Raw genomic sequence first — 57,671 nt, forward strand, 5'->3', positions numbered from 1 at the left:
TCAAGAAATTGAACGGTTTGTTCATTTACCCAAGTACTTCGAAAAGTACTTGCTTCTTGTACTACTTCTGTCTATGTAAATCTTTCAAAGAACTCTCTAATGCCTTTCGGCCTTGACTTCTCTCTCGACTCGGAAATCCAAGTGAACTTGTCTTTCTCTCGCTGTTCGAGAAGTTCTTTTTGTTTGCTTGTCAGGTGGTTTTCCTGATTTGCGGGTGCAAAGGTACAACAAATTTCAATACCAACCAAACATTTTCCAAAAAAAATTCCCAAAAACGTGAAAGTTTTCGGGAATATTTACATAATCAACATTTTTATATCTTATTATATATAATGTACGCGAGAAGTCTATTCTCGACGTCCAAAAATACGCAGCAGATAAATAAAGAGGTTAATGAAGTCCAAATAGAGGGTTAAAGCACCCAAAAGTGCCATCTTCTGAGCAGCCTCTCCAGCATCGGGTGCCATCAAAAGCATATTTTTGATTTTCTGAGAGTCGTAAGCAGTGAGACCCACGAATATCAAAACGCCCAGATAGCTCACAATCATTTCAAGACCGGAACTCTTCAGAAAGATATTCACAACAGTAGCGATAATGATACCAATCAACGCCATGAAGAGAATCTTTCCCATCGACGAGAGGTCGGTCTTGGTGGTATAACCAATAAGTGCCATTACTGCAAACGTACCAGCAGTGATAAAGAATACGCTGGCAATACTCGACATTGTATAAACAATGAAGATAGACGAGAACAATGCACCATTAATGACCGAATACAACACAAACAGCAACGTAGCTGTAGTGAGCGATAATCGGTTAATAGCAGCACTTACACCAAACACGATGGCGAACTCAGCTATTACCAGTCCCCAAAGGAGCACTCTGTTTGAGTACAAGGCGGTTAGTACACCAGGACTTGTAGCCACACCATACGCTGTAACACCTGTAAGCACAAGGGCTAGCGTCATCCATACATACACTTTCCGCATTAATGCGGGGAAAGCAGCCGACATAGAGAGCTCTCGCTCACGTGTCAGACCATCAAAGTTAAATTCGTTATAATTCATACTCATTATTATATTTCGAGATTCATTAATATTACCGCAAATTTAATGCCACAAAGGTAAGCATTTACTTTTAATAAAACATAAATAAGCAACAAAAATACCGATTTATTAGTATTTTTGGAAATTTTTCACTATATTTGCCCATGAATAACTAAAAAAACAAATATAATAATACACTAACGAAAATGAAGATCGGTTTATTTATTCCCTGCTATGTTGACGTGGTTTATCCTCAGGTAGGAGTAGCCACATACAAACTATTAAAGCATCTGGGGCTGGATGTGGACTACCCGCTGAACCAGACCTGCTGCGGACAGCCGATGGCTAATGCCGGATTTGAGGGGCAAGCTATCCCACTTGCCGAAAAGTTTGAAGAGAAATTCAAAGGTTTCGACTATGTGGTATCGCCCTCGGTTAGTTGTACTGCGTTTATAAAGTTAAACTATCCCCGCTTACTGAAAGGTAAAACAGAGTGCGAGACAGCAAAAAAAGCAATGGACGTTGTTGAATTCCTGCACGATGTGGTAAAGGTTAACCATCCTTTAGGTACTTTCCCCCACAAGGTTAGTTTGCACAACTCTTGTCATGGTGTGAGGGAGTTGGGACTGAGTTCGCCAAGTGAGGAAAATATTCCCAAATTCAATAAAATAAAGGACTTGTTGAACCTTGTAGAGGGCATACAGGTCTTAGAGCCAGAGCGCCCCGACGAATGTTGCGGTTTTGGCGGCATGTTCTCGGTTGAGGAGACGGCCATTAGCGAGCAAATGGGTATCGATAAAGTGCAGCGCCACATGAAGACTGGTGCACGATTCGTAACCGGTCCCGACTGCTCGTGTTTGATGCATATGGCAGGTGTTGCCAAGAAGCAAGGATTGGATGTGGAGTTCAAACATGTGGTAGAAATCTTAGCAGCTGGACTGGAAGATTATCATTAAACATTAAAGATTAAACATTATGAGCACAGCACATAGTAACGCAGCGAAGGAGTTCTTGAAGAACCAGACATACGCAAAATGGCACGACGCCACTTTCTGGGCAGTACGCACCAAACGTGACAATATGGCATACGGACTTGACGAATGGGAACAGCTACGCGAGAAAGCCAGTGCCATCAAGCGCCATACCATCACCCATTTGGACGAATATCTTGACCAGTTTGCCACTAAAGCCGAAGAAAACGGTTGTATTGTGCATTGGGCCAAGGATGCGCACGAATTCAACGAAATCGTGTATGGTATCCTGAAAAACCATAACGTGAAGAAACTCGTTAAGTCGAAGTCGATGCTGACTGAGGAGTGCGAAATGAATCCGTACTTAGAACAGCATGGCATCGAGGTGGTTGAGACCGACCTGGGCGAACGTATCATCCAGTTGAAAGGTCAGGCACCGAGCCATATCGTGATGCCAGCTATCCACCTGAACCACGACGATGTTGGCGAACTATTCGAGGAAAAACTTGGCAGCGAGAAGGGCAACCACGACCCCACGTACCTTACTTATGTTGCCAGATTGAGTTTGCGCAACGAGTTTCTTACCGCAGATGCGGGTATGACAGGCGCCAACTTTGGTATCGCAGAAACAGGCGATATTGTAGTTTGCACCAACGAGGGTAATGCCGACATGTCGACTTCATGCCCGAAACTACACATTGCAGCTATCGGATTGGAGAAGATTATCCCTAATTACGATTGCTTAGCCGTGTTCCAGCGCATGCTTTGTAGAGCTGGAACGGGCCAGCCTACCACCACGTTCACCTCACATTTCCGAAAAGCACGTCCTACTGCCAACCCCATGCACATTGTGCTGGTTGATAACGGACGCAGCGAGTGGATTGGTAACCCTGAGCATTGGGAAGCACTTAAGTGTATTCGTTGCGGATCGTGTATGAACACCTGTCCTGTTTATCGTCGTAGTGGCGGCTATTCGTACAGCTACTTCATCCCAGGTCCCATCGGCATTAACCTTGGTATGCTTCGCGATCCACAAAAGCATTCCGGTAATGTTAGTGCCTGCACCCTGTGTAACTCATGTCAGACGCTCTGCCCAGCCAAGGTAAACTTAGGCGACCAGATTTACATGTGGCGCCAGCAGTTAGACGAGTTCGGTACTGCTAACCCGCAAAAGAAGATGATGTGTAAGGGCATGAGTATGGTATATGGCAACGAGGGCGTTTACAATCTTGGTACGGCTTTGGCTCATTGGGCCAACCTCATTCCATCGCCACTTATCAACTGCGGCATGAATCCATGGGCCGAGGGGCATAAGATGATGAAATTCCCTAAGGAAACATTCCACTCGTTATGGAAGAAAGGAAAAGTGAAATAACCTTGAACATTGAATATTGAACATTGAACATTAAGTTATGAGTAACAAAGACGATATTCTGAAGAGATACAGGGCGAATGTGAGAGAGAAATACGACATGCCCGATTTGAGTGATATCAAAGCAACCACCTACCCCAACCCACTGGTTCAGTTTGTGAAGATGACAGAGATGGTAGGCGGACAAGTGATAGAAGTTGATCCTGGCCGCGATATCAACGTGCTTATCAAGGAGTTGTTTCCTGACGCCAAGGAGATTGCCTCAAATCTGCCAGAGATAACCATCGCCACTAGAAACCCTGATACTGTTGGCAGAGCCCGCGATCTGAACGGAACAGATGTTGGCATTATCCGAGGAAAGTTTGGTGTAGCAGAAAACGCGTGCATCTGGATTCCACAAACCATGAAGGAGAAAGCCGTTTGCTTCATCTCCGAGAATCTGATCATCCTGCTACCTAAGAGTCAGATTGTAAACAACATGCACGAGGCTTACAAGCGCATTGAGTTTGATAACGAATACGATGGATATGGTACGTTTATCAGCGGACCGTCGAAAACGGCAGATATTGCACAAGTACTGGTGATGGGTGCCCAAGCGGCCCGAAGCGCCACCGTATTACTACTGCCAGAATAAAGGTATAAGCATTAAACACATTCAGGAGGTCGATTATCACATCGACCTCTTTTTTGTGATATCAAAGTGACCATTTATACCAATCGTAGCAAATGCCACGCCCTCCAAAACCCTCCTTCTGATAAATCAATTGTTTATTCAAATATGTACCTTGATTTTCGGTTGAGATACCAAAATCAAAAAATCGATGATTACAAAAAGACAGACTGATCACCTGCTCAAACAATCCATCGAGTGCATGCAACTCTCTCCCCCTTGGGTTGGCTGCAATGTATTGCGAATGAACCACCTGATTAGTAAGATAAAGCACACAACCACCAATGGTTTCGCAATCTTCTTTTGCAACAAACAAACGTATTTGCTCAGGAAAACGCTCGTGCAACAACATTATTTCATCGAGTGTATGCACAGGTTTCAGGCTATATCGCTCTTGCAGATTAGCCGACAGAATTTTCCAGAAAGGCTGATAGTCCTCGGTTTCCTCGATCACCACACCTGCCTGCAGGGCCTTTTCTGCCCCACTTTTTCTGATACGATACCACGTATTTGGCTGCTCACGGGAGATGGTTGTAGATAAACTACGTGTAATACGCACATCGAAAACCTCAACGATAGCATAAAGATCTTCTTCCGAAGGTTGCTCGTGATATATCCAAGGCACAGGTTTATACACCACTTTCTTTAAACCCATTGAGCGCCATTTTTCTGCCAATAGTTTAAATATCTCAACAACATCGGCAGCTGTAGCCTTGCCGTTCATGAGCAGTCCGCCGTACGTTAAGCCCTGATGCGAATAAAACGTATCGCCATCCACATTACCGGGCAGCAACGCATAGAGTTTTCCTCGGCGATAAATCATCAGCGAGAAATCTGTGAATCGGTCAGCATGATAGTCCATATAGTTACGATCGAAGAGAAAAGTGCCGTTCTTCGATGTAGCCACAAACTGATTCCATTCGTCGGCCAAGTCGGGTGTGTATCGTTTTATTTCGAACATCCGATGTATTTCAAGAATTCGTCGTAATCATAGATGTAATCATCCTCGTCGTAATGTTCCGAAGCCAGAACCAGACATACGCCGCCCGAAGAGAAATCATCAAGTGTTCGCCAGATATTGGTATCGATCAGCAAGCCTTGCCAAGGATGATTCAGTAACACAGTCTTGCGTTCGTAACCATTATCCAACGTAACATGAAACGAACCGCTTAGAGCAATCACAAACTGACGAAGTTTTTTATGCGCATGTCCTCCCCTGCTCTCGCCACCGGGTACATCATATACCCAATAGGCGCGCTTGATATTGAAGGGGACCATCGTCTGCGCTTCAGCAAACGTCAGATTGCCACGCGGATCAGTGATCTTAGGCAAATCTATGATTTCTACCTCTAAGCGGTTCATTCTATAATAACACTTGTTTAGTGTTCAAACTTAGTGTAGGGATCGGTACCCAAAACGGTCTTAGCCAGACGCTTGGCTTTATCACGCAAAGCATTAACATCGTCGCCAACCTCGCCGTAGCAGAGTACTACACCCATACGACGACCCTTGTGAGCTTCTGGCTTACCGAATATACGGATACGTGTGCGATCTTCCTTCAGAGCCTCGTCGAAGTTGTAGTCGAGCAACGAACGATCAACAGGCGTTGAAGCCTCCTTTGGTGAGAGGATAACAGCCGATGCGCCAGCGTGCTCAAGATGGATTGCAGGGATAGGCATTCCCATTACGGCACGGAAGTGAAGTTCAAACTCACTCAGGTTGGTGGTATGTCCGAGTGTTACCATACCAGTATCATGCGGACGTGGACTCAGCTCGCTAAAGATAACCTCGCCCTGCTTGGTCAGGAAGAACTCAACGCCCCAGATACCAGCACCAGTAAGGGCCTTAGTTACCTTATCGGCCATTATCTGTGCCTGCTTCAAAGCCTCATCGCTTATCTTATATGGCTGCCACGACTCACGGTAGTCGCCTGCCTTCTGTACGTGTCCGATTGGAGGACAGAACAGTGTGGGCCAACCATTCTTCTGTGTAACGGTGAGCAGGGTAAACTCCGAATCAAAGTCGATAAACTCCTCGATGATTACCTCTTTCACATCGCCACGACTACCTTCCATAGCCTCCTTAAAGGCCTGCTCCAGCTCGTCGTCGTTGTGTACATAGCTCTGACCGTGACCAGATGACGACATCAATGGCTTAACAACACATGGGAATCCAATCTCATCGGCTGCAGCCTTGAACTCATCAAAGGTCTTGGCATAGAAATATTTTGCTGTGCGCAGTCCCAGTTCCTTCGATGCCAGATCGCGGATAGCACGACGGTTCATTGTAAAGTTTACGGCGCGGGCAGATGGAACCACCTGGATACCCTGTTCCTCGAACTTGAACAAGCGCTCGGTACGGATGGCCTCAATCTCAGGCACGATGATATCGGGCTTGTGCTTGTTTACCACAGCCTCGAGCGCATCGCCATCGAGCATTGAGAATACTTCGCGCTCATCAGCCACCTGCATGGCTGGCGCATTGTCGTAACGATCGCAGGCAATCACATACTGGCCTGCACGCATGGCGGCTATCACGAACTCCTTACCGAGTTCTCCTGAGCCTAAAAGCAGAATCTTTTTCATTTTTCTATTGTTTGTTTCAACATTTGCCACTCGGGCGTTACAGCCAACTTGCGTACACACTGGTCGATACGCGCCATTGCATCTTCCTGACTCATCTTCAGTTCCTTGGCTATCTGCTGCAGCGATTTGCGTTCGCAGCCAAACAGTCCGTAATAATGTGTCACAGCCTCCTCTTCCTCAGGTGGAAGCAGGTAGAGCAGATGCTCCAGATAGTGCTCCATCTGGGGAGTAACACTGGTGGGATTGATACCAATACGCACCAGATACGAGTGGAGTTCTTTAGTTAAGTTATCTGTTGGCATACATATTATCGTAATACTTCTGATAATCACCGCTGGTTACATTGTCCAGCCACTCCTGATTGTCGAGATACCAGCGGACGGTTTTCTCGATTCCCTCTTCGAACTGCAGAGAAGGCTCCCAACCCAGTTCCTTCTGAAGTTTTGAGCTGTCGATAGCATAACGCAAATCGTGTCCGGCACGATCGGTAACGAAGGTTATCAGATCCATATCCTCGCCTTCCTTGCGACCCAGCAAGCGGTCAACGGTCTTAATCACCACCTTGATGATGTCGATGTTCTTCCACTCGTTAAAGCCACCGATATTATAGGTATCAGCAATCTTACCCTCGTGGAAAATCACGTCGATAGCACGAGCGTGGTCCTCAACATACAGCCAGTCGCGTACGTTCTCGCCCTTACCGTAAACAGGCAGAGGCTTGCGATGACGGATATTGTTGATGAACAAAGGAATCAGCTTTTCGGGGAACTGGTAAGGACCGTAGTTGTTCGAGCAGTTGGTTACTACTACAGGCATTCCGTAGGTATCGTGGAATGCACGAACAAAGTGGTCGGAAGAAGCTTTCGAAGCCGAGTATGGTGAGTGAGGATTATACTTGGTTGTCTCCAGGAAGAACTTATCGCCGTAAGCCAGATGGTGCTCTGAGCTAGACGCGGTAGTTGTGAATGGAGGCTCGATACCATCGGGGTGTGTCAGCTCCAATGCGCCATACACCTCATCGGTACTGATGTGATAGAAACGCTTACCCTCGTATTTCTCGGGCAGACTCTCCCAATACAGCTTAGCAGCCTGCAACAAGCTCAAGGTTCCCATCACGTTAGTCTTGGCGAAGGTAAATGGATCCTTAATCGAACGGTCAACATGGCTCTCAGCAGCCAGGTGGATGATACCATCAACCTTCTTGTCCTGCATCAGCTTGTAGAAAGCATCAAAATCGCAGATATCCATCTTCACAAACTCGTAGTTGGGTTTATTCTCGATATCTTTCAGGTTAGCCAAGTTACCAGCATAAGTCAACTTGTCGAGGTTGATAATGTGATACTCGGGATACTTGTTCACAAATAGGCGCACTACATGGCTTCCAATAAAGCCTGCACCTCCAGTAATAACGATAGTTCTTTTCATATAGCTAATTTTTATCTTTCAGCAATTTATCAGTTACAGGCCCAATAACCAGGCCATTAATGATAGCAATCAATGCGATCTCGATATAATCCATTTTCCATCCTAACAACCATTTTAAAATGCAGAATATCACAAAGAATACTACTACCTCAAAAACAACTTTACGGATGAATTTCTTCCAGTCAGATCTCATATTAAATTAATCTTTTAATGTAATTACTTCCAGATCCTTAAACTCCTTCCCATCGATAGTCAGTCGTATCAAGGTTCTGTCTTTATGCCAACCCTGAATACCTGCAGCACCAGGGTTGATGTGTAGAAGATTCAGTGTCTTGTCGAACTTCACCTTCAGTATGTGCGAATGACCAGCTACAAACAGTTGTGGCGGCATAGCATAGAGCGTAGAACGAACACTGGGATCGTAATTGCCTGGATAACCGCCAATATGCTTAATCAGCACATCTACATCCTCGCACTTAAATCGGTTCAGCTCGCGATACATCAGTCTCAAGTCGCCCCCATCACAGTTTCCACATACAGCTCGGAAGGGACGGAATGCAGCCAACTTCTCGGCCACCTCTACGCTACCGATATCGCCTGCATGCCAAATCTCGTCGCAGGGTTCAAAGTAGTGCAGATACTTATCGTCCCAATAGCTGTGAGTATCGCTCAGTATGCCTATTCTCTTCATAATCCAAAACGCTTGCGAATAAAATCGGCAATCAGTTTCTCGGTTTCTTCAAGTCCCAGCAAACTGGCATCCACGCACAGGTCGTAGCTTTCAGCAGCGCCCCACTTCTTACCAGTATAGTAATTATAGTATTGCGCGCGACGGGCCTCAACATGCTCAATCAGTTTACGGGCATGCTCAGCATCCAACTGTTTTACTTTTGATACGATATCTACGCGGAAGTCCATCGAGGCGGTGATAAACACGTTCACCACATTCTCGAAATCTCGCAGAATGTAGTCGGCACAACGGCCCATGAACACACAACTGCCCTCGCTGGCTGCCTTTTGGATGGCATCGCTCTGAAACTTAAAAAGGCTCTCCTGCGAGAAGTTCGAACCGTACAAGTTACCACCCATAAAATGTGGTGTTTGCACATTCAGCAATCCACGCAAAAAGCCTTTCTTCTCATCGTTCTGTTTAAAGAACTTCTCTGAGAATCCACTCTCTTTAGCAGCCAGATTCAGCAACTCGCGATCGTAATACTTCGCTTCAAAGTCCTTGGCCAGCATGCGTCCTATTTCCTGTCCGCCAGCACCAACCTGTCTGCCTACGTTAATAATAATATGTTTCATTATTCTTTAGTTATTCGCATTCGCAGCTTTAAATTTCTTCATATACCACATCAGCATGGGTATTGTCATCGCAAACGACAGGAAGTCGCTGGCTGGCATCGAATACCACACACCGTCGAGCCCCCATATCAGCGGGAACACATACGCCATCGGTAGCAGCAAGAAGAGCTGTCGCGACAGCGAGAGGAATATCGAAACCTTTACTTTTCCGATGCTCTGGAAGAAATGTGTGATGGTAGCCTGCGCACCTACCACGAAGAATACCAGCATATCCAGTTTGATACCCGTGGCCGACAGTTCTATAAGTGTTTCGTCGGTGGTAAAGATGCGAGCAATCTCGCGGGGGAAAAGCATCGACAGTATCCAACCTACCAGCAGGATAGTTGTAGCACATCCGATGGCCATAAACAGGCATCGCAACATGCGGTCGTACTTCTCGGCACCGTAATTATAGCCCACGATAGGCTGCATACCTTGGCACACACCCATTACAAACATAAAGAACATCATCACCACCGAGTTGGCTATCGAGTAGGCACCCACAGCCATATCGCCACCATAGCGAACAAACTGGTTGTTCATGAAAATCACGATTACACACGATGTAACGTTCATCAGGAATGGCGATATACCGATAGCAATGATATTGCTTACCAATCGTTTCTTCAGTTTATAGATGCCGCGTTTCAGGTGCAGTATCTCGTTCTTGTTCGAGAATAGCCACAACTGCCAGCACATAGCAATCGTTTGCGATGTTACGGTAGCCAAAGCTGCACCACGGATGCCCCAACGGAACCACCATACAAACGCCAGCACCAGCAATATGTTCATGCCCACTGTAAACAGCACCGAGTACATGGCATGTTTGGGTTTGCCTGCTGCACGCAGCACAGCGTTCATACCAAAATACATGTGGGTCATTACGTTACCCAGCAGGATAACGGTCATAAACTCGCGTGCATAAGGCAGTGTTACTTCGCTGGCACCGAAGAAATACAGGATGGGATCCAGGAAAAGCAGACAGATAACCATGAATGAGAAACCAATAATCAGGTTCAGCGTCAGGGTATTACCTAACAGATTCTGCGCTGTAGGATAATCCTTCTGTCCCAGCTTTACGCTAATGCTGGCACTCGATCCCACACCTACTGCTGCACCAAAGGCTGCACTCAGGTTCATAAAGGGGAAGGTAATGCCCAAGCCCGCAATAGCCTCGGGGCCTACTATCTGACCGATCATAGCACGGTCGATGATATTATAGAGACTCGAAGCCGACATGGCCACGATTGCAGGCAGGGCATACTGCCACAGCAATTGCCCTACGGGTTTCGTTCCTAATGCCAAAGCGGCTTGTTTGTTATCACTCATTCGCGCACATATTTATTAAAACGCTGCAAAGGTACGAATATTTTCCGAGATAAGATGCACTTTTTAAAATAATCTTTGTATCTTTGCACTCGTAAAATCAAATTGAATGACCAATTTACGTTTGATAAACCTACTGATTGCCGCACTTTTCTGCGCCATAACAGCCAGTGCAGCCACACTTCCCAAGAGGAAATATCCTGGGGGCAAATGCTATATTTGGCGTTATACTTTGCAGGATAAACGCGAATCAAGTTATACGCTCGACCGCCCTCAGCGCTGGCTCTCGCACAAAAGTATTGAGCGCCGCCGCAAGCAGGGATTACCCTTGGATTCTACCGACCTGCCCGTAAGCAGCGGCTACTTGAAAGCCATCGATCGCATGATCAACGATGCCAATCGCAACGTTAAACGCTCACAAACCGAATCGATGGTTATCGGTACCAGCCGATGGAACAACACCGTATTGGTTCGTTCGGCCGACACCACTTTTTTGCGTCGTTTGGGCGAGCAAGCTTACGTAAAGAACTGCGAGATGGTGTGGGAAGCCCCCGATAGCATCGAGCGTCAAATCAAAATAAAGGCCAACGCAGGATTCAACTCATGGGACAGTCTGAAAGGATCTTTCTATGGTCATGGTCGCGAACAGATCGAGATGCTAAACGGTCATCGTTTGCATAATATCGGTTGTCGTGGAAAAGGCATCACCATCGCCGTGCTCGATGGCGGATTCCAGAACTGCAACGTTCTACCCACCTTTCAGCACGCTATCATATCAGGCGTAAAAGACTTTGTTTACCCCAATAGTCCCAACTTTTATCAGGAAACCGATCATGGCACCAAAGTTCTGTCGACTATGGCCGCCAACGAGCCTGAGGTGCTGATAGGTACAGCCCCCGATGCCCATTACTGGCTGCTGCGATGCGAGGATCAGGAAACCGAGCAGCCTGTCGAGGAGGATTATTGGGCGATGGCAGCCGAGTTTGCCGACTCGTTAGGCGCCGACATCATCACATCGAGCTTAGGCTACACCGAATACGATAACCGTCATGGCTATTACCACCAGCACGATCTGGATGGTCGCACAGCCCTCATATCGCGCACAGCGTCGATGGTGGCACAAAAAGGCATGGTACTGGTAAACTCAGCTGGAAATAGCGGCATGGGCCCTTGGAAAAAAATCACTTTCCCTGCCGATGCCGATAACTGTCTGACGGTGGGCGCACTGAATCATCAACGTGTAAACGCCCCCTTTAGCGGCGTTGGACCTACACAGGATATGCGTATCAAACCCGACGTGATGGCCCTGGGCAGTCCTGCCAACCTTATTTCAGGGCGTGGCGGTATTGTTCGCGATATGGGAACCTCGTTCTCAACCCCCATCGTAGCCGGACTGGTTGCTTGCTTGTGGCAGGCCTTACCCGAGAAAACAGCTCTCGAAATCATTAATCTGGTACGCCAGAACAGCGATAGTTATCAGAAGCCCGATAATATTTACGGCTACGGAACCCCTAATTTCTGGCGGGCGTACATGATTGGAAAGATAGAGTAAAACCGAAGAATTAAAAAGTTGAATACAGAGCGCCATATCACATTATTCGAGCTTAATCGCTTGGTACGCGAGGCTATCGAGGATGCTTTGCCCATGGAATACTGGGTAGAAGCCGAACTCAGCGAGTGCCGCGAATCGCGTGGTCATTGTTATATGGAGCTTATTCAGAAGGATGAGCAAACCGCCACACCTATCGCCAAAGCCTCAGCCAAATGCTGGGCCAATAAGTGGCTCACCATCCGTCCTTACTTCGAGCGCACTACCGGTCAGCAACTGCATGCCGGCATGAAAGTGCTGCTACAGGTTTACCCGCAGTTTCACGAGGCTTACGGTTTCTCGTGGATCGTGACCGACATCGATCCTACCTATACCTTAGGCGATATGGCCCGCAAGCGTCAGGAAATCATCCAGAAGCTTAAGGCCGAGGGCGTGTTCGACCTGCAAAAAGAACTACAGTTGCCCGTTTTCTGCCAGCGTATTGCCGTTATCTCATCGCAAACAGCCGCTGGCTACGGCGATTTCTGCAACCAACTAGCTGATAACCCTTACGGCTTTAAATTCGAGACACAGCTCTTTCCTGCTATCATGCAGGGCGAGGGCGTTGAACAGAGCATCATCAGTGCTCTGGAGCAGATTTACGACATGCCATTTGATTGCGTAGTGATTATCCGTGGTGGTGGTGCTACCAGCGACATGAGCGGTTTCGATACTTTGGCTTTGGCCGAAAATGTGGCAAACTTCCCAATACCTATTATTACAGGTATCGGTCATGAGCGCGACGAGAGCATTCTCGATATGATCTCACACACCCGCGTAAAAACACCCACAGCTGCAGCCGCTTTGCTCATCGACCACCTGAAGGGCGTACTCGAAACCATAGAAGGGGCCCAGAGCATGATTACGCACTACGTTCAGCAAAAATTATCAATTGCCAATTCTCAATTGTCAATTATATCCGAGGCTATCCCCCGATTGTTCTCGATTGTAAAAACCCGACAGGAGGCTAAGATTGATGCCCTCTATACCCGCCTGCCAATGTTGATAGAGCGCCGATTCACATCAGAGAGACATCGTCTGCAACTGATGGACGAGAAGCTCAAAGCCCTCGACCCAACCCTGTTGCTGGCTCGCGGCTACAGCATCACTATGCATAACGGCCGGGCTGTAAAAGACGCATCGCAGTTGCCCCCCGGCGCCGAAATCGAAACCCGCCTAGCCAAGGGTACCATTCACTCAGTAATTAAATCCGTATAAAATACAATGGAAAAAGAACTGAAATACGAGGCTGCTATAGCCGAATTACAGTCCATCGTACACAAGATGGAGAACGACGAACTCGACATCGACCAGATGGCCGAGCAGCTTAAACGTGCCCAGCAGTTAATCAAGCTCTGCAAGGACAAACTTACCAAAACCGACGCCGAAATCAAGAAAATACTTACAGAATAAAAGATTTTAGGCCAAAAGTTTTGTTAATTTGATATTAATTATATACTTTTGCATGCAAATTTGAAATTTCAAACATAGAAAAAAGTAATATGAAGAATTTGGATTGGGGTAGTCTGTCATTCGGCTACATGAAGACCGACTACAACGTACGTTGCTATTATCGCGATGGAAAGTGGGGCGAAATAGAGGTTTGCTCCGACGAGTATTTGAATCTGCACATGGCTGCAACCTGTCTGCACTACGGTCAGGAGGCTTTTGAGGGTCTTAAGGCTTATCGTTGCCCCGATGGCAAGGTTCGTGTGTTCCGCGTTGACGAGAATGCCAAGCGCCTGCAGAGCACCTGTCGCGGCATTTTGATGCCAGAGGTTTCAACCGAGTTGTTTACCGAGATGGTTAAGAAGGTGGTTCGCCTGAATCAGGAGTGGATCCCAACTTACGAGAGTGGTGCTACACTCTATATCCGCCCACTGCTTATTGGTACCAGCGCTCAGGTAGGTGTTCACCCCTCTAAGGAGTACTGCTTCCTTATCTTCGTTACACCAGTAGGCCCATACTTCAAGGGTGGTTTCTCAAGCAATCCTTACGTGATTGTTCGCGATTACGACCGTTCAGCCCCTCTCGGTACAGGTAAGTATAAGGTAGGTGGAAACTATGCTGCCAGCCTGTTTGCCAACAACCTGGCTCACGAAAAGGGCTATGCTTGCGAGTTCTATCTCGACGCAAAGGAGAAGAAGTACATCGACGAGTGCGGTGCAGCCAACTTCTTTGGTATCAAGAACAACACCTATATCACACCAGAGTCGACCTCTATCCTGCCCTCTATCACCAACAAGAGCTTGATGCAGGTTGCAGAGGATCTGGGCATGAAGGTTGAGCGTCGTCCTATCCCCGAGGAGGAGCTCGAGACCTTCGAGGAGGCTGGTGCTTGCGGAACAGCCGCTGTTATCAGCCCAATCTCTTATATCGACGACCTTGACACTGGCAAGCGCTACTCATTCGGCGACAAGCCAGGTCCACAGTCAAAGAAGCTCTTCGATACACTCCGTGGTATTCAGTACGGCGAACTCGAAGACAAGCACGGTTGGACAACTGTTGTGATCGAATAAAATAAAAAACCTCGCTCATTTCGAGCGAGGCTTTTTTTATTTATTCATGCCTACAATCTTCGTAGCGGGCTTTTCCTTGTTTCTACGATTCACAACCGTTACTACCGATTGCGCCAGATTGATAAATGCCAATCCTGTAGATGTGTCGCTGCTCAATGCAGCTGGGGTTCCAGCATCACCATTGTCGCAGATGCTCTGTACCAGTGGTATCTGTGCCAGCAAAGGTACCTGCATCTCCTCGGCCAACTGCTTGCAACCCTCCTTACCAAATATATAATACTTATTCTCGGGCAGCTCTGCGGGTGTAAACCAGGCCATATTCTCAATCAAACCGAGAATGGGCACGTTCACCTTCTCGTTGCGGTACATATCGATACCCTTACGTGCATCAGCCAAAGCCACCTGCTGTGGGGTTGACACAATCACCGCGCCTGTAATAGGCAGTGTTTGCAGCAATGTAAGATGGATATCGCTGGTGCCTGGAGGTGTATCCAGGATAAAATAGTCGAGTTCGCCCCAATCGGCATCAGCAATCAGCTGCTTCAGCGCACTTGTAGCCATACCGCCACGCCACAGAGTAGCTGTGTTTGGCGATACAAAGAAACCAATCGACAGCAGTTTAACACCGTACTTCTCGATGGGACAAATCAAATCGCGACCGTCTTTCTTTACAGCGTAAGGCTGTTCATCCTCAACATTAAACATCTTAGGCATTGACGGACCGAAGATATCGGTATCAAGCAATCCCACCTTGTAACCCAAACGGGCCAAAGCGATAGCCAGGTTAGCCGATACGGTGCTTTTACCTACACCACCCTTACCCGAGCTAACGGCAATAATATTCTTGACGCCAGGCAGCATCTCGCCCACCTCTGGACGTGGTTTCGACTTGAATTCTGTTTCAATCTCTACCTCCACCTCCTTGCCGCAGTGGTATTTGATAGCCGCCTCGGCAGCTTTTACAGTTGATTTCAGGAAAGGATCAGTATCGCGTGGGAACTCCAGCACCACCTTTACTTTCCAGTTCTCACCATCCTTCTGTGGAGCAGCCACAGCAGGTGTATCAGCCACCATACCACTCTCCACCACATTCTTCTTGGTGCCCGCATACGTTACCGTAGCCAAGGCATCCATCACCATCTTGGGGTATATTACATTTTCCATTATTTCGCCTTATCTAATGAACTTCTTTTTGATCTGTGATACGAGCGATAGTCGTCCAGTTCAATCTCCACCTCGGGTTCAACCAGCTCGCCGTTGCGAGGCAGATTCCACTTCATATATTTAATATTCAGTCCGCGGGCAATCCACATGCCCTCATAATAAGTCTGAATAGCCAGAATCTTCTTCGTCCCCTCGTCGATACGCTCATCGTGATACAAATCCTCTGTACGGAAAATTACGGGCAGCGCATTCTTCTCTACCATATAGGTACTATAAGTAAAGAGGAAGTTCGAATCCGTCTTCAGATGTATCACGCCGCCATCAACCAAAAATTTACGATAGCGATTCATAAAATAGGTGGATGTCAATCGCTTACGAGGATTCTTCATCTGCGGATCGCTGAATGTGAGCCAGATTTCCTGCACCTCATCCTCAGCAAAAAAACGTTCAATTATTTCAATATTCGTACGCAGAAAAGCCACATTCTTCAGTCCCTCGTTCAGGGCCTGTGTAGCACCAGTCCACATACGTGCACCTTTGATATCCACACCAATAAAGTTCATGTCGGGATACAGTTTGGCCAGTTCCACTGTGTATTCTCCCTTACCGCAACCAAGTTCCAGCACTATCGGGTTATTATTGTGGAAGTACTGCTCGTGCCAGTGCCCCTTCATCTCGAATGGCACATTCTCAATCACCGAAAACGGATACTGGAACACGTTCTCGTACGTTTCCATGTCCGCAAATTTAGCTAACTTTCCTTTTCCCATAATTAAAATTGTGCTGCAAAGGTACGAATAAGTAAGCGAAAAAACAAATTTTTTCGTTTTTTTATTAGCAACACCATACCACCAACTTATCTAAACTGAGCGAGAAAATTCAGAATTCAGTAATTCAGTTTTTTAGGAAGCTATATATCCACAGATAAAGAAACATCAGTGGATACAGAATACAGAATACAGTTTATTTGGAGAGGGATAATCTGTGTGTGACTCAGATATCAGATATCAGTTTTCTTGTGAGCTAATACAACTATCGCTTTACTCTCTAATAATCAATCTTATAAATATTATATATTATTATATATATTATAATATATATAATAATATATAATATTCTAATAGAGTATATTTAAAGTTACAAATGCTTAGCCAAATAAACTGATATCTGATATCTGAGTCATCTTTGTGCTCATGAGAAAACTGAATTCTGAATTACTGAATTTTTGGATTGACAATGCTCACAACAAAACTGTATTCTGTATTTCTGTATCCGCAAAATACAAAGATAGTTTACAATATTTTACATTATTCGTTATACAAATCGTATACAGTATAACCTTTACAAGCATAAAAAATAGCGCTCTCGTGTGGAAAAATTATTTCCCACGTGTGGGAGCAAAAATGCCAAGAAATATGCTAATGCCATATTTTTATGAAAAAATTTGATAATTTCGGCAAGAAATTGTACTTTTGCGGGCGAAATAACTAAAATATTATCACGACATGCAACCTATAGCGATTAATAGGAAATTGCCCAGCGCCTGGGTATACAGAAAAACAGTAGAAAACCACCTGAACCTAAATTATCTATACAGCGTAATAGTTCCGCCGTCGCTCTGGGCGTAATCTATAAGGAGTTTCTGAATGTATTCGGCATTGGCACGAACACGTTCTTCGTTACCATCGTAGCCGTTGATGAGCACTACGAGATGCGTGGTTTCGAGCGTCATTTTTGTGCGCTCATGATCGCTGGTGGGCGTACCCACACCGCCTTGAGCATCACGATACACAGGCAGTCCGGCAATGTTTAACGGACCGCGACCGATACCCTCGTAGGGCTCACCCTCCTTACCTACACCCAACACCAGTTCGGGGCCCACAAACTTATCAGCATCAAATCCACCAATGCTGTAACCATAGGCAATCGAAGCGAGATTTACCAGATCAACCAACGTATCAATCTGGTAAAGTTCCTTGCCTTGCAACATACGACGGATAAGCTGCTCGGAAGCAGGACGATAGCGTGAGGGATCCTTGCCACATAACTTATATACCGCGCGCGTAGCGGCGATGGATGGCAACGCTTTTACGCTTTCGGTAGTAAGCTCCTGACGCAAACGAGCCTCAACCTCGTGGATAGCCAGCCACAAACGGTCGCTATAAGGCGTATTTACCACCTGAGCCTCAACGCATGCCCCCACAAAATTGGGGCACACGCTGGATATTTCGGAAGACACACGAACCTGTATCATGGCTGCATATTCTGAATGGCGTCGCGGCACTGCTCCATCAACCAACGGGGCGTGCTGGTAGCACCACAAATACCTACACTTTCGATACCCTTCAACCATTCGGGCTCAATCTCCTGTGGATCCTCAATCAGATGGGTATTGGGATTTACACGCAGGCACTCGTTGTAGAGCACCTTACCATTCGAACTCTTACGTCCACACACAAAGAGCACCAAATCGTGCTTGGTGGCAAACTGCGAGATATTGGGCATGCGGTTAGCTACCGAACGACAGATGGTATCGAAGCTCTTAAACGTGGCGTTAGGCGAGATGTGCGTCTGGATATAATCGATGATGCGACGGAACTCGTCGAGCGATTTTGTAGTCTGCGAATACAGGTAGATATCGCGGGTAAAGTCGAGTTTGGTTACCTCGTCGCTACTCTCAATCACAATCGCGCTGCTATGCGTCTGCCCCACCAGACCAAGCACTTCGGCATGACCTTTCTTACCAAAAATCACAATCTGGGCCTCCTCGCCTTTGGGGAGGTTGGGCGAGGTTTCGTACTGCTCTTTGATGCGTTTTTGCAGTTTTAACACCACTGGACAAGTAGCATCAATAATCTCGATGTTATTTTTTCGAGCCAGCTCGTATGTTTCAGGGGGCTCGCCATGGGCACGCAGCAACACCTTAGCGTTGTGCAGTTCGCGCATCTGGTCGTGATTGATAGTAATAAGTCCCATCTCGCGCAGGCGTTCGCACTCCATACCGTTGTGCACAATATCGCCCAAACAGTAAAGGGTTTCGCCCTGAGCAAGCTCTTCTTCGGCTTTCTTGATAGCGGTGGTAACTCCGAAGCAGAAACCACTGCCGTTATCTATTTCGATAATCATGAATGATTAAATATTAAACTTTAAAGATTAAACATTTTTTTTGAGGAGGGCAAAATATTCGTCGAGCAGGTCCTGAGCAGCCACGAACGATGTTTTCTGACCAGCTAGGACTGACGTTTCGGCGGTGCCCAACTGAGCCTGTATGGCGGGATTGTTGTAGAAGTTGAGTCGCAGATGCTCGTTAATACTCTCGTACATCCAGTATTTAGCCTGCTCATTGCGACGATAGGCAAAATAGCCGTTGGCCTTTACAAAATCCATATACTCGTAAATCATGTCGAATATCTCTTTTACGCCTGTACCATAGAATCCGCTATAGCATAGCACCTTAGGACTCCAACCGCTATCGGGCATAGGAAAGAAGTGGAGAGCATTACGAAAGTTGGTAGCCGCCATCTGGCAACGATCCACGTTATCGCCATCACACTTATTAATCACGATACCATCGCTTATCTCCATAATTCCACGCTTAATACCCTGCAACTCGTCGCCTGTACCTGCCACCTGAATCAACAGGAAGAAATCCACCATCGAGTGACAGGCTGTTTCGCTCTGACCAACACCCACAGTCTCAACAAAAATCTTGTCGAAACCAGCGGCTTCGCACAGAATAATCGTCTCACGAGTCTTGCGGGCCACACCACCCAACGAGCCTGCTGATGGACTAGGGCGAATGAACGACGATGGATGTTGAGCTAACTTTTCCATACGTGTTTTATCGCCCAAAATCGAGCCCTTGGTGCGCTCGCTACTAGGGTCGATGGCCAGCACAGCCAGCTTACCGCCTTTCTCCTTGAGCACATGCATACCAAACTCATCGATCGAGGTACTTTTTCCAGCGCCTGGTACACCACTGATACCAATTCGGATGGAGTTGCCGCTATAAGGCAAACACTTGTTAATCACCTCCTGCGCACGCGCCTGATGGTCGGGATTCACGCTCTCGATGAGCGTAACAGCCTGTGAGAGAATGGTGACATCACCCTTGAGGATGCCTTCTACCATCTCATCGACAGAGAGTTCGCGACGACGGCGACGCTTGAGGTAAGGATTAACGATAGGTGGCTGATTAACACCACAATTTACCTGCAAGCCTGCATATTCTGAGCTATTTTCGGGATGTTCCATATAACAATGAACATTGAAGATTGAACATTTAACTTTACTGCAACTTGATGTTTACCACCACTTTTGCGTGATCGGGATCGTTGGTAATCATCAGGATACGGGGACGCGTACGGAGCTTCTGGAGTTCTTCGGCAATACCCGTGATCTTTAAGTTGGCACTCTGACCTGGGGCAATCTCACTCTTCGAGAGGGTTACCTTCAAGCCCGACGTAAAGAGCTGGAGCGAGGTAATCTTCAGGGGCGAATGTCCCGTATTCTGCAACGTAACAGTAGCCGTTTTCTTAGTCTTACCACCAAAATCGGTAAAATCAACATCCTTAGCCGACATCTGCAACTGTGGTGCCAGATCCTTATTTTCTTTCTCGAACTGTTTCATATCGGGCAACAGTACGGTAGCCACATCAATGGCGTAATCCTGACGCACCTTATCGCCTGGGTTGTGGGCCATATAAAGAGTGGTCTTGGTCAAGCCATAATCGCGCAGTTTTTCTGAGAGCAACTTCACGCTGATGGTAGCCGTACGTCCTGGCAACAGATGATCGGGACTGGTGATAGCGGTGAGATAAGGAGGCAGGTGCATCAGGTTAGGGCGCATGGCCTTCTTACCATTATTCAGGATGTGAATCTCCTGTTCAGGCACATCGCCCTTGTTCACATCATCAAACTCAAGTACGGCCTTATCCAACAGCAGGTCGCCCATCTCAATAGGATACTCACCCGAATAATCTCTGAAATCACTCTTAACCACACCTGTCATCGTAAGGTAGAACGGCTTTTTTGAGGCATTACTCTTTACCAGACACATCTTCTGGAAGTGACCTAACATACGGGCATCGTAAGTCATCTTAATGGTGAATCGCTCGCCAATTCCCACCTCTTTGGGATATTCTATTTTTGTGCAACCACAATCGGGTTTCACACTCTGAATAACCAATCGACGCAAACCTTTGTTACGCATCTCGAAGGTGGCCGTAACAGGTTGTTCGTAGCCCGTAGCACCCACATCGATGGTGGTGTTTTTTACGGTTAAGCGTTGTGCGCTTGCCTCGTTGAAAGAGGCCAGTGGAAAGAGGAATAAGAATAGTATAACTGTTAATTTCTTCATCAATATTATAATGTTTAATGTTTAATATCCAATGTCTCTGACTTTGTGACGGCACGGAACTCGGGTGCATAGGCACACTCTACGGTGGCGGTACCTGTTTCGTAGGTTCCGGCTCGATCGATATAATACTCGGTTTCGATCACATGGGTACCCTTCGACAGCATGCCGAAGAAGTAGCATGTGGCATTATCGCGAGGTGTGATATAAGCACCCGCATGATAACCACTCAACGGCTTAACGGGCTCCATACAAGCCGCACGCTTATCAACCACCTGCACAAAATCGTAATCGCGATCGGCAGTGATGGTAAGGCGGACTTTTACGCGATCGCCAACCTTCAAATCCTTATTCAGTATCTCGCGCTTGATTGTTAATCCGCTAGCATTATCATCGATATTCCTTATTTGCTGGAAGAACTGGGCATAAACGGCACCCCACGAGGTTCCATCGGTGGTTTTGCGGATAGTGAGACGCTTGCCCTGGGGCAGTTTTGTCTTTACATAGCCGATAGCAGCTGTGGCCTTTGGTATGTCAACGGTGCGCACATCAAGATTGATGGCGGGCATCTTTGAGCTCTGTGTCAGACGGTATTCCTGACCCTTGAGGAAGGCATAAACGGCATTCACGCTGTTGATAGGTGTATCCCAAGCCTGGGTGCGCTTTTGCTGCAGCAACCAGCGCTGCATCTCATCGATAGTCTGCACATCATCAGGAGTTAACTGCTGCAGGGCCTCGATGGCGATACTCTGGGTTGGAATCTTATAATCAAACCAAGAGTAACCTGCACGTGGCGTATCGTAGTAGCGTCCCATATCCTCGCGGTAAACGGTGTACTCCTTGAGCGACTGGGCATATTCCTGAGCACGCTTGGCATCAACCTTGGCAAAGATGACTGCTGCAAGAGCCTTATCATAAATGCTCTGACGCTTGATATCTTTTTTAAGTAGCTCGATGAGATAGCTGTTGGCCTGCTGAACATCGGCTGGCAACTGGCGATCATCAAGGGTTACCAGATACAGCCACTGCAGGGCCTTATAACTTGGGAAGTAAACCTCGCCCTTCTTCTCGGCTTTTTTCAGTTCCTTTACCAACTCAACCATCTCCTGACCCATATAGCCAAAGGCCTTGTTCAGCATGGTGCTGGTAGAACTCTGCTTCTGGGTGAGGGCATTCAGGCGCACCAGCATCTCGCTTACAGCCACTGTGATATAGAACGAGCCGGGCATACCAGGATACCAGGTCCAAGCACCCTCAGCGTTCTGCAGTTTCTGCAACTTCTCGATGGTGGTAGAGAGACGGTTGTTCATCAGATTCTCGTCGAAGAAGTCAACCAAGCGATGTTTCTGTTCAGTCTCGTTGTCGGCATCCATCACCCAAGGAGTTTCAGCAAGAACAAGATTTTTCAAATCCTCGTTCTTTGCTAATTGAGAATTTAGAGATAAGTTGTTAGAGTTTACCTCCTCCTGTTGCCACTGGGCGAAGACATTCTTGATTTGTGGGTTCTGGTTGATGATATAACGTCCCAGACCGTTGGCATAGAACGAGGCGGCCAACGAGATGGCATTATCATCGTTGGGAGAGCCTACTGCTGGCAGGGCCTGCACCATGAGCCAAACGGGATTGTTGGTATATTCGAGTGTAAGTTTGGTATTCTTGGCATCAGCAGGAACCAACTTGTTCAAATCGATGGTAGCAGTACCAGGCTGGTGCTGAGTGATAGGCATCGAAACAGTCACACGCTCGGTAGCTGGCAATACAGGCAGATAGTGCTGCTCACCATCGCTGAAGCCCTTTCCGCTGATCGTCATTTTGACGATCAACATTGACCATGGACCATGGACCATTGACCATTCAAACTCGACAGGGGTAGTAGAACCTGCTGTGAGCGATACTGACTGCGATTTTTCGTAGACGATGGCATTAGTTTCGGCATTGATAAGCTGTAGGGTTGCCTTGCCTTGTGCCTGCTTTTCGCTAAAGATACGGGCCGATATAGTAGCCTTGTCGCCCTCGCGGATAAAGCGAGGCACATTGGGCTGTATCATCACATCCTTCTTAGCCACAGCCTCGGCCTGAATGTTACCATAATGCAAATCGCATGTGTGCGCAAAGCCTAACATTTGCCAGGTAGTCAAACTCTCTGGCAAAGTAAACTTGATGGCTACACCACCATTGGCATTGGTAGTAAGCTGGGGATAGAAGAAGGCTGTCTCGTTTAAATTCTCGCGAACCTGTACATCATCTGCATGACTTTCATCAGCACTACCAGCGCTCGAAGTGTCGATAGTCTCCTTTGATTTCAATATCTCACCATCTTCAACAACATCAAAAACCTTCGACTCATTTGCAGCCATTGGAGCTTCAGCCATTTCTAACTGCACACCATCTCCCACATTGCCACGAGTCAAAGTCTTAACACCACGGAACGAGTGGCGATAGAATGGGTGGGGATAAATATTGTGATCAAACAGGCTGAAGCCTATCTCGTCATAGTTGAAAGCCTCCCAATCGTACGATGCGTATCGGCTAAAGCTTCGAGGCGATACAAACTGCCAGTTTACACGTGGCAGCGCTATCCACTGATAAGGACGGAAATTCCACTGGTGCTTAACCAGCTGATCCAGACTCTGATCGTACAGTGTGGCCATCAGGTTAGCATCCACTGGATTGCCTTTGGCGTCCTTAATGGTCAGTGTCCACTCTTCCTTCTGTCCTGGTGTCAGACGATCGCGGAAGGTAGCCCACTCTAAGGTCAGCTTCTTGTCAGGCATGGGGCGCTGAATCTGTGCGGTATGGGTGTAACACTTGCCGTTCTTTACCCAAGCAAAGGTAAGCAGCAAGCCGTTTTCGTACTCATCCTGATAGGTAAACTTGCGGTTTATCAGCTCGTTGCTCTTATCCACACTCCCCTGCTCTATCAGCTTAAAGCCCGAGAAGATGCTATAGAAGATATGCACATTCTGATCCGAAGAGCCCACCTGGATAGTAACAGGTATGCCATCACCAGGGAACTGGGTAGCCGACTGGTAGAACCAATCATCAGTATCAGTAGCAGGTTGTTCATCATCGAGCGAGAATACCACGAAGGTTCGATCGATGGTCTGATCCTCATACGCAGCCTCTACACGATGTTTACCTGAAGCCAACTTAGCCAATGCTATCTGCTGATTTGTCCTTACGCTAATCCATTCGCCTCCATCAATGCGATAACGTACTTCGGCATCGATATCCTTACCTGCGGCATTGCACAGATGGAAAGTGGCTTGGGGATTATCTTCAACCAGCACTTTTTCGTCGAGATCGATACTGAGTGCGGTTGGACGATTGCCCAAAGGCAACGTGAACTGTCCCTGATGCGTTTCGCCAGCCATATCAGTTACATCAGCCTGCAACACAAAGTTGTAGAACATGGTGTACTTGGTCTCGGGCATCTCGAGGGGCATTTTTATCACAAAGTTACCCTCGGCATCGGTAGTAGCTTCGCCCGAACAAATCTCGGTACCGTGATTGCTGTAGCCCAGAGTGCCCTCGTCGTAGTAGCGATTGTACGACCACCACCAAAGGGCGGTACGGCGCAATACCTTATACGCCACCTTGGCATCCTGAACAGGCACACCCGCATAGCTGAGTGCTGTACCTTTGATATCGAGCACGTCGCCAGCCTTATAGGCATCCTTATATTCTGCAAAATCCACGTGGAACGTGGGACGTTTGTACTCCTCAACACGAATGCTCTGCGAGCTATTCTCTACTTGGATAGTAAACAAGCCTGTAAGCCCCTTGGCGGGCAGGGTAAAATCTACAGCACCCACACCATAGGCATCGCTCTCGGTCTGCTTCTCGGCCACCACCTTATGGTTGGCATCGCGCAGCACAAATTTCAAAGGTTGATGTGCACGAACCGTTTGGTTGATGCCATTCTCCACCTGATACACCATGGCCGAAGCGTGTACTGTCTGACCTGGGCGATAGATGCTGCGATCGGTAAAAATGGCAGTCTGATTCACCGTGCGATTAGCCCCGTAGAATTCGTAACGACCATTACCATACAACACAGCACCAGCCTTATCGGTATCGGTATAAGCAAATACCGAATGTGGACGCTCCTTGATACGCAGATGTGCATCGGCGATAGGCTGACCAGTGGTGGCATTCACCACCTCGTAACGTATTTTACCGTCGGGCTGGGCCTCGGCAATCGTAAAGACGTTGGTAACATGATACAACGTACGGATTACCTCGGTAGCAGGATTGCTCTTAAACTCCACCAGGTACATGCCTACGGGCAGACCTTTCAGCGTCATACTATCCTCGAACAGCTCGTACTCTGGACGTGCTGCAAAATGTTTCGTTTCTGTAACCACAGGGGCTCCCAACAACGGACGGATCTTAGCCCACCCTTTTTCGCTTGATGGTGAGTGTTCTATATCACCCTCGCAACGTACGGGATACACCGTCATAGTGAGTTGCGACAGATGGCGCATATCCTTCAGCACTACCTGCTGGGCCTGCATGGGACGAGCTACAGAGAGGGGATACGACAAGTGGAACTGGGGATTGGTAAGTTCCTTTTTGGTGTTGCGCAGATGATTAATTTCGGGCCAACGTCCCCATTTGGCGATGGCATCATCGATAAAGGCGATGCGCTCTACAACGGGAGTGTTATACGGCAACGCATTGTATCTGTCGATAGCCAGATGGGCATCGATAATGCTCACAGCCTTCAGGTTGCCTGCCTTCTGATAATAATCGCGCAACTGCTGATACTCACCCAACTCGGCGCCTATCACACTCAGCATATCGTTACCAAACACCGAGGCATCGCTACCCATCACCACAAAAGGCTGGTACGAGCGTTCCTTGGTTGCAGCCAACAGCTTGCAAAGTTCGGGTGTAAGCTGGGGCTTCTTGATGCCTAAATCAATACTATAATTCTCGTTATCAATCTGCCAAAGTACCGTTTGGTAAACCAAGCGCTGCACCTGGTCGGTGGCTTTCTGATAGCGTGCCACAATGCGATCCACCTCGGGTTTAAGCGAATCGGGAGCTATATCCACCATGGTTTGGGCGGCATAGAGTTCAGCCTTGAGCAGCTGTCCGTATTGGTGCTCCTTATCTGCCTTGTTCACAATCATCTGCAGCACCTCATACTGCGTCTTAGGCAGATCTTTCTTTTCGGCCTCTGAAACCTGTTTCCAGAGTGCCGAATAGGATTGTCCGAATAGGAACATTGGCATGATCAAAGCTATAGTTATGATGAGAAATTTCTTCATAAAGCCCACTTTAATTGGTTTAACTATGCAAAGGTAGCGATTTATTTCCCAAATACAAAGAAAAATAACGTTTTTTATTTTGTATTTTGTTCGATTTGCACTATCTTTGCACCTATGATTAACCAACAATTATTGAATCCCAAGAGCATCGTCGTTATCGGCGGCTCTAACAACGTGCATAAGCCCGGTGGCGCTATAGTACGTAACATTAAGAATGGTGGTTTCGATGGTCCGCTGCACATCGTAAACCCCAAGGAAGACGAAGTGCAGGGAATCAAAGCCTATCATGATGTAAAGGAAATCCCCGAAACGGATTTGGCCGTGCTGGTGGTAGCTGCCAAGTTCTGTCCCGATTACGTGGACTATCTGTGCGCCGAGAAGGGGGTGCGCGCCTTCGTGATTATTTCAGCCGGATTTGGCGAAGAAACGAAGGCGGGTGCCGAACTGGAGCAACGCATTCTGAACACATGCAAGAAGTTCGGGGCAGCACTCATTGGACCTAACTGTATCGGACTGCTGAACCGCAACCACCACAGCGTGTTCACGCTCCCCATCCCCAATCTGAACCCGCAGGGTGTGGATTTCATCTCGGGCTCGGGTGCCACAGCGGTATTCATTCTCGAGAGTGCGGTTATCAAGGGCTTGCAGTTTAACAGCGTGTGGAGCATCGGCAACGGCAAACAGATTGGTATCGAGGATGTGCTGCAGTATATGGACGAGTGCTTTAATCCTGAAACCGATTCGAAAGTAAAACTGCTTTATATCGAGAATATCTCCAACCCCGATAAACTGTTGTATCATGCCAGCAACCTGATACGTAAGGGTTGTAGGATTGCAGCTATCAAGGCTGGTTCGAGCGAGAGTGGCAGTCGTGCTGCCTCATCGCATACAGGTGCCATTGCTTCGAGCGATTCGGCTGTAGAGGCGCTGTTCCGTAAGGCCGGTATCGTGCGCTGTTTCTCACGCGAGGAGCTCACCACCGTGGGATGTATTTTTACATTGCCCGAACTGAAGGGTAAGAACTTTGCGATTGTTACCCATGCGGGCGGCCCTGGTGTGATGCTGACCGATGCCTTGTCGAAAGGCGGACTGAACGTGCCCAAGATCGAAGGTCCTGAAGCCGACGAACTGAAAGCACAGCTCTTCCCTGGTTCATCGGTAGCCAACCCTATCGATTTCCTGGCCACAGGTACGGCCGAGCAATTGGGTACCGTGATTGATTATTGCGAAAACAAGTTTGATCATATCGATGCCATCGCCGTAATCTACGGCACCCCTGGCCTCACCCATCTGTACGAGGCCTACGATGTGCTCGACAAGAAAATCAAGGAGTGCAAAAAGCCTATCTTCCCCATTCTGCCCAGTCTGCACACAGCTGGGCCCGAGGTTGAGGAATTCCTGAAGCGCGGCCATGTGAACTTCAGCGACGAGGTGACGCTGGCCACAGCACTCAGTCAGATTATGCGCACCCCACGCCCAGCACCACCCGAGGTGCAGCTTTATGGCATCGACCTGCCCCGACTCTACAAGATCATCAGCAGTGTTACAGATAATGGTTATGTATCGCCACAGGTGGTACGCGATATTCTGTCGTGTGCAGGCATTCCCCTAGTACCCGAGATGGTCAGTACCAAGAAAGACGAGCTGATTGCCTTTGCCGAGAACGTAGGCTATCCTGTGGTGGCCAAGGTGGTTGGTCCTATCCACAAGAGCGATGTGGGTGGTGTGGCCCTGAACATCCGCACCCCTGAGCACCTGGCACTTGAGTTCGACCGCATGATGAAGATTAAGGATGCCACAGGTGTGATGGTACAGAAGATGATGAAGGGTACCGAGCTGTTTATCGGCGCCAAATACGAGAACCGTTTCGGCCATGTAACCCTTTGCGGTTTGGGCGGCATCTTTGTCGAGGTACTGAAGGATGTATCAAGCGGATTGGCTCCATTGAGCTACGACGAGGCTTACTCGATGATTCACTCACTGCGAGGCTATAAGATATTAAAAGGTACACGAGGCCAAAAGGGTATTAACGAACAGAAGTTTGCCGAGATTATCGTGCGCCTGTCAACCCTGCTGCGTTTCGCCATCGAAATCAAAGAGATGGACATCAACCCGCTCCTGGCCGACGAGAACGATGTAGTAGCCGTTGACGCTCGCATTCTCATTGAGAAATGAGAAAATGTAAAAATGTAAGAATGTAAAAATGAAGACTGCGATAGTAGGTGGAGGTGCGGCTGGATTTTTCCTGGCCGTTAACCTCAAGGAAATGTGCCCCGATATGGACATCACCATCTTTGAGAAATCGAAGAAGGTGCTGGTCAAGGTCGAGGTATCTGGTGGTGGCAGATGTAACTGCACCAACTCGTTCGAAGCTGTAAGCGATTTGCAACAGGTATATCCACGAGGGCACCGTTTGCTGAAACGACTGTTTAAAACCTTCGATTACCGCGATGCTTATGCGTGGTTCGAGAACCATGGGGTAAAGCTTACCACCCAGGACGACAACTGCGTATTTCCCGCCTCACAGGATTCGCATACCATCATTAATCTCTTCTTGGCCGAAGCCCGCCGAAAGAACATCGAGATATGCATCCAGCATAAAATCGAGAGCCTCGACGAGCTGAACGATTTCGATTTCAAGGTCATCACCACAGGTGGTGGTACCGCATCGATGACTGGCGTTCCAACCATCGAACCCGTTCCGTCATTGTTCACCTTCAGCATTGCCGACGAGGCTTTGCGCGCCTTGATGGGCACGGTGGTAGAAGATGCCACCGCCTCGATCCCAGGCACCAAGTTCCGCAGTAACGGACCGTTGCTCATCACCCACTGGGGCATGAGCGGACCAGCCATTCTGAAGTTGAGTAGTCATGCCGCTCGCGATTTGCACCAGCATAACTACCAGATGCCTTTGGCTGTGAACTGGATCTCGCTGAAGGAGCCCGACATCCAGCAGGAGTTGCGCAATATCATCGCCCAGCATCCGCAAAAACAGATAGCCACTATCCGTCCCTTTGGATTGCCCAGTCGTTTGTGGGACTACCTCGTAGCCAAAACCCTTGGCGAACGTGCTCAGAACCGTTGGCAGAATCTGAACCAGAAGGAGCTGAACCGACTGACCAATGCCCTGTGCAACGATCAGTACCAGATAGCAGGTCGTTCGGCCTTTAAGGACGAGTTTGTGACCTGTGGTGGCATCGACTTGGCGAGTGTGAATCCCAACACCTTAGAAAGCAAAAACCTCCCCAGCGTTTATTTCGCTGGAGAGGTTCTCGATATCGATGGTGTCACAGGTGGCTTTAATTTCCAAGCCGCTTGGACCACCGCTTATACCGTAGCTTGCGCCATTAGTCAACAAGCCCGTTGTAGTCAGTCTCCTTCTGAGGGATAACCCATGTCCAGGCATTGCCGTCCTCAGGATTGATGGTTACGGCAAAGTCCGACTTGAAGCTACCACCCTGTGCCTTGGTCTTACGTACGATAGGCTCGCCCCAACGCTTGTAGTCGAACCAGTCGTTACCCTCACCCCACAGGTCGAATCGGCGATACAGCTTCACTTCCTTCAGCAGGTCGTCGCCAGTCTTGGTGCTCTTGGTGTAAGCATCATCATACTGCTTTACAGCCTCCAGCAGCAGCTGCTGTGCCTCAGCCTCCTTGTTCAGGTGGCAATCAGCCTCTGCCTCGGTATAAAGCATCTCGGCATAACGGATCAATGGGAACGAACCACCACCGGGATAGAAAGCAACCATAAACTTAAACTGCATGTAAGCATAAACCTGCGATGACTCATACAAGCAATCCGGATAATCCCTACGTGCACGAGCATAAAGTGACTTGGTGCTACGACCAGAGGCTAAACACTCTGCATACTCTTCATCAGTAGGAACCAGATATAAGTATCTACGAGAGTCAGTCTCAGGTATCTGGTCAATCAGTTCCTTGCTGATAGCCACAGGGTATTTGCAACAGTTGGTGGTACTCGAGTTACAGCCGATGTAAGCAAAGAAACTATAGTAGTTGATGGTCTGGATTTCCTCATCAAACACACCCCAGATCCACTCTGAGTTCTCTGAATGGAAACCACCATTAATATACTCATCAAGCGTCATCATGGCATGACCCTCGCGAGCCAAAGCAGCATACTTGGCTGCATTCTGCCAGTCCTCGCGGGTCAGGGCAGCCTTGGCATAGATGGCATAAGCCACATCCAGACCAGGCTGGTAGAATTTCTCACGATCGCGACCACTCTTCTGAAACAGACTGATGGCCTCGTCAAGATCCTTGTAGATCTGTGCGTAAGCCTCGGCCTGGGTGCTCAAAGGATGATCGCCCAGACTCTCGTCGGTACGCAGAACGATACCCTCAGTATCACCCTGCTTGTCGCTCCAACGATAGGTGTAGAGCTGTACCAAACGGAAGAACGAGTAAGCACGGAAGGTAAGCGCCTGTGCCTTCAGGAAAGCACGGTCGCCCTCAGTACCCTCAGCATTATCGATATTGCAGATAACGGCGTTGGCATTACCAATCAGCTTATAATAGTAGAACCAAGGATAAACGGTGTAAGTAGAGGTAGGACGCAGATGGTAGTTGTTGTTCCATACCGAAGCCCAACCGGTTTGGTTGCACTTCTGGGCGTCGTTACCGTTAAATGTACCATACCAGTTCAGGATGGTACCCTCGCCGTTCAGTCCCTGTGTGCTCATGTACTGCGACGACATCGCCTTGCACAGTCCGTTGATGGCCATCTCGGCATTCGAGGTGGTGGCCAGCACGTCGGCCTTATCCATCTGAGCCTCGGGTGTGGTGTCCAGATAGTCGCTCGAACAAGCGCTAAGCCCCAGTGCAGCGATACAAATATATAAATACTTTCTCATAATTTTCTTTTTACTTTTTTACCTTTTTACCTTTAGAATTTCACATTCACGCCTGCTGAGAACACACGTGGAGTAACGAAGGTAGCCGACTGAGTACCGTTGAAGGTCATCTGTGGGCTCATACCCTTGCGAGCAGTCAGTGTAAACAGGTTCTCGCAAGTTACTGTCAGCAGTACATTCTCCAGTCCTGCCTTACGAACCAGGTCCTTTGGCAGACTGTACGAGAAGTTGACGTTCTTCAGAATCAGGTAGCTGGCACTGGTGAGCCAACGCGAAGAGGTAGCATTCAGATCAGCCTCCATACCACTAACGATAGTAGCTACATCAGTCAGCATGGGCACACCGTTACGATCGATAGCGTCGGTAGCAGTAGCCTGCTCGCTGGTCCATCCCTTCAGTGCATCCTTGTGCAGCGAGGTAGGAGTACCCTGCGGCGACATCAGTGTCTGATAGTTGCTATCCATAATCTTGCCACCCAACTGATAGGTGAACAGGGTGAAGAGCGAGAAGTCCTTGTAGCTAACGTTGAAGTTAAAGCTACCAAAGGCGGTAGGCATAGCCGAACCGTGGAACTCGCGCTTACCATAAGTTGTAAGATACGAGTAAGGTACACCGTCGATCACTACCACAGCATTCAGGGCATTACCGCTAATCTTGGTGCCTGCAGTATTACCATAGGTAACACCATCCATTGTAAAGTAGTAGCTCTCGTCGTTGAACTTATACAGCGAGAAGCCGTTCTTGGTGTTGATACCCTCCCAGGTGTAGGTATAGAACTGATAGCGGTCCATGCCCTCAACAATCTTCTTGGTACCATCGATGATACCACCCTTGTTCTGCTCAGGCAGCTTCACTACCTTGTTCTTCTCGAAAGTGATGCTGGCGCCTACGTTCAGCTTCCAGTTCTTGGTCTTCAGCACGTCCATATCGGCCGAAAGCTCAACACCGTGGTTCGAGATAGTACCCAAGTTTCTGGTAACCACGCTCTCGGCAACAGTAGTGCTGGTGGCACCTGCTGAAAGTGGATTGTAAACGTCGAAAATCAGGTCCTTGTTGCGCTTGTCGAAGTACTCCACGCTGAAGTTCAGCTTGTTCAGCAGGCGACCCTCGACGGCGATACCCCACGACTGTCCTGTCTCCCACTTCAGGTCCTCGTTAGGCAGCTGTGCATTGTAGAATGCACCCTTACGGTCGTTGATAGTGGGGTTATACAGGGCCATATAGCCATAGTAGCCCGAACCCGAGTCGTTACCTACCTCACCGTAGTCGGCACGCAGCTTCAGGTAGTTCACCCAGTCGTACTGCTTCATCCACTTCTCGTTGCTGATTACCCAGTTGGCACCAGTGCTCCAGAAGTTACCCCAACGGGCCTTCTTCGAGAAGCGTGACGAACCATCGCGACGGAACGAGAACTCGATGTTGTATCGGCTGTCGTAACCGTAACGCACACGACCCAGATACGACTCAGTGTGATAAGTCTCGCTGTAGTCCTGCGATGTTACAGGCTCGGCAAAGTTAATCAGGCTGTTCAAACCTGGCTCAATCTCGATATTCTTAGTCACGTAAAGCTCGTTTACGGTATAGTCGTAGTTCTCGTGAGCCAGCAGGGCGTCGATAGAGTGTACGCCATACTCGTGGTTCCAGTGCAACTGCTGCTGGAATGCGTAGTTCTTATAGCGATAGTCATGACGACGACCACGACCGTTGTTACCCTTACCATCACCAATCACAGCACTCTCGTAAATGCTTTCCTCGTTGTTACGCAGGTTCAAGTTACCCTTCAACATAAAGGTAAAGTTGTAAGGCAGGATAATGTTAGCGTAGGCAATACCATTCACGGTGTTACGTACGGTCTTATCCTGGTTCAGCTGATTCTCCCAGATCACATGGCGATCCTGATACTGGTTACGGGTCACAACCACCTGTCCATCCTGGTCGGTATACGAACCACTGTCGTACTGCAAGTTACCCTGCTTGTCCAGCAAATACTCGCCAGTGTTCACGTCGTGAGTGTGAACAGGATATACGGGCGAAATCTTACGGCAGTAGTTAAAGGGGTTGCTGTTGGTGTTACCTGTACCATAGCTCGAATCAAAGTTCTGGTGGGTAGCATTGATGTTCAAACCAGCCTTAAACCACTTGGTAGGATTGATATTGGTAGATAAGCGGGCCGAGAGACGATCGAAGCCCGAAGTCTTCAGATAGCCCTGCTCGTCGAGATAACCCAACGATACCAGGTAATCGGCCTTCTCGGTAGCGCCGTTTACATTAAAGTTATACTCCTGACGATAACCACTGCGGATAGTCTGCTTGTACCAGTCCAGATCCTCGCCGTAGGTACCCATAATCTGTGCATCGCTCACCAGCTTGCCGTTGGCATCAAACAGGGCGTCGTCGGCCTTGTTAAAGATGTTCAGCATCACGCGGTCGGCAATCAGGTTCTTGGTAGCATAGTCGGCAGCCTCGGCAGCGGTGGCACCAGCAGTCATCTGACTGTTCTTCATGTTCAGCCACTGGGCCTCCATCCACTCGCGTGCACCCAAGCGATCATACTCGGGAATACCACGACTGTAGGTACCCTGCTTAATGTCGAGTGTTACGTTCATCTTGCCCTGCTTACCCTTCTTGGTAGTAATCAGGATTACACCGTTGCTGGCGCGGTTACCGTACAGTGCAGCCGAAGCAGCGTCCTTCAGTACCGACATGCTCTCGATGTCCTGTGGGTTCAGATCGCTGATGTTACCGCTATAAGGCACACCATCCAGAATGTAGAGAGGGCTTGTGTTACCGTTTACGGTTCCCACACCGCGAATACGGATCTGTGGATCCTCACCAGGAGCACCAACTGTGCTGTTCACCTGTACACCAGTCACCGAACCTTCCAGTGCCGATGCTACCGATGTTGTAGGACGCAGCTCGATGGCCTCGCTCTTTACCTCCTGAATAGATCCGGTAAGCGAGGTCTTCTTCTGTGTACCATAAGCCACAACTACCACCTCGTCCAGGGTGTGTACATCATTTCTTAACTGAATCTTTAAAGTTTTTGTGCTTACTGCCACCTCAAGTGGTTCCATGCCCACATAGGTAATACGCAGTGTTTTCATACCCTCTGGTACTTCGAGTGTGAAGTTACCATCATAATCGGTAATGGTACCAATGCCAGAATTGCCAACCACCTGAATGGTGGCACCAATAATAGGCTCGTTATCCTCATAACTTACCACTGTACCAGTAACCGTTGTTTGTGCCAGCGCCATCCCCACACTAAGGAACAGCCCAGCCAACATCATACTGAGTCTTTTCATTTAATTTAAAAGTATAAAAAATATATTAGTAATTACTATTCAACTTAACAAACCAAAATTATCAACCTAATCTTCTTCTTTTTTTCTAAAATTTTAATCAATATCACTGGAATGAGGGCGCAAAGTTAAGAAAATTTTTTAATACTCACAAGTTTTTTTCAAAATATATGGTATTTTTATGCTCATTTTACCCGCTTTGATGCTCCAGCTATTGTGCGAATCATTTTATTTCGTAACTTTGCAACCTCAATTATTGATTACTATATCTATCATATTAATTTATCGCATCATGGAACAACAGAAACGCTACGGTCACTTCGACGACCAACACCGCGAGTACGTGATTACCGACCCGCAGACTCCTTGGCCCTGGATCAACTATCTGGGCAACGAGGACTTTTTCTCTTTAATTTCTAATACCGCCGGTGGTTACTCATTCTACAAGGATGCCAAGTTCCGCCGTATCACTCGTTATCGTTACAACAATGTACCAATGGACAATGGTGGCCGCTATTTTTATATCAAGGACGGTGACACCGTTTGGAACCCAGGTTGGAAGCCCTGCAAGACCCCACTCGATTTCTACGAGTGCCGTCATGGTATGAGCTACACCCGCGTCACTGGTCGTAAAAACGGCGTCGAGGCCAGCGTGCTGTTCTTCGTTCCCCTCAAAAAGTGGGCCGAGGTACAGAAGCTCACACTCACCAACCAGAGCAACGAGGTTAAGAACCTCAAATTGTTCTCGTTCGAGGAGTGGTGCCTGTGGAATGCCGCTACCGATATGGAGAATTTCCAGCGCAATTTCTCTACCGGTGAGGTTGAGATCGAGGGTAGCACCATCTATCACAAGACCGAGTACCGTGAGCGTCGCAACCATTATGCGTTCTACCATGTAAACACTCCTATCCAGGGCTTCGATACCGATCGCGAAACCTTCGTAGGCCTCTATAACGAGTTTGCCGATCCTCAGGTTGTGATGGAGGGTAAGCCTCGCAACAGCCACGCCCACGGTTGGAGCCCCATCGCCTCGCATTACATCGAGGTAACCCTGCAACCAGGCGAAAGCAAGAATTTCGTGTTCCTCCTCGGCTATATCGAGAACGAGCAGGACAAGAAATTCTCAGCACCTCAGGTCATCAATAAGGATAAGGCACACGCCCTCATTGCCGAGCTCGACACCACACAGAAGGTCGATCAGGCCTTTGCCGAGCTCTGTCAGTACTGGGATGCCCTCCTTAATATATATAATGTACGCACGGGTAACGATAAGCTCGACCGCATGGTTAACATCTGGAACCAGTACCAGTGCATGGTAACCTTCAACTTCTCTCGTTCGGCTTCGTTCTTCGAGAGTGGTATCGGCCGTGGCATGGGCTTCCGCGACAGCAACCAGGACCTCGTAGGCTTTGTACACCAGATTCCATCACGCGCCCGTCAGCGCATCATCGATATCGCTTCAACCCAGTTCCCCGATGGTGGCTGCTATCACCAGTATCAGCCCCTCACCAAGCGCGGTAACAACGATATCGGCGGTGGATTCAACGACGATCCCTGCTGGCTCATCTTCGGTACCGTGGCTTACATCAAGGAAACAGGCGACTTCTCAATCCTCGACGAGATGGTACCATTCGACAATCAGCCAGGCTCTGAGGTTACACTCTTCGAGCACCTCAAGATTTCGATGGATCACGTCATCAACAACCTCGGTCCTCACATGCTGCCACTCATTGGTCGTGCCGACTGGAACGACTGCTTGAACCTCAACTGCTTCTCATGGGATCCAAACGAGAGCTTCCAGACCACCGAGAACGTATCCGAGGGTACCAAGGCCGAGAGCCTCATGATTGCCGGTCTGTTCGTAGTAACAGGTAAGGATTACGTTGCCCTGTGCCAGAAACTGGGTAAGACCCAGGAGGCCGAGCGCATGCAGAAGGCTATCGACGCTATGATCGAGGCTGTGAAGAAGCACGGCTGGGATGGCGAGTGGTATCTCCGCGCTTACGATTTCTATGGCAATAAGATTGGTAGCAACGAGTGCGACGAGGCCAAGATCTTCATCGAGAGCCAGGGCTGGTGTACCATGGCCGAGATTGGTGCCCAGGAAGGTATGGTAGCCAAGAGTCTCGACTCTTGTAAGAAATACCTCGAGTGCGAGCACGGTATGGTACTCAACAATCCTGCCTTCACCAAGTATATCTACGAGTACGGCGAAATCTCATCATACCCCGAGGGCTACAAGGAAAATGCAGGTATCTTCTGCCACAACAATCCTTGGGTCATCATCGGCGAGTGCCTCGCAGGCCGCGGTAACGATGCCTGGAGCCACTACGCTAAGATTCTCCCCTCATACGTCGAAGAGAAGTACCAGACCCTGCACAAGGTTGAGCCATATGTAAACTGCCAGATGGTAGCCGGTAAGGATGCCTTTAAGCCAGGCGAGGGTAAGAACTCATGGCTCACAGGTACTGCAGCTTGGATGTGGTACACCGTTAGCGAGTTTATCCTCGGTATCAAGCCCGATTACGACGGTATCCGCATCGATCCCTGTCTGCCCGAGACAGCTACCGACTACACCGTTAGCCGTAAGTTCCGCGATGCCGAGTACGAGATTACCATCCATCCAAACGGCGCCCAGAAGGGTGTTAAAGCCATCACCCTCGATGGCCAGAAGGTTGATGGCACTGTTATCCCCTACTCTGCAGGTAAGCACGTAGTCGAGGTTACGATGTAATCAGGATTACATATACATCTATACAAACCAATCCCCGCCCATCACTGAGCGGGGATTATTGTTTTAAACAATAATAAATGCAACCTTACGTCGAAACACGAAGCCTGAGGGTATTTTATTTTTCAGTCAATCGCTTCAAAAAGAATTAAATTTCTACCACTGTGCTTTGTTATCTTGGAAAGAATGCGTAACTTTGCCAGCGATTTTTCGGTAAAGACAAATAACAGACTATTTATGAAACGAAACACGATTCTTGCCGTCGTTGCCGGCATTATGTTAGCCATTGGCTTTGGACCGTACTTACTGTTGCTGCTGGTTATCGCCCCCTTCGCTTACTTCATCATCAAGCGCAAGGAGCGGACGGCTGTTCCAAGGGTGACCTACGCCACGGTGGAAGAGGCAAAACAGAGATACGGAGAACCCGACGGCGTGGTGGTGCTGGATGCCTCGCGAGCCAACGAGCTCCCTGCCCTTATCCTATTCTATCCCAACCATGACATTGCGATTATCGCCGGCGAAGAGCTGAAACTCAGCAGTCTGGAGTGCGTGATGTCAAAGAACATGGCCACGCCCTACACCATAGACGAGTATGCTGTGATCATCGGTACCAACGACCCGCTTCGTCCCACTATCGAGCTCCGTGTGGGCTACGGTGCCGTACTGGCTGGCGACATTGCCGCACAGATAGACGCTTACATACAATAAAGGGAGTACATAACTGCACTCCCTGACTTGTATTTGTATATAGGATTATGTTTAATCCTGGAAATAAACGCGTTTTACACGGTTGCTGATGCCGGTGAGGACCTCGTAGGGGATGGTGTCGAGGACATCGCTGAGCACGGTGACGGGCAGGTGCTCGCCAAAGATCTCTACCTGGTCGCCCTCAACACATGGGATGTCGGTGACATCAATCAAAGCTACGTCCATACAGATATTACCTACGTACTCGGCCTTCTGACCGTTGACAAGGCAGTAGCAGTGGCGATTGCCCAGGTGACGGTTCAAACCATCGGCATAGCCAATAGGAATGGCGGCAATCACTGAATCGCGATCGAGCTTACCCTTGCGGCTGTAGCCTACGGTCTCGCTCTTAGGCACGTGGCGCATCTGCAGGATGGTGGTCTTCAGGGTGCTGACGGTATGGAGAATGCGGTTGTCGCGCGAGTCGATACCATACAGACCGAGCCCCAGACGGCACATATCCAACTGGCGATCGGGGAAATGCTCGATACCAGCAGAGTTGTCGATATGGCGCAGAATCTTATGCGAGAAGGCTGCCTGGAGTTTCTTGCTACCCTCGTCGAACTTGAGGAACTGCAGCTTTGAGAAGTTATCGAAGTCGTCGCTATCAGAGCCTACGAAATGACTGAATACGGAACGGGGGATCACAGCCTGCTGATGGGTGAGGCGATCGATAAGCTCATCCATATCCTGCTCGGGATCGAAACCTAAGCGGTGCATACCGGTATCGAGTTTGATATGCACAGGCCAGCCGGTGATACCCTCCTTGCGGGCTGCCTTGATGAGGGCATCGAGCAAACGGAAGCTATAGACCTCGGGCTCCAGGTCGTAATCAAACATGGTCTTGAAGGCGGTCATCTCGGGGTTCATAATCATGATATTGGCGGTGATGCCTGCCTTACGCAGGGTAACACCCTCGTCGGCCACTGCCACTGCGAGGTAGTCAACACGGTGATCCTGCAGGGTCTTGGCAATCTCAACGGCACCTGCTCCATAGGCATCGGCCTTAATCATGCAAACCATCTTGGTTTCGGGCTTCATGAACGAGCGGTAGAAGTTGAGATTCTCGACCACGGCATTGAGGTTGACCTCGAGGATGGTTTCGTGAACCTTCTGCTCCAGCTGCTCGGTAATCTGATCGAAACCGAAAGGACGGGCACCCTTAAGCAGAATCATCTCATCGCGCAAACCGGTAAAGGCATCGCTACCCAGGAAATGGTTTACATCGGCAAAGAACTGCTTGTCGGCAATCTGGATTTTATCGGCCTGGGCAGTGAGCTGGGCGCCGATACCAATAAACTTGGTGATGCCACGCTTAACAGCCAACTCAGATACCTGGGCGTAGAGTTTTTCGGGCGAAAGACCCGACTGGAACATATCGCTGAGGATAAGCGTACGCTTCTTCAACTCCTCGCGGCGATTCATGAAATCGAGGGCGATATCGAGTGAGTTGATATCGGAGTTGTACGAGTCGTTGATGAGGATGCAACCACGCTGGCCCTCTTTTACCTCGAGGCGCATGGCCACGGGCTCGAGCTTAGGCATGCGGTCGGCCAGATCGCCAGGGGTAAGACCCAAGCGCAGGGCAACGGCTGCACAGGTGATACAATCCTCGATAGAGGCCTCGTCGATAAATGGGATATCGAAGCAGTTCTCCTCTTCCTTCCAAATATAGGTAATGTGCGAGTTCTCGACACTCTTAACATAGAAGGCGGCCTGCTGATCGCAGGTGCTCCACGAGATTTTCTCGCCTTTATAGTTCATGCGACGGATGCAACGGCTCACGATATCGTTATCAGAGCAATACACCATGGCCTCGGTATCGTGCATCAGCTCGAGTTTCTCCATGCACTTCTCTTCCATCGAACGGAAGTTTTCCTGATGGGCGGCACCTAAGGAGGTGAGCACGCCGATGGTGGGCTGGATGATATCGCGCAGGGCCATCATCTCGCCAGGCTGCGAGATACCTGCCTCGAAGATACCAACCTCGGTCTGCTCGTTGAGCAACCATACCGAGAGGGGCACACCTATCTGTGAGTTGTAGCTGCGAGGCGAACGTACAATACGCTGCGAGGGTAACAACAACTGATAAAGCCACTCCTTAACCATGGTTTTACCGTTGGAGCCGGTGATACCCACGATGGGCAGCGAGAACTCGTCGCGATGGCGCTCGGCCAAACGCTGCAGGGCTGCCAATGTGTGGGGCACTCGCAAAAAGTTGGCTTGCGGATAAAGGGTTTCGTAAGCCTCGGGCACCTGCTCTACTACAAACTGGCGCACACCACGGTTATACAAGTCCTGAATGTAACGATGACCATCGTTACGCTGTGTTTTCAGGGCAAAAAACAATGTTTCTTCAGGGAAACAAAGACTACGGCTATCGGTGAGCAACCAGCTTACCTGAGCCTCAGTGTTTCCATATCGTCGCGCTCCTATGAGCGTGGTAACCTTTTCTATACTGTATTTCATACTGCAAAGTTAGGGTATTTTTTTTGCAACTCAGCAATTTTTAACATAGTTTTATCCATAAATATGCGATACTCATCCGACTCGGGGTTGAACGGCTTGTGATTCAGCGCGGCCTTGAGGGGGTGCCACTCCTTGAGGAATGCCTTGGCCTCAGGACTGAGATACACTTCGGAGAAACGCTGCCAGATATACTCTACGGCCTGCGATGAGGGGTGCAGCATATCGTCGGCATAAAAGCGGTAATCGCGCAACTCATCGTTGATGATTTCGTAGGCAGGGAAGTAGAAGCCCCCTCCCACTCCCCCAAAGGGGGAAGAGCAGACTTTGTTGACGGCCAATAACAATGTGGCCTTAGATAACTGGGAGCCGTGGTAGCCGTATTTGCGATAGCGGATGGGACTTACGGTGAGTACGATGCGCATAACGGGATTGGCCGCATGCAGGATATCGATGGCCTGTTGCAGGTAATCGGCGCACTCATCTACCGTGAGTTCCTTCTCGGTAAAGAGCGATTGCGGGCGCTTTTGGCAGTTATCTACTATCTCGCCTGTTTCATTGAGAATGTAAACGTGATTGGTACCGAGGGTCAAAAACGCTGTTTTGACAGTTGCCAGATTGGGCTGAGCGGAGAGTTTCTGAATGGTATGAAGGATGGAGGCGGGATTATACATCACGCCATAGGGATTAACGATGGTGCGGAACTTCTCATCGGTAAAGCGCGCGCCTATCTTATCGGCAAAACACGACCCTACGAAGAGCATCTCCTCGCAAGCCCCTATCCTAAACCCAGGGTCGTCAATATCTACAACCGTCCTAAATTCCATTAACTACGACTGATTTGCAAGCCTGTGGTAGAAAGACTCATATCTACAAAGCGGGCATTTTTACGGATGCTGTTTTCAGAAAGAATCTGCTTGATACGTGCGGCGGCCTCGGGATCCTTAGCTATCATATACAGATAGCCGCCACCACCTGCACCAGGCAGTTTGTAACCTAAACAGAGGTCATCGATCAAGCTGGTGAGCTTGGCCACATCGGCTGGGTTGGTACCTGCATCGAGGGTCTGATTCTGTCTCCACGTCTTGCGTACCAGCAAGCCCATACGCTCGAAGTCGTTCTGCTGGATGGCCTCGTACATGTCGAGGGTATGCTGTTTCATCTGGCGCAACAGGCGAAGCTCGTCGCCACAATTCAGGAACATGCCACGCACAATCTCGGCCAGGATACTCTTAGCCGTACGCGTGATGCCTGTATAATATAATAGGTGGCAGGGGCGATATTCGGGTTGCGTCCACAGATCGGTGGGCAACCAGCGCACCTGTGGGTTCTGGGCGAATCCCCTACCCGTTTGCAACAGTTTTACGCCACCCAACACGCCACCGAACTGATCCTGCCAACCACCACCTGTGGTGAGCATCTGTTCGAGCATCAGGGTGCGATGACCAATCTCGTTCTTATCCCAACCCAGACCGCAGAAATCGTTGAGCGCGCCCAGCACGGTAGCAGCCAGAATGCTGCTGGTGCCTAAGCCACTGCCTGCGGGGATGGCACTGAGCAGCGTAAGCTCGATACCAGCGCCAAAGGCAGCTAACTCGTCGTTGAGCGAATGCTGACCAAAGCCAGCCAATACCAAGGCGGCCTTGGGGATTGAGAAGGGTGAGCCTACGTGCATAAAATCGCGCAACTGCTCGGAGGTCTCTACCACCTCCATGGCACCCAAGTCGATGCTACGCAGCACGATTCGGGGCTCCTGACAGGGGCGCACATAGGTTTGCAACGGGGGCTGACCATTGAGCTCGATGGCCAGGTTGATAACATTTCCGCCTTCCATCAAACAATATGGAGGGGTATCGGTCCAACCACCTGCGATATCGATACGCACAGGTGAACGGCCCCAGACGATTTGGTCCTCAGCTACGCTGAGTTTCGAGGAAGGAGGAAGGATGAGGGAGGAAGGAGATATCCCCTCGCGGAGAAGGGTAAAGGCCTTGTCGCTCTCGCCACGGAACATGGCATCGTGAATGCGCGTCATCAGGGGTGCATCGGCATCGAGTGCAGGGGGCATCCCGATGTGCTGTTCGTCGAACTCGCGCTTGGCATCGGCCAGGTCGAGCTGGTAGAACACACTGTGGTTCCAGTTCTTGGCCAGCGCTCTCCAGTTGAGTTTGCGGAAGGCCTTACGCTGATCGAACAATCGATGCAGATTGGCCTCGGTACTAATCTCCTCGGCCGAGATCATACGACTGGTAACGAGTGCCAGGCCATCGAGTGTTTGCAGCATACTCATGGCCTCAAGGTCGGCCACTACAGGGAACTGCTGTTTCTGCTGTTCGGCACCAGCAAACTTATCGTCGATATGATACAGGCGCACAGCGTATTCGGTATCGCCAATGGGCACTACATCGATACACTCGCCTGGGGCCAGGTTCACCTTCCAGTGGTTCTGGGGCACACCTGTTATAATATTGTCGTGACTCAAGGTCCAGCCCTCGCTCACGTCGCTGTTTTCAATCCAAATATTGGTATTATCCTCGGTAAACTTGTACTTGCAAACGGCATTCTGCACAAAGATGCTGGGGTGCGGTTTGCGATCGTGGTGCATAATCTCTCGCTGATCGTTTACCAGATTCTGAATGCGGAGGGTAGATGAGATCATCTCGCGCGAAGTACCGAAGTGGTAGAACTCGCCACCCTGCAGGGGCACGATGGCCACCTTGAGATCAAGCAAATCCTCATCTGGTTTAGATGGGTTTGTGCCTAACGCACACCCAAACTCCGAATACATATCATACTCGATGATATCATCGCCTTTCTTAGATTTTTTAGCCAATAGTTCTACGGCTTTGTCGCTCAGCATCCAGATGCCGATATCGGTGAGGTAATAATGATCCTTCTGAAGCTCGTTCAGGGTCTCGATGCTGGGTTTCTGCAGCATGTGCTTAAGCACCTGGGGTGATTTGCGCGAGCTGACGAACACACCGTGGTTCTTGGCCACTGAGGCATCGAGCCACAAGCCATAGCACACCACATCGGCATCGGGGATGGGTTGCAGGGGCTGTGAGGTGCGCACCAGCACATCGCCGCTTACCACCATGGTGTGGATGCCCTCAGGGGCCATATCCATCATCTGCTCGTAAAGGGGCAGCTGCAGACTGAGCAAATCCTGTGAGAGGCGCTGTCCACGCTCCCAACGGAACACGGGTACGGGAGTAAGGATTTTACCTGATGGGGCATACGAGGGCAAGCGACGACTCTGTCCGCCGGCATGCAGCAGAATACGCTTTTCGCGGGGCAGCCACTCGGCAAGCGAGGCACCATCCTCGGTAGTCATACAGGCCTGTAACAGCCAGGTGGTTCCGCCACCACTACCCAACTTATGACCAACCGGATCGTTGGTACAGAAATACTCCTCACGACTCAGTCCGGTTACATCGTGGAAACTGTCCACCAAGTTTGGTGGCAATGAGAGCAACTTTTTCATTGAACATTGAACATTGAACATTGAACATTCAGCTCGCCAAGAGCCTTAACCATTCTTTTTGCGGCGGTAGGCCATGAAGGCGGCTCCTGCCAGCACCAGTAGCAGTATAGCATACGCTGTATAGGCAATCGTCTCGGTAGTATCAACCGACTTGGGGAAGAAGCTGAGCACTACCTCGTGTTTACCAGGTTTTACGTTCAGAGCACGCAGGATATAGTTTACCCTACCCAACTCGGCAGGCTCGCCATCGATGGTAGCCGTCCAGCCGGGATAGTAAACCTCGGAGAATACCACAATACCACCCTTACCCGAGTTAACCTCGTAGGTAAGCTGGTTAGGCTCGTAGCTCTTGATATCAACTGTGCTGGTGGTATCCTGTGTAACAGCATCGCCCAACTGTGCCTGGAACTTCTCATCGGCCACAGCCTCGTGACGCAGGTCGATCTGACCAACCTTCAGAATCTCCTCGTTGGCATTCTTGGCATAGCTAATCTTATCAACAAACCACGCATTACCCAAAGCATAAGGGTTCTGGATGGGCACTGTCTGGCCACCCTGCAATGGGAACACAAAGTAGCGGGTGTTGAGCATATTGATAACCGGGCAGATGCTGTCGCCCTTAACCTGAGTCATGTCGCCACCAGCCTCGGCTACGGCATTCATCAGGCGCTGCATCTCGGGCGAGATGTACTGCTCTATCATCTCCTGATAGCGGCGTAGCTTAGCGGCATGGTAACCACCAATGCTCTTATGGTAGTAAGATGTCTCGTTCTCATTAAAGGTGTTTGATGCGAGGTTGAGCACACGGTAATCCAAGGCCTTATCACGCAGGATGAGTTCATCGGTCTGCGACTTCTGCTGTGGCGTCTCGCGCTCGCTCTGGGGCACAAACATCTCATCGTTCAGGTAACGCTTATTTACCTGCCAAAGGTCGATCAAGCAGAGCACCAGAATAGCGCAGATGGTATATTCGGCCTTGAGTTTGCGATACTTATAGGCCATCAGCAATACCATGCCCACCACGATAATCCAGAACGAACGCCAGCAATCGGCTGTAAACACGGCTGTACGCATATCAACCAGATTACTGATAAGTGGTTGGATGTGCTCCTGTGGCAAGGTGCTAAGAGCACGCATCTCGCTAGATGAAACAAAGCTATCGAAGAATGTGGTTGGCATCAAGGCAAACAACAGGCAGAAACCTGCGGTAACACCAAAGCTGATGTAGATGGGCTTGCTATACTTGGTAAAGCCCTCGGGCTCGTCGAACAGCTTTTTCAATGCCATCATAGCCAGCAAGGGGATGGTGAACTCGGCAATCACCAATATCGAGGCCACCGTACGGAACTTTGCGTACATAGGCACATAATCGAGGAAGAAATCGGTAAAGCCCATGAAGTTACGACCCCACGACAGGAGTATCGACAGGATGGTAACAACGAGCAAAGCCCACTTCATAGGACCTTTGACAATCAGCAGTCCCAACACAAACAGGAACATCACGAAGGCACCTACATACACAGGACCGCTGGTACCTGGCTGTTCGCCCCAGTACTGACCAATCTGCTGATAGATGGTCTCGTAGGTAGGATCGGCTTTCTCCATGGCAATTTTACTCTCACTCATGGGAACCGAAGCACCACCCTTGGTGTTAGGGATGAGCAGTGTCCAGGTCTCGTCGATACCATAACTCCACTGTGTGATATAATCGCGTTCCAAACCACTGTTGGTCTGGTTGGCCGAATTCTTCTTTACCAGCTCGCTCTTACCACGCATCGACTCCTGACCGTACTGCCAGGTGTGGTAGAGGTTAGAGAGGTTGATGCACACACCAATGGCGGCACCTGCCAGGCACACGGCTGTGGCCTTACCAAAGGCAGCCAACTGATGCTTGCGGATGGCATCTACCAGCCAGGCAATCACCATGGCCAGGATGATAAACAGATAGTAATACGTCATCTGCACGTGGTTGGCATTAATCTCGAAAGCGGTGAAAATGGCTGTGAGCACAAAGCCCCACAGGTATTTACCGCGATAGGCCAGCACAAGTCCTGCAATCAATGGTGGCAGATAGGCCAGGGCCCACACCTTCCAGATGTGACCTGCGGCAATGATAATGAGGAAATAGGTGCTGAAGGCCCACACGACAGAGCCTAAGGCTGCCAGATGCTGACGGAAATCGAAAGCACGCAGCAAGATATAGAATCCTAACAGATAAGCAAACACGTACCATACATTCTCGGGTAAGAACAGATGGTAGATCTTGGTCATTGTACTGAGTTTATCGGTAGAATGATACGAGGGAGCCATCTGGTAGGTAGGCATACCACCAAACAGGGCGTTGGTCCAACGACTACGCTCGCCTGTTTTCTGCATATATTCGATACCCTCCTGACCAGCACCACGACCAGCTGAGGCATCGTGACGGTACAGGATACGTCCCTCGATATCGGCAGGGAAGAAATACGCAAAGGCCAGAACGGCAAATAACAGCACTGCCAACATATCGGGCAGCCATTTTTTCAATAATGTCATAACTTGCAAATTATTTAATTTGCCTGCAAAATTAAAAAAAATCTGTGTAATCTGTGTAATCCGTGCCTAAAATTTCGTATCTTTGCAGCAAAATATGGAAGAAACTATCATTACAAGCGTACAAAACGCCAAGATTAAGCACGTAGTAGCCCTGCAACAAAAGTCGTCGCTCCGCCGTGAGGAGGGGCTGTTTGTGGTTGAGGGCCAGCGCGAGATAGAACACTGCAAAGCCTGTGGCTACGAGGTGGTGGAAACGTTTTGGAGAAAGGACGAAGGAGAAAGGAGGAAGGATATATCATCTTCTGATATTCTCGTAACGTCACAAGTATATGAGAAGATGGCTTACAGAGGTAGTACCGAAGGGGTTATAGCTGTAGTAAAGTGCAAGGAGCACAGTTTATCCTCCTTACTCCTTCCTCCCTCCTCCTTCCTCCAAAAACAAGCTCCTCTTGTGGTTGTTCTTGAGAGCGTGGAGAAGCCTGGCAATCTGGGTGCTATATTGCGTAGTGCCGAGGCCGCTGGTATTGATGCGCTGATAGTGTGCGACCCACTGACGGATATGTACAATCCTAACGTGATTCGTGCCAGTATCGGTGGCGTGTTCTGCGTGCCCACAGCCGTTTGTTCGTCGCAGGAGTGTATTGCCTTCCTTAAGGAGCACGGCATCAAGATTCTCACCGCCCAGTTACAGGATTCGTACGAGTATTACGATTACGATATGACACAGGGCACCGCCATTGTGATGGGCACCGAGAGCACGGGCCTTACCAACCAGTGGCGAGAGGCCGCCGATGCCCATATCCGCATACCCATGCTGGGCCGTTTAGACTCGCTGAACGTCAGCGTTAGTGCTGCTATCCTGATGTACGAAGCAGTGCGCCAGCGCAATGTAAAAATGTAACAATGTAACAATGCAAAAATGCAATGTTTAATCTTTAATGTTTAATATTTAAAGTATGAAGGTTGGAATGATCGTAGCGATGGACAAGGAACTGGAGCAGCTCCGTCCATTATTCCCCGAAGATCAAGTGATTCTGCAGAAGAGTGGTATTGCCACTGTAAATGCCGCTATCCAGGCTGTAGAGATGATTCGCCAGTACAAGCCCGACGTGATTATCTCGAGTGGTTGCGCTGGTGGTAATGGCGATGATATCAATCTACAGGATGTAGTGGTTAGTTCGGAGTTGACCTACCACGATGTGTATTGTGGTTACGCTATCGACGAGAACACCGTATATGGTCAGGTGCAGGGTTTGCCAGCCCGTTATCAGGCTGATCCCTATCTGCTTGAGAAAGCCCAGCTGGCAGGTGCCAAGCCCGGACTGATTGTTACAGGCGACTGGTTTGTGGATTCAAAGGAAAAAATGCGCGAGATAGTAAGTCACTTCCCCGAGGCCAAGGCTGTGGATATGGAGAGCTGTGCCATCGCGCAGGTATGCCACATCTATAAGGTGCCCTTTATCTCGTTCCGTGTGATCAGCGATATCCCCTTGCGCGACACCGATGCCTCGCAATACCACAACTTCTGGGATACCGTGGCCGAGAAATCATTCATCACCACCAAGACTTTTATCGAAAGCCTGTAGAAGAATGTAAAAATTGAAAAATGTAAAAATGTAAAAATTGAATGGAAGTTATACAGAGTTTTACGATTGACCACACGCACCTGAAACCAGGTATCTACGTATCGCGTGTGAATAAAGGTTTTACCACTTTTGATTTGCGCATTACCGAGCCCAACAAGGAGCCTGCTGTTGCCCCTGCTGCCATCCACAGCATTGAGCACCTGATGGCCACCTGGTTCCGCAATTCGCGCGCCAAAGAGGATGTGGTATATGTGGGTCCAATGGGATGCCTCACAGGTATGTACATCATTATGACGGGTGAATACACCGTTGAGGACATGCGCCAGTTGACGATGGAGTGCCTGGAGTGGATACTGACACAGGACGAGGTGCCTGCAACACGTCCCGAGGCTTGTGGCAACTATCTGCTGCACGATCTACCCATGTGCAAATGGGAGTGCGCCCGCTATCTTGACCGTCTGAAAAACGATTTCCACTCGGAGTACACCAAACTGCAGATTACACTCGAAGACGGTAAGGTTTTTGCCGATGCCTAATCCTTCAGCAACATAAAAATAATCCCCACCTCGATTGAGATGGGGATTTTCTTTTCTTGGTTGTAAGTACGAATATTACTTACGGAGACCCAGAGCCTTGATGATAGCACGATAACGATTGATATCGTTATTGTACAGGTACTTCAGCAACTTACGACGCTTACCTACCAGCATGGTGAGTGAACGTGCAGTGTTGTGGTCCTTGTGATTCTTCTTCAGGTGCTCTGTCAGGTGAGAGATACGGTAGCTGAAGAGTGCAATCTGAGCCTCTGCAGAACCAGTATCAGTAGTGCTCTTACCGTACTGACCGAAGATCTCCTCTTTCTTTGCCTTGTCTAAATACATAATTTAATGTGATTAAAAAATTGTTGCAATAACATTTTTCAAACGCGATTCCCGCCTAATCACCAGTGGGTTTACGTCGTCAAATGCTCCGGATTTTCCGAAATGCGGCTGCAAAATTACAACAATTTATCCATTCCTCCAAATTTTTTGGCACGGATTTCACGGATTAACACTGATTTTTGATATTTTTTTGTGATATTTATTAAAAAATCCGCGTAATCCGTGTAATCCGTGCCTATTTTTTTGTAACTTTGCACCCGAATTTAAGTATTTTCGTATGCAGGATATCAGAAACATTGCAATTATCGCTCATGTTGACCACGGAAAAACAACCCTTGTGGACAAGATGATGCTGGCTGGACACCTGTTCCGTGACGGACAGAATCTCAGCAATCAGGTACTGGATGCCAACGACTTGGAGCGCGAGCGTGGTATCACCATTCTTTCAAAAAACGTCAGTATCAATTGGAAAGGCGTTAAAATCAATATCATCGACACTCCAGGACACTCGGATTTCGGTGGCGAGGTTGAGCGTGTGCTCAACATGGCCGATGGCTGCTTGCTGTTGGTCGATGCCTTCGAAGGTCCTATGCCTCAGACCCGTTTCGTGCTGCAGAAGGCACTCGAAATCGGACTGAAGCCTATCGTTGTAGTTAACAAGGTAGATAAGCCTAACTGTCGCCCTGAGGAGGTTTACGAGATGGTATTCGATCTGATGTTCTCGCTCAATGCCACCGAGGAGCAGTTGGATTTCCCCGTGGTTTATGGTTCGGCTAAGAACGGCTGGATGAGTGAGGACTGGCAGAAACCAACAGACAATATCACTTATCTGCTTGATAAAATCGTAGAGATGATCCCTGCCCCAAAGCAGGAGGAGGGAACACCCCAGATGCTCATCACATCACTCGACTACTCGAGCTATCAGGGTCGTATCGCCGTAGGTCGTGTACACCGTGGCACCCTGAAGGATGGCATGCAGGTAACCATTGCACACCGCGATGGCACCATGGAAAAGACCAAGATTAAGGAGCTGCACACCTTTGAGGGTATGGGACACGTACATACCGAACAGGTGGAGTGTGGCGACATCTGCGCTGTCATCGGACTGGATAAGTTTGAGATTGGCGATAGCATCTGCGACCTGGAGAACCCAGAGCCACTGGCTCCTATCGCTATCGACGAGCCTACCATGTCGATGCTGTTTATGATTAACGACTCGCCTTTCTTTGGTAAGGAGGGTAAGTTTGTTACATCGCGCCATATTAACGACCGCTTGGAGAAGGAGCTGGAGAAGAACCTGGCCCTGCGTGTGACACCTTTCGAGGATAGCACCGATAAGTGGATTGTATCAGGACGTGGTGTGCTGCACCTCTCAGTGCTGGTTGAGACCATGCGCCGCGAGGGCTACGAGCTGCAGGTTGGACAGCCTCAGGTAATCTACAAGGAGATCGACGGTGTAAAGCACGAGCCTGTTGAGGAGCTCACCATCAACGTGCCCGAGGAGTTCTCATCTAAGATGATTGATATGGTAACCCGTCGTAAGGGTGAGATGACATCGATGGAGAGCCAGGGCGAGCGTGTAAACATCGAGTTCGATATCCCATCACGTGGTATTATCGGACTGCGTACCAATGTGCTCACAGCCAGTCAGGGCGAGGCTATCATGGCCCACCGCTTTAAGGAGTATCAGCCATACAAGGGCGAGATTGAGCGCCGTGTAAATGGTTCGATGATCTCGATGGATACTGGTAACGCCTTTGCTTATGCTATCGATAAGCTGCAGGACCGTGGTAAGTTCTTCATCGATCCAGGTGAGGATGTTTACATGGGTCAGGTAGTAGGTGAGCATGTTCACGATAACGACCTGGTAGTAAACGTATGTAAGGCTAAGCAGCTTACTAACGTACGTGCATCGGGTACTGATGATAAGGCTCGCATTATTCCAAAGACCGTCATGAGTCTGGAGGAGTGCCTGGAGTACATCAAGAGCGATGAGCTGGTAGAGGTAACACCAAAGTCGATGCGTATGCGCAAAACGATTCTGGATCACGACCAGCGTAAAAAGGCTAATAAAGTATAAGGTTTATATAGCACAAAGAAACCTCGCCAATTGGCGAGGTTTTTTTATGCTTAGAAGTGAATGTTTACGTCAAATCCCAGTTGGATAGGTGTTGCTCGCTGAGCAAAGTAGTGAGTTCCACCTACAGCACTCGATGCAACGGCAAACGTATTGTAGTGCGTATTGGTGAGGTTACGTCCCCAGAGTGAAACCAGCACTGGGCCGAAGTCGTAATCGGCATGAGCACCAGCTACAGCATAGAACTTCTGTGCGTAGGTGTTAGCCTCATCCCACCAGATCTTACCCTGACCATTCATGTTGGCACCAACGGTAAACTTACCGATGTGCCAGTCAACCATAGCGCTCAGCGTATGCTGAGGTACGAAGGGCACATAGTTGTCTTTGTAATCGTCGTACTCATCGAAAATGGCACGCGTATAGGCATAGGTCATAGCCCAATCGAGTGCATTGTCGATAGCCTTACCACGCAGAGTAGCCTCGAGTCCGCATGAGTGACTCTTACCAGCATTAACCATGATACGACCATAGTTGCTGTTTGGCTCCATGATCGACAGCTGCTGGTTGCGAATCTGCATGTAGTACAGAGCCAGATCGAAGTGGGTGCTACCATCAAACAGGTTCAGGTGGGTACCAATCTCATAGTTCCAGCTCTCCTCGGGCTTGTAGGCGATGGTCTCGTTGATAGCATCGTAGTCGGCAGCAGTGTGCTCCACATCGTAGTCGCCACGCATGGCATCCTGCTGATGCGCATTCAACTCTGTCTGCAGCACATCGCTGAACATCTGGAAGTTGTAGCCACCTGCACGATAACCCTTTGATACCAATGCATAGATATTACCGATATTCTCGTCGAAGGTATAGGTAAGTCCAACCTTTGGCAACAGCTGGGTGTAGCTCTTAGAACGACTGTCCTGTACATGCGATGTGAGGTGATAGGTAGCAGTAGCATTAGCAGTACCACCAGTCATGTTCATATAGGCCAGCGCATCGTACTCAATCTTCACCTTATCTATATTAAAGCGCAAACCAAGGGTAAGTTTCCAGTTGTCGCCCAACAGGATGTTGCTCTCGTGGAAAGCGGCGAAGTTCCAACTTGGAGTTTTGTACTCACCAGGCACAGCCATCTCGGCAGTCATGGTTACGCCCATCTTATCTACTGCAGCCTGAGCAGCAGCCCTAGCAGCCTCAGCACTCATTCCCTGCCCCATAAAGCGACCAATCATACCCTGAAGCATAGAGTTCTTCATGGCATTGGCAATCGCATTGCCGATAGGACCTGTGATGCCATCGCCAAAGAGTACAGGAGCATTGGTGTTGAGCCACTGGTACGAAGCGAACAAACCTGTAGCATGCTGCCAACGACTGGGGAAAATCTGACGAATCAAGCCCTTGTTGTTGCTACGCAGCACAAACTCCTGAGTGATGGCGTTCATCTTCTGAGCCTGACGAAGCTGCAGATAATCGCCTGTCATATAGTCCTGGTCCATCAGCATCAGGTCGTTCAGGTACTGATAGCTGGTAGTTGAGGTAAAGAGCAAGGCATCTGTCTCGTAACCAATGTTCAGACCTGTGTTGAACATGTTACGCTTGTAGCCATTCATGATGGTGGTTGAAGGATCATCAGGCTTCATGGTATAAGGTTTTACCGAACTCCATTCAAAAGGCTGGAACTCACCATAGCCGAAACCATTCTGGTTTACATACTGGTAATCGGCTGTCCAGTCGAACTTCAGCTTCTCGTTGGGAGCATAGATCAGGCGCAGCTTACCACCAGCCTCGTTGGTCAGGTCGTTCTTCTGGTCGAAGTTCTGGTTGTTGATAAAGCCTTTCAGACCACTATAGAAACCAGCCACCGTGAAGGCGAACTTGTCGCTGGGACGATGGTGGTGTGCCACCTCTACATGACTATATAAGCCAGTGCCGATACCCAAACGGATATCAGTACCCTGATACGACATCGGATTCTTAGAATAGATACGTACCAGTCCACCCTCGGTATTCTGACCATAGAGCGAACCCTGAGGACCACGCAGCACATCTACACGATCCAACATATAGAAATGGTTGTTGAAAGCCGACTTCGACATCAGGGGGATGTTATCGTAATACACACCCACTGCAGGGTTGTTGATACGTGAACCAATACCACGTACATACATCGACGAGGTAAGGCGCGAACCATACGATGGCATCACAAACGATGGTACATACTGCGACAACTGACTCAAATCGTGAACATGCAACTGCTGCAACTGCTCACTACCAAACACATTACTACTAACTGGCTGAAGGCGCAGGCGCACCTGCTCCTTGGGTTGCGATACCACCACAACCTCATCAAGGTCGATAACCTTACTTGAATCGCTCAGCTCCTCAGTGTCAATACGACACGAAGGGGTGGCCAATGCAGTAAGCTGGCCACCCAGTGCCAAAAGCACGAAAACAATCTTCTTATTCATCAATTTTACAACTTATGTTCTTAATTGCGCTGCAAAGGTACGCAATTTTTGCAACTTGAGCAATCCACATTTATATGGATTTTCAGGAGTACTGCGACAAACAGACATATATCAATGCCAATTTGTCAGCATTTATTCCCTCGGCACAAGCTTTGAACATTAAACATTAAAGATTAAACATTAAAAAAGAAAGGAGCATATTATGACATTCGACAAGTTTACAATTAAAGCACAAGAGGCCATTCAGCAGGCGGTGAACGCAGCCCAGATGAATGGTCAGCAGGTGATAGAACCTGTACACATACTGAAAGGTGTGATAGAGAAGGCGAAGGATGTAACCACCTTCATCTTCCAGAAGTTGGGTGTGAATGCCCAGCAGATAGAGTTACTGGTAGATCAGGAGATACAGCATCTGCCCAAAGTACAGGGTGCTGGTCAGCCTTATCTCTCCAGTGATAGTAATAATGTACTCGTGCGCGCGCAAGAGGTGGCCCAGAAAGGTGGCGACGAGTTTGTTTCGGTAGAGCCTATCCTACTCGCCCTGCTGAAAGTAAATTCTACTGCCTCGCGCATCATGAAGGATGCCGGCTGTACCGAGAAGGATATGCAGGCCGCCATCCAGGAACTGCGCCAGGGACAGAAGGTACAATCGCAGAGTGCCGATGATAACTACCAGAGCCTGGAGAAATATGCCAAGAACCTGGTGGATTTGGCACGCCAAGGAAAATTAGACCCTGTGATTGGTCGCGACGATGAGATTCGTCGTGTACTGCAGATTCTGAGTCGCCGCACCAAGAACAACCCTATTTTAATAGGTGAACCTGGTACGGGTAAGACTGCCATCGTTGAGGGACTGGCTGGTCGTATTGTGCGTGGCGATGTGCCCGAGAACCTGAAGGACAAGCAGCTTTACTCGCTGGATATGGGTGCGCTGGTAGCAGGTGCCAAGTACAAAGGTGAGTTTGAAGAGCGCCTGAAGAGTGTGATCAACGAGGTGACCAAAGCCGAAGGCCGCATCATCCTGTTTATCGACGAGATTCACACCCTGGTAGGTGCAGGTGGTGGCGAGGGTGCCATGGATGCAGCCAACATTCTGAAGCCAGCCCTGGCACGTGGCGAGCTGCGCGCCATTGGTGCCACCACACTGAACGAGTATCAAAAATACTTTGAAAAGGATAAGGCCCTGGAGCGCCGATTCCAGACCGTGATGGTAGATGAACCCGATGAGCTGAGTGCTATCAGTATTCTGCGAGGCTTAAAGGAACGTTACGAGAACCACCACAAGGTACGTATCCAGGACGATGCCTGTATCGCTGCCGTACAACTCTCAGAGCGATATATCAGTGAGCGATTCCTGCCTGACAAGGCTATCGACCTGATGGACGAAGCCGCAGCCAAATTGCGCATGGAACGTGACTCGGTTCCTGAGGAGCTCGATGAAATAACCCGTCGTCTGGCTCAGCTCGAAATCGAGCGCGAGGCGATTAAGCGCGAGGGTGATACCCAGAAGATATCACAGCTGGATAAGGACATTGCCGAACTAAAGGAGCAGGAGACCCAGTTCCGTGCCAAGTGGGAAGGCGAGCGCCAACTCATCAACAAAATCCAACAGGACAAACAGGATATTGAGAACCTGAAGCTGGAGGCAGAGCGTGCTGAGCGCGAGGGCGACTATGGTAAGGTAGCCGAGATACGCTACTCGAAACTGAAAGCACTTGAGGACGACATTGCACATATCCAGAGTCAGCTGGCCAATGCCCAAGGCGATAACTCTCTGGTTCGCGAAGAGGTTACCGCCGATGACATCGCCGAGGTGGTAAGCCGCTGGACAGGTATCCCCGTAACCAAGATGATGCAGAGTGAGCGCGAAAAGCTGTTGCACCTGGAGGACGAGTTGCACAAGCGTGTGATTGGTCAGGACGAAGCCATCATTGCCGTATCTGATGCTGTGCGCCGTAGTCGTGCTGGCTTGCAGGATCCTAAGCGTCCTATCGCCAGCTTCATCTTCCTTGGTACCACAGGTGTAGGTAAAACAGAGCTTGCCAAAACCCTGGCCGACTATCTGTTTAACGACGAGACCATGATGACGCGTATCGACATGAGCGAGTATCAGGAGAAATACAGCGTGAGCCGACTGATTGGTGCACCTCCAGGATACGTAGGCTACGACGAGGGTGGACAACTCACCGAGGCCGTGCGCCACAAGCCTTACTCGGTAGTGCTGTTCGATGAGATTGAGAAGGCCCATCCGGATGTGTTCAACATCCTGTTACAGGTGCTGGATGATGGACGATTGACGGACAACAAGGGACGTACCGCCAACTTTAAGAACACCATCATTATCATGACCTCTAACGCTACCCGTGAGCAGCTCAGAGCCACCATGCGCCCAGAGTTCCTGAACCGTATTGATGAGATTATCACCTTTACACCACTTACCAAGGAACAGATTGCCGACGTAGTGAAGTTGCAGATGAAGAAGGTAACCGATATGCTGGCACCTCAGGGCATCACCTTAGAGTGTACACCGCAGGCCATCGACTATCTGGCCGAGCAGGGTTACGATCCCGACTTTGGTGCACGTCCTGTTAAGCGTGCCATCCAGCAGTTCGTGCTCAACGATCTGTCGAAGAAGATTCTATCCGACGAGGTTGATCGCACCAAACCTATCATCATCGATGAATATGGCGAAGGACTGATTTTTAGAAATTGATAGTTGACAGTTAAAAAGGGTTGCTCGAGTTATCGGGCAACCTTTTTTCTGTTATGGATATACACACCTTTCTGACGTGGTTCGCCTTGTAGCTGGCGCCCTTGCAGGTCGTACCAACGATTATCAGTATCCGTTACCTCGATAATCGGTTGAATGCCCAATGTGCCACCCATAAAGTCGAATGATACCGTACCATCATCAGCAATACGGATATTGGTAATAGCCTTCGACATCAGCAGGGCACCTTCAGCATTCTTATTATACACGGTAGATGCAGGTGTACTGCTATCATTCAGCACATCGTTTATCAACTGCGTTTCAGGATTGGTATAGGGATAAGTCGAGGTACTCAGGTATCTGTTACGCAACCAGTCGTCCATGGTATATTTTCCCAAATTCTTACCATTATTATCAGGATCCCACTCCTTATAGTCCTTACCATCCGAATGGAACAAATCGTAACGGAAAAGGGTATCAGCGATATTTACTTCATTTAAATGCCACCTTTCCTGATCGTAATCTACATGAAAAATTGCTAAGCCATTGCCAGGAATACCATAATCCCAGTTAGTTTGTCTTCGATTCTCCAGCAGATAGTACTCGTTTGTGCAGCCTGAGTTACGAATTAAATAGGTTGTTCCTCCCTCACTTACAGGCTTCATTTCTGTGATAGTAGTGGGTTCTGTCAGTTCGGTAGGTGCACCCCACCCCAAGAGCATTTTCTCTAGGGCCGAAAAGTTGGGTGGGCACCAACCCTTGTTGGTGTAGTTTCCCCCATCCATCAGGTCCCACTCATCCACCACCGAGAAATAGCTTGAACTACTAGTAGGGTAGATATCAGGCAACCCTAAGCAATGGGCAAACTCGTGGCAAATGGTACCAATACCACATAGTGTTTTGTCTTTCCACAGTTCACAAGTTATACAGGTATTCACCATTTCCTTTTTTCCTGGGGCATTAAGAGTAGTATAATCTGTGTTAGGCCAAATGTAACCCGAAGCCTGGTTTCCGCAAAGACCAGCTGCCACAAACAGCATCTGTTCAACCACACCATCTCCATTCCAATCGTAAACAGAGAAGTCTTGAGTGGTCAAGGTATCCAATGCCGCCAAAGCCTCTTCCATAGCATTAAAGCCATAGTTACTATAAGAACCTTTTGCGCTGATGCTGA

At 49.0% G+C, this 57,671-nt stretch carries 41 protein-coding genes (1 of these 41 running past the window's edge); 16 read left to right on the forward strand and 25 right to left on the reverse strand.

All coding sequences use genetic code 11. The features are described from left to right. Positions 1 to 347: 347 nt before the first annotated feature. Positions 348 to 1,067: a Bax inhibitor-1 family protein gene (locus BLU97_RS13850; protein WP_074762213.1), complete on the reverse strand. Its 720-nt coding sequence runs from the start codon at positions 1,065 to 1,067 to the stop codon at positions 348 to 350. A gap of 185 nt (positions 1,068 to 1,252) precedes the next feature. On the opposite strand from BLU97_RS13850, the gene BLU97_RS13855 reads away from it, so the two are divergent. The 3 genes from BLU97_RS13855 to BLU97_RS13865 are packed head-to-tail and all read left to right on the forward strand — an operon-like array spanning position 1,253 to position 4,023. Then, positions 1,253 to 2,002 (forward strand): (Fe-S)-binding protein, encoded by a 750-nt coding sequence (locus tag BLU97_RS13855; RefSeq protein WP_074762086.1) that lies wholly within the window; start codon positions 1,253 to 1,255, stop codon positions 2,000 to 2,002. Between the two features lie 19 nt (positions 2,003 to 2,021). Continuing rightward, on the forward strand, positions 2,022 to 3,392 hold the full coding sequence (locus tag BLU97_RS13860) for a lactate utilization protein B (RefSeq protein ID WP_074762087.1): 1,371 nt from the start codon (positions 2,022 to 2,024) through the stop codon (positions 3,390 to 3,392). Positions 3,393 to 3,429: 37 nt separating this feature from the next. Further along, on the forward strand, positions 3,430 to 4,023 hold the full coding sequence (locus tag BLU97_RS13865) for a lactate utilization protein C (RefSeq protein ID WP_013064176.1): 594 nt from the start codon (positions 3,430 to 3,432) through the stop codon (positions 4,021 to 4,023). Positions 4,024 to 4,084: 61 nt separating this feature from the next. On the opposite strand, the gene BLU97_RS13870 is transcribed toward BLU97_RS13865, so the two are convergent. The 8 genes from BLU97_RS13870 to BLU97_RS13910 all read right to left on the reverse strand — a co-directional run bounded on the left by BLU97_RS13870 (position 4,085) and on the right by BLU97_RS13910 (position 10,742). After that, the gene (locus BLU97_RS13870; protein ID WP_074762088.1) at positions 4,085 to 5,020 is read right to left on the reverse strand and encodes a GNAT family N-acetyltransferase; all 936 of its coding nucleotides are present in this window, start codon (positions 5,018 to 5,020) and stop codon (positions 4,085 to 4,087) included. Further along, a complete protein-coding gene (locus tag BLU97_RS13875; protein ID WP_074762089.1) occupies positions 5,008 to 5,421 on the reverse strand; it encodes a sugar 3,4-ketoisomerase in 414 nt (137 codons plus the stop codon). Before BLU97_RS13875 ends, BLU97_RS13870 begins: the two co-directional genes overlap by 13 nt. A gap of 17 nt (positions 5,422 to 5,438) precedes the next feature. Beyond that, complete coding sequence (purT, locus tag BLU97_RS13880; protein WP_033149412.1) at positions 5,439 to 6,644, reverse strand: formate-dependent phosphoribosylglycinamide formyltransferase; 1,206 nt, start codon at positions 6,642 to 6,644, stop codon at positions 5,439 to 5,441. Further along, the gene (locus BLU97_RS13885) at positions 6,641 to 6,946 is read right to left on the reverse strand and encodes a sigma factor-like helix-turn-helix DNA-binding protein (RefSeq protein ID WP_074762090.1); all 306 of its coding nucleotides are present in this window, start codon (positions 6,944 to 6,946) and stop codon (positions 6,641 to 6,643) included. The genes purT and BLU97_RS13885 overlap by 4 nt, the downstream gene beginning before the upstream one ends. Further along, positions 6,933 to 8,069 (reverse strand): dTDP-glucose 4,6-dehydratase, encoded by a 1,137-nt coding sequence (locus BLU97_RS13890; protein ID WP_074762091.1) that lies wholly within the window; start codon positions 8,067 to 8,069, stop codon positions 6,933 to 6,935. Before BLU97_RS13890 ends, BLU97_RS13885 begins: the two co-directional genes overlap by 14 nt. A gap of 199 nt (positions 8,070 to 8,268) precedes the next feature. Next, positions 8,269 to 8,760, reverse strand: coding sequence for a metallophosphoesterase family protein (locus BLU97_RS13900; protein ID WP_074762093.1), 492 nt, complete (start codon positions 8,758 to 8,760; stop codon positions 8,269 to 8,271). Continuing rightward, positions 8,757 to 9,374 (reverse strand): AAA family ATPase, encoded by a 618-nt coding sequence (locus tag BLU97_RS13905; RefSeq protein ID WP_033149414.1) that lies wholly within the window; start codon positions 9,372 to 9,374, stop codon positions 8,757 to 8,759. Before BLU97_RS13905 ends, BLU97_RS13900 begins: the two co-directional genes overlap by 4 nt. A 6-nt stretch (positions 9,375 to 9,380) precedes the next feature. Further along, complete coding sequence (locus BLU97_RS13910) at positions 9,381 to 10,742, reverse strand: MATE family efflux transporter (protein WP_074762094.1); 1,362 nt, start codon at positions 10,740 to 10,742, stop codon at positions 9,381 to 9,383. A 106-nt stretch (positions 10,743 to 10,848) separates the two neighbouring features. Between BLU97_RS13910 and BLU97_RS13915 the strand changes: the two genes are divergently transcribed. The 4 genes from BLU97_RS13915 (at position 10,849) to BLU97_RS13930 (ending at position 14,846) form a co-directional block, all read left to right on the forward strand. Beyond that, complete coding sequence (locus BLU97_RS13915) at positions 10,849 to 12,291, forward strand: S8 family peptidase (protein WP_033149416.1); 1,443 nt, start codon at positions 10,849 to 10,851, stop codon at positions 12,289 to 12,291. A gap of 18 nt (positions 12,292 to 12,309) precedes the next feature. Beyond that, the gene (xseA, locus tag BLU97_RS13920) at positions 12,310 to 13,545 is read left to right on the forward strand and encodes an exodeoxyribonuclease VII large subunit (RefSeq protein ID WP_074762095.1); all 1,236 of its coding nucleotides are present in this window, start codon (positions 12,310 to 12,312) and stop codon (positions 13,543 to 13,545) included. Between the two features lie 6 nt (positions 13,546 to 13,551). Then, entirely contained in the window at positions 13,552 to 13,740 is a 189-nt protein-coding gene (xseB, locus tag BLU97_RS13925) for an exodeoxyribonuclease VII small subunit (protein ID WP_013065600.1), read from the forward strand. Between the two features lie 74 nt (positions 13,741 to 13,814). Continuing rightward, positions 13,815 to 14,846 carry a branched-chain amino acid aminotransferase gene (locus BLU97_RS13930; protein WP_255397381.1) on the forward strand — a complete coding sequence of 344 codons (1,032 nt, stop codon included), beginning with the start codon at positions 13,815 to 13,817 and terminating at the stop codon, positions 14,844 to 14,846. Between the two features lie 36 nt (positions 14,847 to 14,882). Here the strand turns inward: BLU97_RS13930 and BLU97_RS13935 are convergent, their stop codons facing one another. From BLU97_RS13935 to BLU97_RS13970, 7 genes are all read right to left on the reverse strand, one after another. Further along, the gene (locus tag BLU97_RS13935; protein ID WP_074762097.1) at positions 14,883 to 16,010 is read right to left on the reverse strand and encodes an Mrp/NBP35 family ATP-binding protein; all 1,128 of its coding nucleotides are present in this window, start codon (positions 16,008 to 16,010) and stop codon (positions 14,883 to 14,885) included. Continuing rightward, positions 16,010 to 16,780 (reverse strand): tRNA (guanosine(46)-N7)-methyltransferase TrmB, encoded by a 771-nt coding sequence (gene trmB / locus BLU97_RS13940; RefSeq protein ID WP_028908156.1) that lies wholly within the window; start codon positions 16,778 to 16,780, stop codon positions 16,010 to 16,012. The genes BLU97_RS13935 and trmB overlap by 1 nt, the downstream gene beginning before the upstream one ends. A gap of 815 nt (positions 16,781 to 17,595) precedes the next feature. Next, on the reverse strand, positions 17,596 to 18,261 hold the full coding sequence (locus tag BLU97_RS13950; RefSeq protein WP_074762214.1) for a B3/4 domain-containing protein: 666 nt from the start codon (positions 18,259 to 18,261) through the stop codon (positions 17,596 to 17,598). Continuing rightward, entirely contained in the window at positions 18,261 to 19,136 is an 876-nt protein-coding gene (locus BLU97_RS13955; RefSeq protein WP_074762099.1) for a 4-hydroxy-3-methylbut-2-enyl diphosphate reductase, read from the reverse strand. The genes BLU97_RS13950 and BLU97_RS13955 overlap by 1 nt, the downstream gene beginning before the upstream one ends. Before the next feature lie 27 nt (positions 19,137 to 19,163). Further along, entirely contained in the window at positions 19,164 to 20,264 is a 1,101-nt protein-coding gene (gene meaB, locus BLU97_RS13960) for a methylmalonyl Co-A mutase-associated GTPase MeaB (RefSeq protein WP_074762100.1), read from the reverse strand. A 34-nt stretch (positions 20,265 to 20,298) separates the two neighbouring features. Then, on the reverse strand, positions 20,299 to 21,369 hold the full coding sequence (locus tag BLU97_RS13965; protein WP_074762101.1) for a DUF1573 domain-containing protein: 1,071 nt from the start codon (positions 21,367 to 21,369) through the stop codon (positions 20,299 to 20,301). Between the two features lie 14 nt (positions 21,370 to 21,383). Further along, the gene (locus tag BLU97_RS13970) at positions 21,384 to 26,642 is read right to left on the reverse strand and encodes an alpha-2-macroglobulin family protein (protein ID WP_074762102.1); all 5,259 of its coding nucleotides are present in this window, start codon (positions 26,640 to 26,642) and stop codon (positions 21,384 to 21,386) included. 114 nt (positions 26,643 to 26,756) lie between these two features. On the opposite strand from BLU97_RS13970, the gene BLU97_RS13975 reads away from it, so the two are divergent. Then, entirely contained in the window at positions 26,757 to 28,817 is a 2,061-nt protein-coding gene (locus BLU97_RS13975; RefSeq protein WP_074762103.1) for an acetate--CoA ligase family protein, read from the forward strand. A 28-nt stretch (positions 28,818 to 28,845) separates the two neighbouring features. Next, a complete protein-coding gene (locus BLU97_RS13980; protein ID WP_074762104.1) occupies positions 28,846 to 30,033 on the forward strand; it encodes an aminoacetone oxidase family FAD-binding enzyme in 1,188 nt (395 codons plus the stop codon). On the opposite strand, the gene BLU97_RS13985 is transcribed toward BLU97_RS13980, so the two are convergent. Beyond that, positions 29,990 to 31,516 carry a RagB/SusD family nutrient uptake outer membrane protein gene (locus BLU97_RS13985; protein WP_074762105.1) on the reverse strand — a complete coding sequence of 509 codons (1,527 nt, stop codon included), beginning with the start codon at positions 31,514 to 31,516 and terminating at the stop codon, positions 29,990 to 29,992. The genes BLU97_RS13980 and BLU97_RS13985 overlap by 44 nt on opposite strands. A gap of 32 nt (positions 31,517 to 31,548) precedes the next feature. After that, a complete protein-coding gene (locus BLU97_RS13990; RefSeq protein ID WP_074762106.1) occupies positions 31,549 to 34,821 on the reverse strand; it encodes a SusC/RagA family TonB-linked outer membrane protein in 3,273 nt (1,090 codons plus the stop codon). Between the two features lie 289 nt (positions 34,822 to 35,110). On the opposite strand from BLU97_RS13990, the gene BLU97_RS13995 reads away from it, so the two are divergent. Then, the gene (locus BLU97_RS13995) at positions 35,111 to 37,552 is read left to right on the forward strand and encodes a GH36-type glycosyl hydrolase domain-containing protein (protein ID WP_074762215.1); all 2,442 of its coding nucleotides are present in this window, start codon (positions 35,111 to 35,113) and stop codon (positions 37,550 to 37,552) included. A 234-nt stretch (positions 37,553 to 37,786) separates the two neighbouring features. After that, a complete protein-coding gene (locus tag BLU97_RS14000) occupies positions 37,787 to 38,257 on the forward strand; it encodes a hypothetical protein (protein ID WP_139209046.1) in 471 nt (156 codons plus the stop codon). 51 nt (positions 38,258 to 38,308) lie between these two features. Here BLU97_RS14000 and BLU97_RS14005 read toward each other — a convergent pair whose 3' ends face one another. Genes BLU97_RS14005 through BLU97_RS14020 form a run of 4 tightly spaced genes read right to left on the reverse strand, consistent with a single transcriptional unit; the run spans position 38,309 to position 46,781 of the window. Further along, on the reverse strand, positions 38,309 to 40,765 hold the full coding sequence (locus BLU97_RS14005; protein WP_074762107.1) for a bifunctional UDP-N-acetylmuramoyl-tripeptide:D-alanyl-D-alanine ligase/alanine racemase: 2,457 nt from the start codon (positions 40,763 to 40,765) through the stop codon (positions 38,309 to 38,311). After that, the gene (locus BLU97_RS14010; protein WP_074762108.1) at positions 40,762 to 41,589 is read right to left on the reverse strand and encodes a GSCFA domain-containing protein; all 828 of its coding nucleotides are present in this window, start codon (positions 41,587 to 41,589) and stop codon (positions 40,762 to 40,764) included. The genes BLU97_RS14005 and BLU97_RS14010 overlap by 4 nt, the downstream gene beginning before the upstream one ends. Next, complete coding sequence (locus tag BLU97_RS14015) at positions 41,589 to 44,246, reverse strand: bifunctional fucokinase/fucose-1-phosphate guanylyltransferase (protein ID WP_081353046.1); 2,658 nt, start codon at positions 44,244 to 44,246, stop codon at positions 41,589 to 41,591. Before BLU97_RS14015 ends, BLU97_RS14010 begins: the two co-directional genes overlap by 1 nt. A 45-nt stretch (positions 44,247 to 44,291) precedes the next feature. Continuing rightward, positions 44,292 to 46,781: a YfhO family protein gene (locus tag BLU97_RS14020; RefSeq protein ID WP_074762110.1), complete on the reverse strand. Its 2,490-nt coding sequence runs from the start codon at positions 46,779 to 46,781 to the stop codon at positions 44,292 to 44,294. 94 nt (positions 46,782 to 46,875) lie between these two features. Here BLU97_RS14020 and BLU97_RS14025 point away from each other — a divergent pair, with 94 nt between their 5' ends. From BLU97_RS14025 to BLU97_RS14035, 3 genes are read left to right on the forward strand one after another with little or no spacing between them, the layout of a single operon-like run. Continuing rightward, positions 46,876 to 47,682, forward strand: a complete 807-nt coding sequence (locus BLU97_RS14025) for a TrmH family RNA methyltransferase (protein WP_074762111.1) — start codon at positions 46,876 to 46,878, stop codon at positions 47,680 to 47,682. A 55-nt stretch (positions 47,683 to 47,737) separates the two neighbouring features. Continuing rightward, positions 47,738 to 48,367 (forward strand): 5'-methylthioadenosine/S-adenosylhomocysteine nucleosidase, encoded by a 630-nt coding sequence (gene mtnN, locus BLU97_RS14030; protein WP_074762112.1) that lies wholly within the window; start codon positions 47,738 to 47,740, stop codon positions 48,365 to 48,367. Between the two features lie 41 nt (positions 48,368 to 48,408). Then, positions 48,409 to 48,903 (forward strand): S-ribosylhomocysteine lyase, encoded by a 495-nt coding sequence (locus tag BLU97_RS14035; protein WP_074762113.1) that lies wholly within the window; start codon positions 48,409 to 48,411, stop codon positions 48,901 to 48,903. Positions 48,904 to 48,978: 75 nt separating this feature from the next. Here the strand turns inward: BLU97_RS14035 and rpsO are convergent, their stop codons facing one another. After that, on the reverse strand, positions 48,979 to 49,248 hold the full coding sequence (gene rpsO, locus BLU97_RS14040; RefSeq protein ID WP_013063513.1) for a 30S ribosomal protein S15: 270 nt from the start codon (positions 49,246 to 49,248) through the stop codon (positions 48,979 to 48,981). A 277-nt stretch (positions 49,249 to 49,525) separates the two neighbouring features. Here rpsO and typA point away from each other — a divergent pair, with 277 nt between their 5' ends. Then, positions 49,526 to 51,328 carry a translational GTPase TypA gene (gene typA, locus BLU97_RS14045; protein WP_074762114.1) on the forward strand — a complete coding sequence of 601 codons (1,803 nt, stop codon included), beginning with the start codon at positions 49,526 to 49,528 and terminating at the stop codon, positions 51,326 to 51,328. A gap of 50 nt (positions 51,329 to 51,378) precedes the next feature. On the opposite strand, the gene BLU97_RS14050 is transcribed toward typA, so the two are convergent. Then, complete coding sequence (locus BLU97_RS14050) at positions 51,379 to 53,787, reverse strand: TonB-dependent receptor (RefSeq protein WP_254771734.1); 2,409 nt, start codon at positions 53,785 to 53,787, stop codon at positions 51,379 to 51,381. A 202-nt stretch (positions 53,788 to 53,989) separates the two neighbouring features. Here BLU97_RS14050 and clpB point away from each other — a divergent pair, with 202 nt between their 5' ends. Beyond that, a complete protein-coding gene (clpB, locus tag BLU97_RS14055; RefSeq protein WP_074762115.1) occupies positions 53,990 to 56,500 on the forward strand; it encodes an ATP-dependent chaperone ClpB in 2,511 nt (836 codons plus the stop codon). Between the two features lie 29 nt (positions 56,501 to 56,529). On the opposite strand, the gene BLU97_RS14060 is transcribed toward clpB, so the two are convergent. Then, a protein-coding gene (locus BLU97_RS14060) for a M6 family metalloprotease domain-containing protein (protein WP_139209047.1) crosses the window boundary here: on the reverse strand, positions 56,530 to 57,671 show its 3' portion. It continues 352 nt past the right edge of the window; the window shows 1,142 of its 1,494 coding nt (coding positions 353-1,494); its start codon lies off the right edge, out of view; the stop codon is at positions 56,530 to 56,532.

Origin of the sequence: Xylanibacter ruminicola, assembly GCF_900107775.1 — a bacterium.
In the GTDB taxonomy this organism is placed as follows: domain Bacteria; phylum Bacteroidota; class Bacteroidia; order Bacteroidales; family Bacteroidaceae; genus Prevotella; species Prevotella ruminicola_C.

Excerpts from the sequence above, each read along its gene's own strand:
- BLU97_RS13850 (WP_074762213.1), bottom strand. The coding sequence starts at position 1,067 with ATGAATTATAACGAATTTAACTTTGATGGTCTGACACGTGAGCGAGAG.
- BLU97_RS13855 (WP_074762086.1), top strand. The coding sequence starts at position 1,253 with ATGAAGATCGGTTTATTTATTCCCTGCTATGTTGACGTGGTTTATCCT.
- BLU97_RS13860 (WP_074762087.1), top strand. The coding sequence starts at position 2,022 with ATGAGCACAGCACATAGTAACGCAGCGAAGGAGTTCTTGAAGAACCAG.
- BLU97_RS13865 (WP_013064176.1), top strand. The coding sequence starts at position 3,430 with ATGAGTAACAAAGACGATATTCTGAAGAGATACAGGGCGAATGTGAGA.
- BLU97_RS13870 (WP_074762088.1), bottom strand. The coding sequence starts at position 5,020 with ATGTTCGAAATAAAACGATACACACCCGACTTGGCCGACGAATGGAAT.
- BLU97_RS13875 (WP_074762089.1), bottom strand. The coding sequence starts at position 5,421 with ATGAACCGCTTAGAGGTAGAAATCATAGATTTGCCTAAGATCACTGAT.
- purT (WP_033149412.1), bottom strand. The coding sequence starts at position 6,644 with ATGAAAAAGATTCTGCTTTTAGGCTCAGGAGAACTCGGTAAGGAGTTC.
- BLU97_RS13885 (WP_074762090.1), bottom strand. The coding sequence starts at position 6,946 with ATGCCAACAGATAACTTAACTAAAGAACTCCACTCGTATCTGGTGCGT.
- BLU97_RS13890 (WP_074762091.1), bottom strand. The coding sequence starts at position 8,069 with ATGAAAAGAACTATCGTTATTACTGGAGGTGCAGGCTTTATTGGAAGC.
- BLU97_RS13900 (WP_074762093.1), bottom strand. The coding sequence starts at position 8,760 with ATGAAGAGAATAGGCATACTGAGCGATACTCACAGCTATTGGGACGAT.
- BLU97_RS13905 (WP_033149414.1), bottom strand. The coding sequence starts at position 9,374 with ATGAAACATATTATTATTAACGTAGGCAGACAGGTTGGTGCTGGCGGA.
- BLU97_RS13910 (WP_074762094.1), bottom strand. The coding sequence starts at position 10,742 with ATGAGTGATAACAAACAAGCCGCTTTGGCATTAGGAACGAAACCCGTA.
- BLU97_RS13915 (WP_033149416.1), top strand. The coding sequence starts at position 10,849 with ATGACCAATTTACGTTTGATAAACCTACTGATTGCCGCACTTTTCTGC.
- xseB (WP_013065600.1), top strand. The coding sequence starts at position 13,552 with ATGGAAAAAGAACTGAAATACGAGGCTGCTATAGCCGAATTACAGTCC.
- BLU97_RS13935 (WP_074762097.1), bottom strand. The coding sequence starts at position 16,010 with ATGGAAAATGTAATATACCCCAAGATGGTGATGGATGCCTTGGCTACG.
- trmB (WP_028908156.1), bottom strand. The coding sequence starts at position 16,780 with ATGGGAAAAGGAAAGTTAGCTAAATTTGCGGACATGGAAACGTACGAG.
- BLU97_RS13955 (WP_074762099.1), bottom strand. The coding sequence starts at position 19,136 with ATGATTATCGAAATAGATAACGGCAGTGGTTTCTGCTTCGGAGTTACC.
- meaB (WP_074762100.1), bottom strand. The coding sequence starts at position 20,264 with ATGGAACATCCCGAAAATAGCTCAGAATATGCAGGCTTGCAGGTAAAT.
- BLU97_RS13965 (WP_074762101.1), bottom strand. The coding sequence starts at position 21,369 with ATGAAGAAATTAACAGTTATACTATTCTTATTCCTCTTTCCACTGGCC.
- BLU97_RS13970 (WP_074762102.1), bottom strand. The coding sequence starts at position 26,642 with ATGAAGAAATTTCTCATCATAACTATAGCTTTGATCATGCCAATGTTC.
- BLU97_RS13975 (WP_074762103.1), top strand. The coding sequence starts at position 26,757 with ATGATTAACCAACAATTATTGAATCCCAAGAGCATCGTCGTTATCGGC.
- BLU97_RS13980 (WP_074762104.1), top strand. The coding sequence starts at position 28,846 with ATGAAGACTGCGATAGTAGGTGGAGGTGCGGCTGGATTTTTCCTGGCC.
- BLU97_RS13985 (WP_074762105.1), bottom strand. The coding sequence starts at position 31,516 with ATGAGAAAGTATTTATATATTTGTATCGCTGCACTGGGGCTTAGCGCT.
- BLU97_RS13990 (WP_074762106.1), bottom strand. The coding sequence starts at position 34,821 with ATGAAAAGACTCAGTATGATGTTGGCTGGGCTGTTCCTTAGTGTGGGG.
- BLU97_RS13995 (WP_074762215.1), top strand. The coding sequence starts at position 35,111 with ATGGAACAACAGAAACGCTACGGTCACTTCGACGACCAACACCGCGAG.
- BLU97_RS14000 (WP_139209046.1), top strand. The coding sequence starts at position 37,787 with ATGAAACGAAACACGATTCTTGCCGTCGTTGCCGGCATTATGTTAGCC.
- BLU97_RS14005 (WP_074762107.1), bottom strand. The coding sequence starts at position 40,765 with ATGAAATACAGTATAGAAAAGGTTACCACGCTCATAGGAGCGCGACGA.
- BLU97_RS14010 (WP_074762108.1), bottom strand. The coding sequence starts at position 41,589 with ATGGAATTTAGGACGGTTGTAGATATTGACGACCCTGGGTTTAGGATA.
- BLU97_RS14015 (WP_081353046.1), bottom strand. The coding sequence starts at position 44,246 with ATGAAAAAGTTGCTCTCATTGCCACCAAACTTGGTGGACAGTTTCCAC.
- BLU97_RS14020 (WP_074762110.1), bottom strand. The coding sequence starts at position 46,781 with ATGACATTATTGAAAAAATGGCTGCCCGATATGTTGGCAGTGCTGTTA.
- BLU97_RS14025 (WP_074762111.1), top strand. The coding sequence starts at position 46,876 with ATGGAAGAAACTATCATTACAAGCGTACAAAACGCCAAGATTAAGCAC.
- mtnN (WP_074762112.1), top strand. The coding sequence starts at position 47,738 with ATGAAGGTTGGAATGATCGTAGCGATGGACAAGGAACTGGAGCAGCTC.
- BLU97_RS14035 (WP_074762113.1), top strand. The coding sequence starts at position 48,409 with ATGGAAGTTATACAGAGTTTTACGATTGACCACACGCACCTGAAACCA.
- rpsO (WP_013063513.1), bottom strand. The coding sequence starts at position 49,248 with ATGTATTTAGACAAGGCAAAGAAAGAGGAGATCTTCGGTCAGTACGGT.
- typA (WP_074762114.1), top strand. The coding sequence starts at position 49,526 with ATGCAGGATATCAGAAACATTGCAATTATCGCTCATGTTGACCACGGA.
- BLU97_RS14050 (WP_254771734.1), bottom strand. The coding sequence starts at position 53,787 with ATGAATAAGAAGATTGTTTTCGTGCTTTTGGCACTGGGTGGCCAGCTT.
- clpB (WP_074762115.1), top strand. The coding sequence starts at position 53,990 with ATGACATTCGACAAGTTTACAATTAAAGCACAAGAGGCCATTCAGCAG.